The sequence below is a fragment of the Streptomyces sp. NPDC003943 genome, assembly GCF_053605265.1.
Genome location: NZ_JBSGIW010000010.1, coordinates 1 through 57,347, shown reverse-complemented (window position 1 = coordinate 57,347; position 57,347 = coordinate 1). Strand labels below are relative to the sequence as shown.

53 protein-coding genes and 1 tRNA gene (1 of these 54 running past the window's edge) are annotated in these 57,347 nt (G+C 70.0%); 32 read left to right on the top strand and 22 right to left on the bottom strand.

The genetic code is table 11. The annotated features are described in order from the left end of the window. Both ACWEV0_RS06640 and ACWEV0_RS06635 read right to left on the bottom strand, forming a co-directional pair. Positions 1-9, bottom strand: the beginning of a protein-coding gene (locus tag ACWEV0_RS06640; RefSeq protein ID WP_453147064.1) for a DUF5326 family protein. 210 nt of this gene lie to the left of the window's left edge; only the first 9 of its 219 coding nucleotides appear in the window; it begins with the start codon at positions 7-9; the stop codon falls past the left edge of the window. A gap of 221 nt (positions 10-230) precedes the next feature. Then, the gene (locus ACWEV0_RS06635) at positions 231-548 is read right to left on the bottom strand and encodes a cupin domain-containing protein (protein ID WP_453147062.1); all 318 of its coding nucleotides are present in this window, start codon (positions 546-548) and stop codon (positions 231-233) included. A gap of 57 nt (positions 549-605) precedes the next feature. Between ACWEV0_RS06635 and ACWEV0_RS06630 the strand changes: the two genes are divergently transcribed. The 5 genes from ACWEV0_RS06630 to ACWEV0_RS06610 all read left to right on the top strand — a co-directional run bounded on the left by ACWEV0_RS06630 (position 606) and on the right by ACWEV0_RS06610 (position 4,305). Then, positions 606-983, top strand: a complete 378-nt coding sequence (locus ACWEV0_RS06630; protein ID WP_453147060.1) for a phage holin family protein — start codon at positions 606-608, stop codon at positions 981-983. A 7-nt stretch (positions 984-990) separates the two neighbouring features. Then, complete coding sequence (locus ACWEV0_RS06625; RefSeq protein ID WP_453147059.1) at positions 991-1,488, top strand: low molecular weight protein-tyrosine-phosphatase; 498 nt, start codon at positions 991-993, stop codon at positions 1,486-1,488. Further along, on the top strand, positions 1,485-2,645 hold the full coding sequence (locus tag ACWEV0_RS06620; protein ID WP_453147057.1) for a cystathionine gamma-lyase: 1,161 nt from the start codon (positions 1,485-1,487) through the stop codon (positions 2,643-2,645). The genes ACWEV0_RS06625 and ACWEV0_RS06620 overlap by 4 nt, the downstream gene beginning before the upstream one ends. Positions 2,646-2,858: 213 nt before the next feature. Beyond that, the gene (locus ACWEV0_RS06615) at positions 2,859-3,755 is read left to right on the top strand and encodes a LysR family transcriptional regulator (protein WP_453147055.1); all 897 of its coding nucleotides are present in this window, start codon (positions 2,859-2,861) and stop codon (positions 3,753-3,755) included. 70 nt (positions 3,756-3,825) lie between these two features. Continuing rightward, positions 3,826-4,305: an NUDIX domain-containing protein gene (locus tag ACWEV0_RS06610; RefSeq protein WP_453147054.1), complete on the top strand. Its 480-nt coding sequence runs from the start codon at positions 3,826-3,828 to the stop codon at positions 4,303-4,305. 28 nt (positions 4,306-4,333) lie between these two features. Here the strand turns inward: ACWEV0_RS06610 and ACWEV0_RS06605 are convergent, their stop codons facing one another. Both ACWEV0_RS06605 and ACWEV0_RS06600 read right to left on the bottom strand, forming a co-directional pair. Then, positions 4,334-5,797, bottom strand: coding sequence for a globin domain-containing protein (locus ACWEV0_RS06605; RefSeq protein ID WP_453147052.1), 1,464 nt, complete (start codon positions 5,795-5,797; stop codon positions 4,334-4,336). After that, positions 5,742-6,404 (bottom strand): HAD family hydrolase, encoded by a 663-nt coding sequence (locus ACWEV0_RS06600; protein ID WP_453147050.1) that lies wholly within the window; start codon positions 6,402-6,404, stop codon positions 5,742-5,744. The genes ACWEV0_RS06605 and ACWEV0_RS06600 overlap by 56 nt, the downstream gene beginning before the upstream one ends. 165 nt (positions 6,405-6,569) lie before the next feature. On the opposite strand from ACWEV0_RS06600, the gene ACWEV0_RS06595 reads away from it, so the two are divergent. The 3 genes from ACWEV0_RS06595 (at position 6,570) to ACWEV0_RS06585 (ending at position 8,475) form a co-directional block, all read left to right on the top strand. Further along, positions 6,570-7,445 (top strand): GNAT family N-acetyltransferase, encoded by an 876-nt coding sequence (locus ACWEV0_RS06595; protein ID WP_453147048.1) that lies wholly within the window; start codon positions 6,570-6,572, stop codon positions 7,443-7,445. Positions 7,446-7,567: 122 nt separating this feature from the next. Then, positions 7,568-8,026 carry a MarR family winged helix-turn-helix transcriptional regulator gene (locus ACWEV0_RS06590; protein ID WP_453147046.1) on the top strand — a complete coding sequence of 153 codons (459 nt, stop codon included), beginning with the start codon at positions 7,568-7,570 and terminating at the stop codon, positions 8,024-8,026. After that, the gene (locus ACWEV0_RS06585) at positions 8,023-8,475 is read left to right on the top strand and encodes an N-acetyltransferase family protein (RefSeq protein WP_453147044.1); all 453 of its coding nucleotides are present in this window, start codon (positions 8,023-8,025) and stop codon (positions 8,473-8,475) included. The genes ACWEV0_RS06590 and ACWEV0_RS06585 overlap by 4 nt, the downstream gene beginning before the upstream one ends. Positions 8,476-8,545: 70 nt before the next feature. Here the strand turns inward: ACWEV0_RS06585 and ACWEV0_RS06580 are convergent, their stop codons facing one another. Next, positions 8,546-9,928 carry a serine hydrolase domain-containing protein gene (locus ACWEV0_RS06580; protein ID WP_453147042.1) on the bottom strand — a complete coding sequence of 461 codons (1,383 nt, stop codon included), beginning with the start codon at positions 9,926-9,928 and terminating at the stop codon, positions 8,546-8,548. 35 nt (positions 9,929-9,963) lie between these two features. Then, complete coding sequence (gene dnaB, locus ACWEV0_RS06575; protein ID WP_403794402.1) at positions 9,964-11,451, bottom strand: replicative DNA helicase; 1,488 nt, start codon at positions 11,449-11,451, stop codon at positions 9,964-9,966. A gap of 375 nt (positions 11,452-11,826) precedes the next feature. Between dnaB and ACWEV0_RS06570 the strand changes: the two genes are divergently transcribed. After that, on the top strand, positions 11,827-13,164 hold the full coding sequence (locus ACWEV0_RS06570; RefSeq protein ID WP_453147040.1) for an MATE family efflux transporter: 1,338 nt from the start codon (positions 11,827-11,829) through the stop codon (positions 13,162-13,164). Positions 13,165-13,266: 102 nt separating this feature from the next. On the opposite strand, the gene rplI is transcribed toward ACWEV0_RS06570, so the two are convergent. The 4 genes from rplI to rpsF all read right to left on the bottom strand — a co-directional run bounded on the left by rplI (position 13,267) and on the right by rpsF (position 14,966). Continuing rightward, a complete protein-coding gene (gene rplI, locus ACWEV0_RS06565; protein ID WP_403794397.1) occupies positions 13,267-13,713 on the bottom strand; it encodes a 50S ribosomal protein L9 in 447 nt (148 codons plus the stop codon). Positions 13,714-13,731: 18 nt separating this feature from the next. After that, on the bottom strand, positions 13,732-13,968 hold the full coding sequence (gene rpsR, locus ACWEV0_RS06560) for a 30S ribosomal protein S18 (protein WP_128983236.1): 237 nt from the start codon (positions 13,966-13,968) through the stop codon (positions 13,732-13,734). A gap of 59 nt (positions 13,969-14,027) precedes the next feature. Beyond that, entirely contained in the window at positions 14,028-14,603 is a 576-nt protein-coding gene (locus tag ACWEV0_RS06555) for a single-stranded DNA-binding protein (protein ID WP_386866829.1), read from the bottom strand. 72 nt (positions 14,604-14,675) lie between these two features. Then, the gene (rpsF, locus tag ACWEV0_RS06550) at positions 14,676-14,966 is read right to left on the bottom strand and encodes a 30S ribosomal protein S6 (RefSeq protein ID WP_004950685.1); all 291 of its coding nucleotides are present in this window, start codon (positions 14,964-14,966) and stop codon (positions 14,676-14,678) included. 249 nt (positions 14,967-15,215) lie between these two features. Between rpsF and ACWEV0_RS06545 the strand changes: the two genes are divergently transcribed. The 3 genes from ACWEV0_RS06545 to ACWEV0_RS06535 all read left to right on the top strand — a co-directional run bounded on the left by ACWEV0_RS06545 (position 15,216) and on the right by ACWEV0_RS06535 (position 17,887). Continuing rightward, a complete protein-coding gene (locus tag ACWEV0_RS06545; RefSeq protein WP_453147037.1) occupies positions 15,216-15,530 on the top strand; it encodes a hypothetical protein in 315 nt (104 codons plus the stop codon). Between the two features lie 98 nt (positions 15,531-15,628). After that, positions 15,629-16,747 (top strand): lipid II:glycine glycyltransferase FemX, encoded by a 1,119-nt coding sequence (locus ACWEV0_RS06540; RefSeq protein WP_453147035.1) that lies wholly within the window; start codon positions 15,629-15,631, stop codon positions 16,745-16,747. A 108-nt stretch (positions 16,748-16,855) separates the two neighbouring features. Further along, positions 16,856-17,887, top strand: coding sequence for an alanine racemase (locus ACWEV0_RS06535; RefSeq protein WP_453147033.1), 1,032 nt, complete (start codon positions 16,856-16,858; stop codon positions 17,885-17,887). An 81-nt stretch (positions 17,888-17,968) separates the two neighbouring features. Here the strand turns inward: ACWEV0_RS06535 and ACWEV0_RS06530 are convergent, their stop codons facing one another. Both ACWEV0_RS06530 and ACWEV0_RS06525 read right to left on the bottom strand, forming a co-directional pair. Then, positions 17,969-19,447, bottom strand: coding sequence for a glycosyltransferase family 87 protein (locus ACWEV0_RS06530; RefSeq protein ID WP_453147031.1), 1,479 nt, complete (start codon positions 19,445-19,447; stop codon positions 17,969-17,971). A 135-nt stretch (positions 19,448-19,582) separates the two neighbouring features. Then, positions 19,583-22,291 carry a transglycosylase domain-containing protein gene (locus ACWEV0_RS06525; protein WP_453147029.1) on the bottom strand — a complete coding sequence of 903 codons (2,709 nt, stop codon included), beginning with the start codon at positions 22,289-22,291 and terminating at the stop codon, positions 19,583-19,585. A 404-nt stretch (positions 22,292-22,695) separates the two neighbouring features. On the opposite strand from ACWEV0_RS06525, the gene ACWEV0_RS06520 reads away from it, so the two are divergent. The 3 genes from ACWEV0_RS06520 to ACWEV0_RS06510 all read left to right on the top strand — a co-directional run bounded on the left by ACWEV0_RS06520 (position 22,696) and on the right by ACWEV0_RS06510 (position 25,861). Further along, positions 22,696-23,376: a helix-turn-helix transcriptional regulator gene (locus ACWEV0_RS06520; RefSeq protein WP_453147027.1), complete on the top strand. Its 681-nt coding sequence runs from the start codon at positions 22,696-22,698 to the stop codon at positions 23,374-23,376. Positions 23,377-23,424: 48 nt separating this feature from the next. Further along, positions 23,425-24,507, top strand: coding sequence for an inositol-3-phosphate synthase (locus ACWEV0_RS06515; protein WP_453147025.1), 1,083 nt, complete (start codon positions 23,425-23,427; stop codon positions 24,505-24,507). A 91-nt stretch (positions 24,508-24,598) separates the two neighbouring features. Further along, positions 24,599-25,861 (top strand): MFS transporter, encoded by a 1,263-nt coding sequence (locus ACWEV0_RS06510; RefSeq protein ID WP_453147023.1) that lies wholly within the window; start codon positions 24,599-24,601, stop codon positions 25,859-25,861. A 96-nt stretch (positions 25,862-25,957) separates the two neighbouring features. Here ACWEV0_RS06510 and ACWEV0_RS06505 read toward each other — a convergent pair whose 3' ends face one another. Beyond that, positions 25,958-27,427, bottom strand: coding sequence for a CCA tRNA nucleotidyltransferase (locus ACWEV0_RS06505; protein ID WP_453147022.1), 1,470 nt, complete (start codon positions 27,425-27,427; stop codon positions 25,958-25,960). A 223-nt stretch (positions 27,428-27,650) separates the two neighbouring features. Between ACWEV0_RS06505 and ACWEV0_RS06500 the strand changes: the two genes are divergently transcribed. The 7 genes from ACWEV0_RS06500 (at position 27,651) to trxA (ending at position 37,270) form a co-directional block, all read left to right on the top strand. Continuing rightward, positions 27,651-30,038 carry a DUF6049 family protein gene (locus tag ACWEV0_RS06500; RefSeq protein ID WP_453147020.1) on the top strand — a complete coding sequence of 796 codons (2,388 nt, stop codon included), beginning with the start codon at positions 27,651-27,653 and terminating at the stop codon, positions 30,036-30,038. Between the two features lie 45 nt (positions 30,039-30,083). After that, a complete protein-coding gene (murJ, locus tag ACWEV0_RS06495) occupies positions 30,084-32,309 on the top strand; it encodes a murein biosynthesis integral membrane protein MurJ (RefSeq protein ID WP_453147019.1) in 2,226 nt (741 codons plus the stop codon). A gap of 129 nt (positions 32,310-32,438) precedes the next feature. Then, a complete protein-coding gene (locus ACWEV0_RS06490) occupies positions 32,439-34,151 on the top strand; it encodes a serine/threonine protein kinase (protein ID WP_453147017.1) in 1,713 nt (570 codons plus the stop codon). 26 nt (positions 34,152-34,177) lie between these two features. Beyond that, positions 34,178-34,882, top strand: coding sequence for an RNA polymerase sigma factor SigM (gene sigM / locus ACWEV0_RS06485; protein WP_453147016.1), 705 nt, complete (start codon positions 34,178-34,180; stop codon positions 34,880-34,882). Further along, positions 34,879-35,781: a hypothetical protein gene (locus tag ACWEV0_RS06480; RefSeq protein ID WP_453147014.1), complete on the top strand. Its 903-nt coding sequence runs from the start codon at positions 34,879-34,881 to the stop codon at positions 35,779-35,781. The genes sigM and ACWEV0_RS06480 overlap by 4 nt, the downstream gene beginning before the upstream one ends. A 142-nt stretch (positions 35,782-35,923) precedes the next feature. Further along, positions 35,924-36,889, top strand: a complete 966-nt coding sequence (trxB, locus tag ACWEV0_RS06475; protein ID WP_403794356.1) for a thioredoxin-disulfide reductase — start codon at positions 35,924-35,926, stop codon at positions 36,887-36,889. Between the two features lie 48 nt (positions 36,890-36,937). Continuing rightward, complete coding sequence (trxA, locus tag ACWEV0_RS06470; RefSeq protein ID WP_403794353.1) at positions 36,938-37,270, top strand: thioredoxin; 333 nt, start codon at positions 36,938-36,940, stop codon at positions 37,268-37,270. Between the two features lie 84 nt (positions 37,271-37,354). Here trxA and ACWEV0_RS06465 read toward each other — a convergent pair whose 3' ends face one another. The 9 genes from ACWEV0_RS06465 to rpmH all read right to left on the bottom strand — a co-directional run bounded on the left by ACWEV0_RS06465 (position 37,355) and on the right by rpmH (position 44,064). Further along, entirely contained in the window at positions 37,355-37,972 is a 618-nt protein-coding gene (locus tag ACWEV0_RS06465; RefSeq protein ID WP_453147013.1) for a GNAT family N-acetyltransferase, read from the bottom strand. Between the two features lie 84 nt (positions 37,973-38,056). Continuing rightward, the gene (locus ACWEV0_RS06460; RefSeq protein ID WP_453147011.1) at positions 38,057-39,142 is read right to left on the bottom strand and encodes a ParB/RepB/Spo0J family partition protein; all 1,086 of its coding nucleotides are present in this window, start codon (positions 39,140-39,142) and stop codon (positions 38,057-38,059) included. After that, positions 39,139-40,227 carry a ParA family protein gene (locus tag ACWEV0_RS06455; RefSeq protein WP_453147009.1) on the bottom strand — a complete coding sequence of 363 codons (1,089 nt, stop codon included), beginning with the start codon at positions 40,225-40,227 and terminating at the stop codon, positions 39,139-39,141. Before ACWEV0_RS06455 ends, ACWEV0_RS06460 begins: the two co-directional genes overlap by 4 nt. A 291-nt stretch (positions 40,228-40,518) precedes the next feature. Continuing rightward, the gene (gene rsmG, locus ACWEV0_RS06450) at positions 40,519-41,238 is read right to left on the bottom strand and encodes a 16S rRNA (guanine(527)-N(7))-methyltransferase RsmG (RefSeq protein ID WP_453147007.1); all 720 of its coding nucleotides are present in this window, start codon (positions 41,236-41,238) and stop codon (positions 40,519-40,521) included. Positions 41,239-41,354: 116 nt separating this feature from the next. Then, positions 41,355-41,864, bottom strand: coding sequence for a Jag family protein (locus ACWEV0_RS06445; RefSeq protein ID WP_451609375.1), 510 nt, complete (start codon positions 41,862-41,864; stop codon positions 41,355-41,357). A gap of 29 nt (positions 41,865-41,893) precedes the next feature. Continuing rightward, positions 41,894-43,204: a membrane protein insertase YidC gene (yidC, locus tag ACWEV0_RS06440; protein ID WP_453147005.1), complete on the bottom strand. Its 1,311-nt coding sequence runs from the start codon at positions 43,202-43,204 to the stop codon at positions 41,894-41,896. Positions 43,205-43,207: 3 nt separating this feature from the next. Beyond that, the gene (yidD, locus tag ACWEV0_RS06435) at positions 43,208-43,534 is read right to left on the bottom strand and encodes a membrane protein insertion efficiency factor YidD (protein ID WP_453147004.1); all 327 of its coding nucleotides are present in this window, start codon (positions 43,532-43,534) and stop codon (positions 43,208-43,210) included. Then, positions 43,531-43,905: a ribonuclease P protein component gene (gene rnpA / locus ACWEV0_RS06430; RefSeq protein ID WP_453147002.1), complete on the bottom strand. Its 375-nt coding sequence runs from the start codon at positions 43,903-43,905 to the stop codon at positions 43,531-43,533. Before rnpA ends, yidD begins: the two co-directional genes overlap by 4 nt. 21 nt (positions 43,906-43,926) lie before the next feature. Continuing rightward, positions 43,927-44,064 (bottom strand): 50S ribosomal protein L34, encoded by a 138-nt coding sequence (rpmH, locus tag ACWEV0_RS06425; RefSeq protein ID WP_015659252.1) that lies wholly within the window; start codon positions 44,062-44,064, stop codon positions 43,927-43,929. 382 nt (positions 44,065-44,446) lie between these two features. Here rpmH and dnaA point away from each other — a divergent pair, with 382 nt between their 5' ends. From dnaA to ACWEV0_RS06375, 10 genes are all read left to right on the top strand, one after another. Next, positions 44,447-46,237 carry a chromosomal replication initiator protein DnaA gene (gene dnaA, locus ACWEV0_RS06420; protein WP_453147000.1) on the top strand — a complete coding sequence of 597 codons (1,791 nt, stop codon included), beginning with the start codon at positions 44,447-44,449 and terminating at the stop codon, positions 46,235-46,237. Positions 46,238-47,210: 973 nt separating this feature from the next. After that, positions 47,211-48,341 (top strand): DNA polymerase III subunit beta, encoded by a 1,131-nt coding sequence (dnaN, locus tag ACWEV0_RS06415; protein WP_318208253.1) that lies wholly within the window; start codon positions 47,211-47,213, stop codon positions 48,339-48,341. Positions 48,342-48,451: 110 nt separating this feature from the next. Beyond that, positions 48,452-49,330 (top strand): phosphogluconate dehydrogenase (NAD(+)-dependent, decarboxylating), encoded by an 879-nt coding sequence (gene gnd, locus ACWEV0_RS06410; protein ID WP_403794327.1) that lies wholly within the window; start codon positions 48,452-48,454, stop codon positions 49,328-49,330. Positions 49,331-49,389: 59 nt separating this feature from the next. After that, positions 49,390-50,520, top strand: coding sequence for a DNA replication/repair protein RecF (recF, locus tag ACWEV0_RS06405; protein WP_453146997.1), 1,131 nt, complete (start codon positions 49,390-49,392; stop codon positions 50,518-50,520). Continuing rightward, a complete protein-coding gene (locus ACWEV0_RS06400) occupies positions 50,517-51,080 on the top strand; it encodes a DUF721 domain-containing protein (protein ID WP_453146995.1) in 564 nt (187 codons plus the stop codon). The genes recF and ACWEV0_RS06400 overlap by 4 nt, the downstream gene beginning before the upstream one ends. 346 nt (positions 51,081-51,426) lie before the next feature. After that, entirely contained in the window at positions 51,427-53,457 is a 2,031-nt protein-coding gene (gene gyrB / locus ACWEV0_RS06395; protein ID WP_453146993.1) for a DNA topoisomerase (ATP-hydrolyzing) subunit B, read from the top strand. A gap of 41 nt (positions 53,458-53,498) precedes the next feature. Next, positions 53,499-56,105, top strand: a complete 2,607-nt coding sequence (gene gyrA / locus ACWEV0_RS06390; protein WP_453146991.1) for a DNA gyrase subunit A — start codon at positions 53,499-53,501, stop codon at positions 56,103-56,105. A gap of 106 nt (positions 56,106-56,211) precedes the next feature. Then, the gene (locus ACWEV0_RS06385; RefSeq protein ID WP_453146989.1) at positions 56,212-56,808 is read left to right on the top strand and encodes a DUF3566 domain-containing protein; all 597 of its coding nucleotides are present in this window, start codon (positions 56,212-56,214) and stop codon (positions 56,806-56,808) included. 121 nt (positions 56,809-56,929) lie between these two features. After that, a tRNA-Ile gene (locus ACWEV0_RS06380) sits at positions 56,930-57,003 on the top strand. Between the two features lie 116 nt (positions 57,004-57,119). After that, entirely contained in the window at positions 57,120-57,254 is a 135-nt protein-coding gene (locus ACWEV0_RS06375; protein ID WP_003958712.1) for a DLW-39 family protein, read from the top strand. Positions 57,255-57,347 lie beyond the last annotated feature (93 nt).

Below are 57,347 nucleotides of genomic sequence, written 5' to 3'. Positions count from 1 at the left end.
CACCGCCATTGCGCTTACCTCATCTCCGAAGAGTCCGGGCCCGTCGGGCCGGTCGGCGCGCTCTGCGCCGGACACACTTCGATGCTAGGGGCGCACCCCGGGCGAGCGGGGGCCTCACGGCCCCCGGTCTTCCCTGATCCGACCCCTAGGGGTCCGGCACTCCGGGCAGTACAGCGCTCCCGGCAGTCCGAGCACTCCGGGCAGCCGATCGGGGCGGGCGGCGGGATGTGTCATGCCTCCGGTGGCGAGAACACCACCAGGACCCGCAGGTCCTCGCTGATGTGGTGGAACCTGTGCGTCACCCCCGCCGGCACGTAGACCACGCTGCCCCGTGCCACCGAGGTCGTCTCGTCCCCGACCGTGATCGAGGCCCGGCCGCTCACCACGAAGTACACCTCGTCCTGCCCGTGCGGCCCCTGCGGATCGGTCTGGCCCGCGTCGAGCGCGTACAGACCGACCGACATGTTCCGCTCACGCAGGAACTGCAGATAGGCGCCCTGGTTGGCCGCCCGCTCGGCGTCCAGCTCGTCCAGCCGGAATGCCTTCATCTTTCGCCCGTCCTTACTCCTTGGCTGTGGCCGGATGGTGCTGCCACGATCTGACACATGAAGAATTTCGTCCTCAAGACCCTCGCGAACGCGGGTGCCCTCGGGGTTGCCGTATGGCTGCTCCAGGACATCACACTGACGGGTGAGAGCACCGCGAAGAAGGCATGGACGCTGATCCTGGTCGCCCTGGTTTTCGGCCTGGTGAACTTCCTGGTGAAGCCGGTCGTGAAGCTGCTGACATTCCCGCTCTTCGTCCTGACGCTCGGTCTGATCACCCTGGTCGTCAACGCCCTGATGCTGCTCCTGACGTCCTGGCTGGCCGACCAGCTCGACCTCAGCTTCCACGTCGAGGGCTTCTGGACCGCCGTACTGGGCGGCCTGATCATCTCGGTCGTCTCGTGGGCGCTGAACGTCGTCCTCCCCGACTCCGACTGAGGCTGCCGTGACGTACCGCGTCTGTTTCGTCTGCACGGGCAACATCTGCCGCTCGCCGATGGCCGAGCACGTTTTCCGGGCCCGGGTGGCCGAGGCCGGTCTGGCCGGCCTGGTGGAGGTGGACAGCGCGGGCACCGGAGGCTGGCACGAGGGCGACGGCGCCGACCCGCGCACCGTCGCCGTCCTGGACGGGAACGGCTACGGCTCCGCGCACACCGCCCGGCAGTTCCGGGCCTCCTGGTTCCCCGCGCTCGACCTGGTGATCGCCCTCGACGAGGGCCACGCGCGCGAGCTGCGGCGGCTCGCGCCGACCCGCGAGGACGCCGCGAAGATACGGCTGCTGCGCTCCTACGACCCAGCGGCCGGAGCGGAGGCCGGTCTCGACGTGCCCGACCCTTACTACGGCGGCCTGGACGGCTTCGAGGAATGCCTTGAGATGGTGGAGGCGGCGAGCGAGGGTCTCCTCGCCGCCGTGTGCGAGCAAGTGAAGGAGCGCACGGCATGAGCAGTGCGGACGGCATGACCGACGGCGGCATCGGCGACGGCACCCGGGCGGTACGGGCCGGCCTGCCCGAGCCCGTGAAGTACGAGCCCACCCTGCCGGGCCCGGTCTTCGCGGCCCACTTCCACCTCCCCGGCGAGCCCACCGGCCCGTACACCTACGGCCGCGACGAGAACCCCACCTGGACCCGTCTGGAGCGCGCCATCGGCGAGCTGGAGGCGCCGGGCGAGAGCGGCGTCGAGACGCTGGTCTTCGCGTCCGGCATGGCCGCCGTCTCCGCCGTGCTGTTCTCGCAGCTCAAGGCCGGCGACGCCGTCGTCTTCCCGTCCGACGGCTACCAGGCCCTGCCGCTGGTGCACGAGCAGCTGCGCGCGTACGGCGTCGAGGTGCGCTCCGCGCCGACCGGCGGCGACGCCCAGCTGTCCGTCCTGGCCGGGGCGAAGCTGCTGTGGATCGAGACCCCGTCCAACCCGGGGCTCGACGTGTGCGACCTGCGCCGGATGGTGGCCGCCGCCCACGAGGCCGGCGCGCTCGTCGCCGTCGACAACACCCTGGCCACCCCGCTCGGCCAGCGCCCGCTCCGGCTCGGCGCCGACTTCTCGGTGGCCAGCGACACCAAGGGCATGACCGGGCACGGCGACGTCCTGCTCGGCCACGTCAGCTGCCGCGATCCGCGGCGGGCCGCCGAGGTCCGGCGCTGGCGCAAGATCGTCGGTGCCATCCCGGGCCCGATGGAGGCCTGGCTCGCGCACCGCTCGCTGGCCACGCTCCAACTGCGCGTCGACCGGCAGTGCGCCACCGCACTCGCCCTCGCCGAGGCGCTCGCCGCGCACCCGGACGTCACCGGGCTGCGCTACCCCGGCCTGCCCGGGGACCCCTCGCACGAGGTGGCCGCCCGTCAGATGCGGCGCTTCGGATCCGTCGTCTCCTTCGAGCTGCCCGACCGGGAACGGGCCGAACGCTTCCTGGGCGCGCTGCGCCTGGTGGAGGAGGCGACCAGCTTCGGCGGGGTGCGGTCCACGGCCGAGCGGCGCGGCCGCTGGGGCGGGGACGCGGTGCCGGAGGGCTTCGTCCGCTTCTCGGTGGGCGCGGAGGACCCCGAGGACCTCATCGGGGACGTCCTGCGCGCCCTCGACGAGACGGCCAAGGACGCCGGATAGCGGATCCCGACAGCGCGGCAGGGGCGCTCCGAACCTCCCCCCTCGTGGCTCGGAGCGCCCCTGGTCCCCTTGCGGGTCCCGCTACGGACAACCGCGCGAACAAGGCTAGTTGACTCTGCGTCAGTGTCCAATCACGGTAGCGACAGCGACCTATCGACTTATTTATAGTTGGACGGTTCAGTCGAACGGACGCAGGGCCGGGAGGGTGCGGACATGGATCTGACCCTGCTGCGCACCTTCGTCACCGTGCACCGGGCCGGCTCCTTCACCCGCGCCGCCGCGCTCCTCGGCCTCTCCCAGCCGGCCGTCACCAGCCAGATCCGCACCCTGGAACGGCAGCTCGGGCGCCCGCTCTTCCTCCGCCGGGCCCGTGGGGTCACGCCCACCACCATCGGCGACGAGCTCGCGCACCGCGCCGCCCCTCACCTGGACGCGCTGGTCGAGATCGCCGAGACCGGCCTGGACGAGCAGAACGGGGTGCGCACCCTGCATGTCGCCGGGCCGCCGGAGTTCACCTCGGCGCGGGTGCTGCCCGCGCTCACCCCGCTGGTCGCCCAGGGCCTCGCCGTCCGGGTCTCGATGATCGGCAACGCGCAGGAGACCCTGGACGGGCTCGCCGCCGGCCACCACGACCTGGCCGTCGCCACCGCCCGGCCCCGCGGCGGTCTCCTCTCGGCCACCCCGCTCTGCGACGAGGAGCACGTCCTGGTCGCCGCCCCGCGCTGGGCCGCCCGGCTCTCCCCCGACGTGCTGCTCGGCGAGGGCGCGCTCGTCCTGGAGCAGCTGCCGGTGGTCGAGGTGCACGAGTCGCTGCCCTTCGTCTCCCGTTACTGGACGGCCGTCTTCGAGACCAAGCCGGCCGCGACCGCGACCGTGATCGTCCCGGACCTGCGGGCCGTCCTGGAGTCCGCCGCCTCCGGTGCCGGTCTCGCCGTGCTGCCGCGCTATCTGTGCGAGCCGGAGCTGGCCCGGGGCCGTCTGGTGGCGCTGCTCGATCCGCCCGTGCCGCCGCTGCGCACGTACTTCCTCGTCGTCCGCACCGGCACCCTCGCCCTGCCGCACCTCGCGCGGGCCCATGAGCGGCTGCTGCGGGCCGCGGGGGAGTGGTGAGCGACGGGAGCGCCGCGTGTTTCGGGACAGCATGCGTTTCAGGACAGCGAGGACGGGCCATTTTCCTTCCATGACCGAACGACCAGTGGTCAAGCGCACCGCACGCGCCATCCTGCTCGACGGGAACGACCTGATCCTCATCAAGCGCACCAAGCCGGGAGTGGATCCCTACTGGGTGACGCCCGGCGGCGGGGTCGAGCCCTCCGACTCGACGGTCGTCGAGGCCCTGCACCGCGAGGTCCACGAGGAACTCGGCGCCAAGATCACCGATGTGGTCCCCTGCTTCGTCGACACCGTCGAGCACATCGTCGACGGCGGCGTCTCCGGGGTGAAGGTGCAGCATTTCTTCGTCTGCCGCCTCGAGTCCATGGACACCGCGCAACGGCACGGCCCCGAGGTCGACGAGCCGACGGGCGAGTACGAGATCGTCCGGGTGCCGTTCACCCGGGTCGGGATCGCCGCCGTCCACCTCGTCCCGCTCTCGCTGCGCCACTACCTGGACGGCAACATCGAGGGCGTCCGCGCGATGCACGCGCCCGACCTGGGCTGACGGCACGTTTCTTCAGACTGTCTCCGGTTCAGGCCGAGGTGACCAGCTCCGCCAGGTAGTCGTGGCGGATCCGGTCGGTGGGGATGCCGGCGCCCTTCAGGGCGTCGACCCCGCTGCGGATCATGCCGAGCGGCCCCGACAGATAGGCGTCGTACTCGGCCCAGGGCCCGTACCGGCACACGGCGTCCGGCAGTCGTCCCTGGTCCTCGGTGACCGGGCGGACGGAGAGCCAGGGGAAGGTCTGCTGGAGCCGCAGCATCGTGTCGATGTCGTAGAGGTCGTGGCCGTTGCGGGCGCCGTAGAACACCTCGACGGGACGCCGGTCGCCGTGCTCGGCGACGTCCTCGACCAGCGCCTTGATCGGCGCGATACCGGTCCCGCCGCCCAGACACAGCAGCCCGTTGTCGGTCGAGTGGTCGACCGTCATCGAACCGGCGGGCGGGCCGAGTCGCAGCACGTCCCCGGGCCGGGCGCGATGGACGAGGGCGTTGGACACCCAGCCCGCCGGCACGGCCTTCACATGGAGCGAGAGCAGCCCGTCCGGCCGGGGCGCAGAGGCGAAGGAGTAGTGGCGCCATATCCGCGGCCACCACGGTGTCTCCAGGGTCGTGTACTGCCCGGCGAGGAACGGGTACGGCTGGTCGGGCCGGAGCGTGACCACGGCGATGTCCGGGGTGCGCAGATCGTGGCTGACCACCTCTGCCTGCCACCAGGCCGGTGCCTCCGTCTCGTTCTCGGCGGCGGCGTCGATCATGATCTGCGAGATGGTCGTGTACGTACGGACCCAGGCCGCCTCGGTCTCGGCGTCCCAGACGCTGTCGGCGTACCGGGCGAGGGCGCCGATCAGCGCCTCGCCGACGGCCGGGTAGTGCTCCGGCCGAGTGCCGTACTTGCGGTGTCCGCGGCCCAGGTTCTGCAGGTACTCGGTCAGGACCCGGGTGTTGTCGAGGTGCTCGGCCGCCGTCAGCAGCGCCTTGAGCAGCCGGTCGCGCTGGGTGTCCATGGCCGCCGGGAACATCTCGCGCAGTCCGGGGCTGCCGATGAACAGCAGGGCGTAGAAGTACGAGGTCACCCGGTCGGCCATTGGGGCGATCTCGCTCAGGGTGCGCCGGACCAGGACCGCGTCGGGCGAGGGACCCGCCGCCGGAGCGGCGGCCGGCGGTCCCGACGACCGGTCGGGAGCGGGTGGCCCGTCGGATTCCGGTGGCCGCCCGTCGAGTGCCAGTGGTCCGGCGAGTGCCGGTGGTCCGTCCGGTGCCGCCTCCGCCCCGGCCGGTGGCGCCGTTATCGGGGGCAGCGGCGCGTTCGTGGCCGCGGCCGGAGCTTCCTTCATGTCCTTGCCTCCCCGCAATCGGCCTCCGTGCTCGCAGGATGGCAGTCCTGAGGTCGCTCCGGACAGAAAGTGGGAATTCCGGTCAATCGGCGCCCGCGGAGGGCTAGGCTGCGCTGTTTCGGACCAGTGCGTAGGCCTCGCGCAGATCGGCTCCGCCATAGCGGTGCGTCGCCAGGCCGACCAGATGGTGGTCCGCGTTTACGGCCACGCTCTCCGGGACGATCGCGAAGAGGTCGGCGTCCGACATCGAGTCGCCGTACGCCACGCAGTCGACCAGATCGAGCTCGAAGCGCTCGCAGAGTTCCCGGGCGATCCGCACCTTCGCCGAGGCGTTGAGGATGCCGGGACGGTGGATCGGCTCGGTGAAGGGGACGGAGGGCCAGCGGGAGCCGTGGGCCGCGTCCAGGCCCCAGTCCAGGAGCCGTTCGACGAAGAAGTCGGGCGAGAGGGAGATGACCGCGCAGTGGCCGCCGCCGGCCCGGATCTCAGCCCACACCTCCCGGATGCCGGTCAGCCAGGGCGCTCCCTCGAAAGCCGCCGTCACCTGCTCCGGGGTGAGCTCGGCCCACAGCGCATGGGCCTGCACGGCGAATTCGTCGGGCGTCATCCCGCGCAGCAGGAAGTCCTGCTCCAGCTGCTCGATCTCCTCGCTCAGCCCGAGCTGCCGGGAGATCTCCACCGCGGCCGCCGAGCCGCGGATCAGCGTGCCGTCGAGATCGAAGAGATGCAGTCTGCGCCCGTCGCGGGCATCGGTCAGGTCAGCCACGTGTGCCGAGGCTAGTACGAGCCGCGCGACGGCGTGGCGGCTCTGCCACGGGCGGGCGGTGTTTCACGTGAAACAACCCGAGGTCAGCCCCGCTCCGGCACGGCCCCGGTCGCTTCCCGTAAAACCGGTGGACGTCTCGTCAAGACGTCGGACAGCCTGGCCGTCATGCCGATCTCGCAGACCTCGCTCGACCAGCTCCCCATCCGGCGCCTCACCTCGGACGATCTCCTCGCCTGTGCCGATCTCTCCGAGGACCGGGGATGGGACCGGGAGGAGTACAAGTGGGGCCTGCTACTCGCCGCGGGCACCGGCTACGGCATCGACGACCCCGACGGCAAGGGGCTGGTGACGGCCTGCGTCGTCACCTCGTACGGGCCTGAGCTGGCCGCGATCGGCATGGTCTTGGTCGCCGAACGGTACGCCCGCCGGGGCGTGGGGCGCCGGCTGATGCAGCACGTGCTCGCCGAGTACGACGGCACCCCGCTCACGTTGTACGCCACGCCCAACGGGCAGCCGCTCTACGAGCAGCTGGGCTTCGCCGAGATCGGCAAGTCGGAGCTGCTCAAGGGCCGCTTCAGCTTCGCCGAGCCGGCTTCCGAGGCCCCGGCCGGCACCACGGTCCGGCCCGCGACCGCGGAGGACCTCCAGGCGATCCTGCGCCTCGACCGCGAGATCTTCGGCGCCGACCGCACCCACCTCATCACCCGGCTGCCGGCCTTCGCCGACCAACTGCGGGTGGCGGAGCGGGACGGCGAGCTCACCGGCTTCGCCGCCATCTGGCCCAACATGGACACCCATGTCGTCGGCCCGCTGATCGCGCGCGATCCGGCGACCGCCCAGCACCTGGTGACCTCCCTGGCCGACGCCACCGACCGCCCGCTGCGCACGGACGTCGACTCGGGGCACACCACCCTGCTGACCTGGCTCCAGGCGAACGGCGTGGGCCGGACCTTCACCACGGCCCTCATGGTCCGATCGGCCCCCGGCCTGCCCGGCGACGGAAGCCGCCGCTTCGCCCCGCTGACCGTCGCGGCGGGGTGACCGTGACGCCTGGGCCGGACCGCCGGGGCAATTAATTGCACACGCGGACTTTTGCGCCTCTTCGACTACGCTGGTAGGCACCGCTCCGCACCGAGGAGAACCGAGGAAGCGAGGAGAGACCCATGACCGCGACGGACCCCGCCCTGACGGCCCTCGCCCAGGGCTGGTGCGCCCTCTCCCTGCTGCACGGCAGGATCGAGTCGCACGTCGAGCGCGCCCTGGAGTCCCAGCACGGTCTGAGTGTCCGCGAATACTCGCTGCTCGACGTGCTCAGCCGCCAGCACGACGGCCCCGGCGGCCACCTCCAGATGAAGCAGGTCGCCGACGCGGTGGTGCTCAGCCAGAGCGCGACCACGCGGCTCGTCACCCGCCTGGAGGACCGCGGTCTGCTCACCCGGTATCTCTGCGCCACCGACCGGCGCGGCATCTACACCGACGTCACGGAGGCCGGTCTGCAGCTGCTCGCCGAGGCCCGCCCCACCAACGACAAGGCGCTGCGCGAGGCCCTCGACGAGGCCGCCAGGAACCCCGAGCTGGCGCCGTTGGTCCGCGTCGTCGAGGACCTGGGCGTCCCCGCATGAGTGATCTGACGATCCGGCCCGCGGAGCGCGGCGACCTCCCCGCCGTCGTGGCGATGCTCGCCGACGACCCGCTGGGCGCCCTGCGCGAGTCGCCCGACGACCTCACCCCGTACACCGCCGCGTTCGACCGGCTCGACGGGGATCCCCATCAGCATGTCGTCGTGGCGGTGCGTGCGGGAAGGGTCGTCGGCACGCTCCAGCTCACGATCATCCCCGGGCTCTCCCGCCGGGGCATGACCCGCTCGATCATCGAGGGTGTCCGCATCCACGCGGAGGAGCGCGGCAGCGGCCTCGGCACCCAGCTCATCGAGTGGGCCGTCGAGGAGTCCCGGACGCAGGGCTGCGGCCTTGTCCAGCTGACCTCGGACGTCACCCGCACCGACGCCCACCGCTTCTACGAGCGGCTCGGCTTCGAGCCCTCTCATCTCGGCTTCAAGCTGAGCCTCTGACCAGGACTCCACGGGCGCGCTGTTTCACGTGAAACAGCGCGCTTCGCCGTCCTGCCGGCCCGTGGGGCCGTCAGAGACCGCGCCAGCCGGCCTCGTCCACACCGCCCGGCACGGCGTCCCCCTGCTCGTACGGCTCCCGGGTGAAGACGAAGGAGCCGAGGTCGAGATGGCTCACCGAGCCGTCCGGGCGCCGCACCACGCGCAGCGTCTCGCCCTGGTAGTAGCCGTCGAGACCGATCCAGCCGCCCTCGGGCAGCGGCCGGAAGCTCGCCCGACGCCCGACGCCCCTCAGCGGCTCCAGGGTCACTCCACGCCCGGCGCCGACCCGCAGCCCGTACGCGTATGTCCCCCAGTACCAGGGCCCGGTGAGCGCGAGCAGCTCCGTGTCGACCTCGGCCTCGGGAAGGGGCCGCCAGGGCTCCGGAAGGCGCGGCTCGGCCTCCGCCACGATCCGTACGAGATCGGCGGCCACGACGGACGGCAGGGGGCCGGAGGTGGCGTTGGCGAGGCACACCGCGGCCAGGCCGTCCTCGACGCTCACCCACAGCGTGGCGACGAAGCCCGGGAGCGAGCCCGTGTGGCCGACGAGCGTGCGGCCGTCCCTGCGCAGCAGCTGGAGCCCGAGGCCGTAGCCCCCGTCCGGGTCTCCGGCCGCCGGCGGCACCGACGGCACCCGCATCTCCTCGACGGACGCCCGGGAGAGCACCCGGTCGTCGCCCTCGGCCAGGAACGCGGCGAACCGGCACAGGTCGCCCACGGTCGACCACAGCTGCCCGGCGGGAGCCATGATCCCCAGGTCCTCGGCCGGCTCCGGCATCATCACATCGGCCCACGGGTGCACCGCCCAGCCGCCGGCGGCCGGGGCGACCGCCTGGACCGTCGTCCGGCCGAGGCCCAGCGGCTCCAGGATCTCGGTGCGCAGCGCCTCCTCCCAGGGCACCCCGCGGACGGCCTCGACGAGCGAACCGAGCAGCGTGTAGCCGGGGTTGGAGTAGTGGAAGAGCCGCCCGGCCGGATGAACCGACGGCCGCTCCCCCAGCACGTCGGCCAGCTCCGGCCTGGTCGTCCCCGGCGTCCGCTCCCACCACGGCGCGGGCGTCTCGGCGGCGAGACCCGAGCTGTGGCCGAGGAGCTGAGCGATCGTCACCTCGCCCACGCCAGTGCCGGGCAGATGCTTCTCCAGCGGGTCGTCCAGGCCGATCAGCCCTTCGTCCCGCAGCCGCATCACCAGGACCGCGGTGAACACCTTGGTGATCGAGCCGATCCGGAACTGCGTCCGGTCGTCGGGCGCGTGCCCGTCGACACAGGTACGCGACCCGAACCAGACCGTCTTCCCGTCCCGCACCACGCCACCGGCGAACGAGGGCGAGCGGCCCTCGGTCTGGGCGACGGCGATGCGGTGCAGCAGGGCGCGTTCGGTGCTGGGCAGCAGGGCTTCGAAGGATGAGGTCATGCGACGATCATGCCGCGCGGCCCCTCCGAACTCGATCAGGTTTGTGCCATGTCCACGAAGCGCGAGTAGTGGCCCTGGAAGGCCACGGTGATCGTCGCCGTCGGACCGTTACGGTGCTTGCCGACGATGATGTCGGCCTCGCCCGCGCGCGGGGACTCCTTCTCGTAGGCGTCCTCGCGGTGCAGCAGGATGACCATGTCGGCGTCCTGCTCGATCGAGCCGGACTCACGGAGGTCGGAGACCATCGGCTTCTTGTCCGTGCGCTGCTCGGGACCTCGGTTCAGCTGGGAGAGCGCGATCACCGGGAGCTCCAGCTCCTTGGCGAGGAGCTTGAGGTTTCGCGACATCTCCGAGACCTCCTGCTGGCGGCTCTCGGCGCGCTTGGAGCCGCCGGCCTGCATCAGCTGCAGGTAGTCGATGATGACGAGCTTGATGCCGCTGCGCTGCTTGAGACGGCGGCACTTGGCGCGGATCTCCATCATCGACAGGTTCGGCGAGTCGTCGATGTAGAGCGGGGCCTGCGAGACGTCCGGCATCCGGCGGGCGAGCCGGGTCCAGTCCTCGTCGGTCATGGTGCCGGAGCGCATGTGGTGCAGCGCCACCCTGGCCTCGGCCGAGAGCAGACGCATCGCGATCTCGTTGCGGCCCATTTCGAGGGAGAAGATGACGCTGGGCAGGTTGTGCTTGATGGAGGCGGCCCGGGCGAAGTCCAGCGCGAGCGTGGACTTACCCATGGCGGGACGGGCCGCGATGATGATCATCTGGCCCGGGTGCAGGCCGTTGGTGAGCGCGTCCAGGTCGGTGAAGCCGGTGGGCACACCGGTCATCTCGCCGCTGCGGGAGCCGATCGCCTCGATCTCGTCGAGCGCGCCCTCCATGATGTCGCCGAGCGGCAGGTAGTCCTCGGTGGTGCGCTGCTCGGTGACCTGGTAGATCTCCGCCTGTGCCCGGTTGACGATGTCGTCGACGTCGCCGTCGGCCGCGTATCCCATCTGCGTGATCTTCGTGCCGGCCTCCACGAGACGGCGCAGCACGGCCCGCTCGTGGACGATCTCCGCGTAGTACGAGGCGTTGGCGGCGGTCGGCACCGACTGGACGAGCGTGTGCAGATAGGAGGCGCCGCCGACCCGGGTGATCTCGCCGCGCTTGGTGAGCTCGGCGCCGACCGTGATGGGGTCGGCGGGCTCGCCCTTCGCGTAGAGGTCGAGGATCGCCGCGTAGACGGTCTCGTGGGCCGGCTTGTAGAAGTCGTGGCCCTTGATGATCTCGACGACGTCGGCGATGGCGTCCTTGGAGAGCAGCATGCCGCCGAGGACGGACTGCTCGGCGTCCAGGTCCTGCGGGGGAACACGCTCGAACGCGGACACGCCGCTGTCCCAGCCGCCCTCGCTGCCGCGCTCGTGCTGGTCCTCGCGGCCGCGGCCACGACCACGGCCCTCGCCACCACCTCGGGTGCGTACGGGCAGCCGGTCGCTCGGTCCGCTCTCGGCCCAGGGATCGTCCATGGGCTCGGGCATGCTCACCAAGCCACCTCCTCCCGTCCGCTCCGCGGACAACGGTGCCACTCTCGCGCGTCTGGCGCCGGACCACGGTAGGCCCGCGGGCACCGTCAGCCAATCTGGTTATCCACAGGGCCTGTGGGTGAAGGCCCAGATGCTGTGGAGAACTCCCCGGAACCTGTGCACGGATCGGGGGACAGCCATGTGGACAAACTCATAACCCAGCTCGCCTAACGCCGCTGACCTGGCCTTTTTCCATCCACGGGCTGTGGGGGAGAAAAACTTCCACACCCGGCCCAAGATCAGAACAAACGGCGCACACGCGAAGGCGCTGTCGCACAGAATGTAAGGACCCTAGAGGCATTGCATCTCTTACCTGTGGATGGTTGGATTAAGCGCATGCATCAGGCTCCCGCGACCCTCAAGACCGCCCGGCGGCGACACGACCGCGAGATCCTCTCACTCGCCGTCCCGGCCTTCGGCGCACTCGTCGCCGAGCCCCTCTTCCTCATGGCCGACAGCGCCATCGTCGGCCACCTCGGCACCCCCCAGCTCGCCGGACTCGCCATCGCCTCGGCCCTGCTCTCCACCGCGGTGAGCGTGTTCATCTTCCTCGCCTACGCCACGACCGCGGCCGTCGCCCGCCGCGTCGGCGCGGGCGACCTCCAGGCCGCCATCCGCCAGGGCATCGACGGCATCTGGCTCGCCCTGATCCTCGGTGCCGCCGTGGTCGCCCTCACCCTGCCCACCGCGCCCTTGCTCGTCGACCTCTTCGGCGCCTCCGACACCGCCGCCCCCTACGCCGTCACCTATCTGCGGATCTCCATCCTCGGCATCCCCGCCATGCTCGTCGTGCTCGCAGCCACCGGCGTACTGCGCGGCCTCCAGGACACCCGCACCCCGCTCTACGTCGCCATCGCCGGCTTCGCCGCCAACGCCGCCCTCAACCTCGGCCTCGTCTACGGCGCCGGACTCGGCATCGCCGGATCCGCCTGGGGCACCGTCATCGCCCAGCTCGCCATGGCAGTCGCCTATCTGTACGTGGTCGTCCGCGGCGCACGGAAGCACGGCGCCTCCCTGCGCCCCGACGCCGCCGGCATCCGGGCCTGCGCCCAGGCCGGCGCCCCGCTCCTGGTCCGTACGCTCTCGCTGCGGGCCATCCTGATGATCGCCACCGCCGTCGCCGCCCGGCTCGGGGACGCCGACGTCGCCGCGCACCAGATCATCCTGTCGCTCTGGAGCCTGATGGCCTTCGCCCTCGACGCGATCGCCATCGCCGGACAGGCCATCATCGGACGCTATCTCGGCGCCGAGGACGCGGACGGCGCCCGCCAGGTCTGCCGTCGCATGGTCCAGTGGGGCGTGGTCTGCGGTATCGGCCTCGGCGCGCTGCTGATCCTCACCCGCCCGCTCTTCGTGCCGCTCTTCACCGACGACTCGGCGGTGCGTGACGTCCTGCTCCCGGCCCTTCTGGTCGTCGCGCTCTCCCAGCCGATCTCCGGCGTGGTCTTCGTGCTCGACGGCGTCCTCATGGGCGCGGGCGACGGCCCCTACCTCGCCTGGGCCATGCTGCTCACCCTGGCCGTCTTCGCTCCGATCGCCCTGCTCGTCCCCAGCCTCGGCGGCGGGCTGACCGCGCTGTGGGGAGCGATGGCCGTGATGATGATCGTCCGGATGGCGACGCTGTGGTGGCGCACCCGCTCGGGCCGCTGGCTGGTCACCGGTGCCACCCGCTGACCGTTCTGCACCGTTTCACGTGAAACGACGGAGATGTTTCACGTGAAACAGCGGAAGGGCCGCACCCGAGGGGTGCGGCCCTTCTTGCTGCTGAGATCAGCGTTACGCGGCGACGACCTCGACGCCGAGCTTCGCGACAACCTCGGCGTGCAGACGCACGGACACCTGGTGCGAGCCCAGGGTCTTGATCGGCGAGCCGAGCTCGACGCGACGCTTGTCGACGTCCGGGCCACCCGCGGTCTTGATCGCGGCGGCGACGTCGGCCTGGGTCACGGAACCGAAGAGACGGCCGGCCTCGCCGGAGCGAACGGCCAGACGGACCTTCGTGCCCTCGAGCTTGGCCTTGACCTCGTTGGCCTGCTCGATGGTCGCGATCTCGTGGATCTTGCGGGCGCGGCGGATCTGCGCCACGTCCTTCTCGCCACCCTTGGTCCAGCGGATCGCGAAACCGCGCGGGACCAGGTAGTTGCGAGCGTAGCCGTCCTTGACGTCAACGACGTCGCCGGCAGTGCCGAGGCCGGAGACCTCGTGGGTGAGGATGATCTTCATTTTTCGGTCACCCTTCCCTTAGCGCGCGGTGGACGTGTAGGGCAGCAGCGCCATCTCACGGCTGTTCTTGACGGCCGTGGCGACGTCACGCTGGTGCTGCGTGCAGTTGCCGGTCACGCGACGGGCACGGATCTTGCCGCGGTCGGAGATGAACTTCCGCAGCATGTTCGTGTCCTTGTAGTCGACGTACGCGACCTTGTCCTTGCAGAACGCGCAGACCTTCTTCTTAGGCTTGCGCACAGGCGGCTTCGCCATGGTGTTTCTCCTGTGTGATCAAGAAGTTTTGGGTACGAGCTGCTTCCGGGGCGCAGGCCCTAGAAGGGAGGCTCGTCCGAGTAGCCGCCGCCGGAGTTGCCACCCCAGCCACCGCCGCCGCCCTGCTGGCCGCCGGACGGAGCGCTGGAGGCCCAGGGGTCGTCGGAGGGAGCTCCGCCACCCTGCTGGCCGCCGCCGGAGTTGCCACCCCAGCCACCGCCGCCGCCACCCTGCTGACCGCCGCCGCCGTAGCCGCCCTGACCACCGCGACCGGTGGTACGGGTGACCTTGGCCGTGGCGTTGCGCAGGCTGGGACCGACTTCCTCGACGTCCAGCTCGTAGACCGTGCGCTTGACGCCCTCGCGGTCCTCGTAGGACCGCTGCTTCAGACGGCCCTGCACGACGACGCGCATGCCCTTCTGAAGGGACTCAGCGACGTTCTCCGCCGCCTGACGCCAGACCGAGCAGGTCAGGAACAGGCTCTCGCCGTCCTTCCACTCGTTGGTCTGACGGTCGAAGGTGCGGGGAGTGGACGCGATGCGGAACTTCGCGACCGCCGCACCGGACGGGGTGAAGCGCAGCTCGGGGTCTTCGACAAGGTTGCCGACGACCGTGATGACGGTCTCGCCTGCCATGGGTGAACCTCTCGGCGGGATTGCTTACGGCTGCTTACTGCTACTCGGACCCGAGAACCTTTGAGCAGAAGCTCAGTGGGTCTCGGGGCGGAGGACCTTGGTCCGGAGGACCGACTCGTTCAGGTTCATCTGGCGGTCGAGCTCCTTGACGACCGCAGGCTCGGCCTGCAGGTCGATGACCGAGTAGATGCCCTCGGGCTTCTTCTTGATCTCGTAGGCGAGACGACGACGGCCCCAGGTGTCGACCTTCTCGACCTTTCCGTTGCCCTCACGGACGACGGAGAGGAAGTTCTCGATCAGCGGGGAGACAGCGCGCTCCTCGAGATCGGGGTCGAGGATGACCATCACCTCGTAGTGACGCATGTGGAACCCACCTCCTTTGGACTCAGCGGCCACGGTCGTTCCGTGGCAGGAGGGTCGTGATGCGTAAGCAACGGTGTCGACGACCGCGGGTCCTGGACGGACCTGGGCAGACACCGGTGCAGACCGTACAGAGTACCTGCACATCGCCCTGCGGTTGAAATCCGGTGGTGAGGGGACGCAATCTGTACACAACGGATGTCGGCGGCGTCACTGACGCCGCCGTCCGGCAGCCACGCCAGGAGGTGCCACATGGCACAGGCAATGCGACCCGATCCCGGACACTCCCTCTTCGCCACCGACGGAAAGCCCCATCCGCTCCAGGACACCCTGATGGCCGTGACCCTGGCGCTGGGCGTCCTCGCCTTCGTCACGGGCTTCTTCGACAACCTGCACCTGCTGGCCTCCTGGACCGGGCTGATCGGCATCCTCACCGGCGCCTACGGCCAGTTCATCTCCGTCACGACCCGCGAGCGCTTCCTCCTGGTCATCGGACTGGGCGCCTCCGCGGTGGGCTTCTACCTCGGGATGGCCCACGGCGGCCTCTTCGGCGGAGTGATCAGCTAGACGTGGCCATTCGGGGCGCTCCAAGGTCGCAGTAGGCTTCGGCGCGAGAGCCGGAGCCCCTGACCGATGGGGACACACCTGCCGAGGAGCGCCCCGACATGAGCCTGACCCTGAGGACCATCAGCCGCGAGCAGCATCTGGCGTTCATCCAGAGCCAGCCCTCGGCGAGCCACTGCCAGGTCCCGGCGTGGGCTGACGTGAAGACCGAGTGGCGCTCGGAGAACCTCGGCTGGTTCGACAAGTCCGGCGAACTCGTCGGCGCCGGCCTGGTGCTCTACCGCCAGCTGCCGAAGATCAAGCGCTACCTCGCCTATCTGCCCGAGGGCCCGGTCATCAACTGGTACGCGCCGAACCTGGACGACTGGCTGCAGCCGATGCTCGCGCACCTCAAGAACCAGGGCGCGTTCTCCGTGAAGATGGGCCCGCCGGTCGTCATCCGCCGCTGGGACGCGGCCGCGATCAAGTCCGGCATCCAGGACCCGGACGTCAAGCGCCTGCGCGACGTCGAGGCCACCCACATCGAACCGCGCGCCTTCGAGGTGGCCGACCGGCTGCGCAAGATGGGCTGGCAGCAGGGCGAGGACGGCGGCGCCGGCTTCGGTGACGTCCAGCCCCGCTACGTCTTCCAGGTGCCGCTCGCGGGCCGCTCGCTGGACGAGGTCCTCAAGGGCTTCAACCAGCTGTGGCGCCGCAACATCAAGAAGGCCGAGAAGGCCGGCGTCGAGGTCGTGCAGGGCGGCTACGAGGACCTCGCCGAGTGGCAGCGGCTGTACGAGATCACGGCCGTCCGCGACAAGTTCCGGCCGCGCCCGCTGTCGTACTTCCAGCGCATGTGGACCGTCCTCAACAACGAGGACCCCAACCGCATGCGGCTCTACTTCGCCCGTCACAACGGCGTGAACCTCTCCGCGGCCACCATGCTCGTCGTCGGCGGCCACGTCTGGTACTCGTACGGCGCCTCCGACAACATCGGCCGCGAGGTCCGCCCGTCGAACGCCATGCAGTGGCGGATGCTGCGCGACGCCTACGCGATGGGCGCCACCGTCTACGACCTGCGGGGCATCTCTGACTCGCTGGACGAGACCGACCACCTCTTCGGCCTGATCCAGTTCAAGGTCGGCACCGGTGGCGAGGCCGTGGAGTACGTGGGCGAGTGGGACTTCCCGCTCAACAAGCTCCTGCACAAGGCCCTGGACATCTACATGTCGCGCCGCTGACGCACCCGTCGCCTGGCTGACGACGCGACGAGGCTTGCGTAGTCTCGTTACCCAGCCTCGTACACACTTTTGACCCACCGCAGCCACCAGAAAGGTCCCGGGCCGGCCATGGCGCTCTCCCTCTACGTCGACACCGCTCGCTGGCGGGCGCACCAGAAGACCGTCATCGACCAGTTCCCGGGGCTCATCCCGGTCTGCAAGGGCAACGGCTACGGCTTCGGTCACGAGCGGCTCTCGGACGAGGCCGGCCGCTTCGGCGCCGACATGCTCGCGGTGGGCACCACGTACGAGGCCGCCAAGATCAAGGACTGGTTCAGCGGCGACCTGCTCGTCCTCACCCCGTTCCGGCGGGGCGAGGAACCGGTGCCGCTGCCGGACCGGGTGATCCGCTCCGTGTCGTCCGTGGACGGCGTGCGGGCCCTGGTGGGCGCCCGGGTCGTCATCGAGTGCATGAGCTCGATGAAGCGGCACGGCGTCCACGAGGAGGAGCTGCCCCAGCTGCACGCGGCCATCGAGGACGTGCGCCTGGAGGGCTTCGCCCTGCACCTGCCGCTCGACCGCCCGGACGGCACGGACGCCGTCGAGGAGGTCATCGCCTGGATGGACCGGCTGCGGGCCGCCCGGCTGCCGCTGCACACCATGTTCGTCAGCCATCTGCGCGCCGAGGAGCAGGCCCGGCTGCAGCAGCAGTTCCCGCAGACCCGGTTCCGCGCCCGCATCGGCACCCGGCTGTGGCTGGGCGACCACGAGGCGACCGAGTACCGCGGCGCGGTCCTCGACGTCACCCGCGTCGCCAAGGGCGACCGCTTCGGCTACCGCCAGCAGAAGGCCGCCTCCGACGGCTGGCTCGTGGTGGTCGCCGGCGGCACCTCGCACGGCGTCGGCCTGGAGGCCCCCAAGGCGATGCACGGCGTGATGCCGCGCGCCAAGGGCGTGGCCCGCGCGGGTCTCGCCACCGTCAACCGCAACCTGTCGCCGTTCGTCTGGGCGGGCAAGCAGCGCTGGTTCGCCGAGCCGCCGCACATGCAGGTGTCCATCCTGTTCGTGCCGGCCGACGCCCAGGAGCCCCGCGTGGGCGACGAGCTGGTGGCCCATCTGCGGCACACCACCACCCAGTACGACCGGCTCGTCGAGCGCTGAGCCGGCCGGCGTCCGACACGGGCACCTGAACGCGCGAGCGGCCCCCGGGGACATCCCGGGGGCCGCCGCTCGTTCCTGAGGTCACTCGCGGGGCAAACCCCACTCCACGCGCGGCCCCTCCGCCAGCGGCGCCGCGTGCCGCGCCGGGTGCGCCGCCCTGCCGAGCACGAAGACGTCCTCGGCGCCGTCCAGGACGCCGCCCGAGGGGTCGTCCGAGCCGTCCCGACGCACCCCGTCCCGGTCGGGCACCAGGATGTCGCGGACGACCAGCGCGCACAGGTAGAGCGTGCCGAGCACGTGCAGGACGATCGCGAACTGATAGCCGTCGGTCGGCAGACCCTGCTTGTTGCCGCTGCTGGTGTACGCCAGGTAGAACCAGATGGCGAGGAAGTACATGACCTCGCACCCCTGCCACACCAGGAAGTCCCGCCAGCGCGGCCTGGCCAGCACCGCCAGCGGGATGAGCCACAGCACGTACTGCGGCGAGTAGACCTTGTTGGTGAGGACGAACGCGGCCACGATCAGGAAGGCCAGCTGGGCGAGCCGGGGCCGGCGGGGCGCGGTGAAGGCAAGATAGGCCAGCCCCAGGGCCGCGAGCATCATCAGGAACAGCGCCCAGTAGTTGGCCGTCTCGGGGCGGATCACCGCCCCCGTCGTCTGGCTGATGAGCAGCCACACGGAGCCGAAGTCGACGTTCCGCTCGGTGCTGAAGACGTAGAACTGCTTCCAGCCCGCCGGAGCGAGCAGCATCACCGGCAGGTTCACCACCAGCCACGCCCCCGCCGCGCCGAGCACCGCCGCGCCGAAGGCCCGCCACTTCCCGGCCCGCCAGCACAGCAGGAACACGGGCACGAGCAGCAGTACCGGGTAGAACTTGGCGGCCGTCGCGAGGCCGAGGAGGACGCCGAAGCCGAGCGGGCGGCTCCGCGACCACAGCAGCAACGCGGCCGCCGTGAGGGCGACGGCCAGCAGATCCCAGTTGATCGTGGCGGTGAGCGCCAGGGCGGGCGCGAGCGCCACGAGAAGGCCGTCCCAGGGGCGCCGGCGGTGCGTCCGGGCCACACAGACGGCGAGGACGGCCGTGCAGACCATCAGCAGGCCGGCGTTGACCAGCCAGTACGCCTGCTGCCGCTCGGTCAGGTCGGCGCCGCCGGGCGTCAGCCAGGCGGCGACCTGCATGAACAGGCCGGTCAGTACCGGGTACTCCAGAAACGGTATGTCGCCGCCGATCCGGTCGAAGTACGGGACCAGCCCGTCCGCGAAGCCGCGCCCGGTGAACAGGTGCGGGATGTCGGAGTAGCAGGCGTGGGTGTACTGGGAGGTGGAGCCCCGGAACCAGGCCCAGTTGTAGCAGGGCAGCTTCTGCACCATGCCGAGCGCGAACATCCCGAGTGCCACCAGGGCGACGACCCGGACCGGGGTGAGCTGCCCGGCGCCGAGCAGCGCCCGGCGTCCCATCGGCCCGCCGATCAGCTCGCTGCCCTTGGCCGCCACGTCGTCCGTGCGGGTGGGGCGGACCACCGGGTCCTGCGGAGGGCTCGTCTTCTGGAGGCTCGGCATGGGGGACATCCTGCCGTACGAGCACCGGAAAACGCCGAGGGCCGCCGCGCCCGGTTCCGTACACGGGGTACGGACCGGGTGCGGCGGCCCTCGAAGGCGCCGGTGCGGCGGGATGCCGTCAGGCGGTGGGCGGGCTCAGCCGATGCCGCCCCAGGTGCCGCCGTTCGGTTTCCCGGTGCCGCTGGTGGGATCGATGGTGGCGGTGCCGGTTCCCGACGGGGTCGGGCTGGTGGACCCGCCGGTGGTGCCGCCGTTGGCACCGCCGCCGTTGCTGGTTCCGCCGTTCGTGTCGCACGGCCAGTCCCAGACGCTACAGGTCTTGCCGGGCTTCGCCGTCTTGGTCGGGTCCGCCGTCGGCGACTCGGTCGACGGGGTGGCGGACGGCGTCTGGGACGGGGTGTCGGTCGGCGTCGGGGTCGGGCTGACCACGCCACGCCAGACGCCCTCGGCGTTGTCCAGGCTCTCCGGCGGCGGGAAGCTCTCCGGGTCGGTGTTCTTGAGAGCCTCGGTCATGTAGTCGTGCCAGATCTGCGACGGGAACGACGCACCGTGGATCTTCGTGAGACCGCCGGTGCCCTTCATGGACTCGAACTTGCGGACCTTGAGGTTCTCGTCGTCGGGGAAGCGGTACATGTCGATCGCGGTGGACAGCTGCGGGGTGTAGCCCACGAACCAGGCCGAGTTGTTGTCGTCGGTGGTACCGGTCTTGCCGGCCGCCTCGCGGTCGTCAAGCTTCGCGTTGGTTCCGGTACCGGCCCTGACGACGTCCTTCAGCACGTCGGTCACGTTGCTGGCGATGGCCGAGCTGAACGCCCGCTTGGGCGCGGCCTTGTGCTCGTAGACGACCTCACCGCGCTGGAGGACCTTGGTGACGGAGTAGACGTCGTTCCGCTCGCCGTTGTTGGCGAAGGTGGAGTAGGCGCCGGCCATGCGGATCGCGCTCGGTGAGGAGATACCGAGCGAGAACGACGGCACGTCCGCCTTCACGAGGGAGGACTCGAGCAGCCCCGCGTCGATGGCCGACTGGCGCACCTTGTCGATGCCGATGTCCATGCCGAGCTGCACGTACGGCGAGTTCAGCGACTTCATCATGGCCTTGCGCAGGTCGACCTTCGGGACGCTCTCGTCGTCGTCGTTGGTCTGACGCCACTCGTTGCCCTTGTCGTCGTACCAGGTCGTGCCGTTGTAGTTCTTGATCGTCAGCTTGTTCGTGCCGTTGTAGTAGGTCTTGTCCGGGTCGATGATCGTGCGGGTCTCAGGACCCTGCACCTTGGGCCCCTTGGGGTCCCGGACGCCGTCGCGCATCGCGGCGGCCAGCACGAAGGGCTTGAAGGTCGAGCCGACCTGGGCACCGGTCTGGTCCGCGTTGTTGGTGAAGTGCTTGGTGGCGTCCGTGCCGCCGTAGATCGCCACGATCGCGCCGGTCTTCACGTCCACCGAGGCACCGCCGAACTGGACGTGGGTGTCCTTGTCCGGTCGCTTCTTCGGGTCGATGTGCTCCTTGTAGACGCCCTTGACCGCGGTCTCGAGGGCCTTGACCTTCTTCTTGTCGAAGGTGGTGTGGATCTCGAAGCCACCCTTGGCGAGCGTCTGCGTCGTGATGCCCCGGTCGTTGTTGTTGAGGAAGTTCGCCTCGGCCGTGCGCACCAGGTAGCCGATCTGACCGCCCAGCTGCGCGCCCTGGGTCCGGCCCTTCGTCTTGGGCATTTCGGTGTACTTGGCCCGGTCGGCGGCGCTGAGCTTCCCGTCCTTGACCATCTCGTCGAGGATCCACGACCAGCGCTTCGTGGCGCGCTCGGTGTTCGCCGCCGCCGTGGCCGCCGGGTCGATCTCGGGGTAGCCGGCCGGGTCGTAGTACGTGGCGCCCTTGAGCACGGAGGCGAGCAGGGCGCACTGGCTGGGGTCGAGCTTGCTGGCGTCCTTGCCGAAGTACGCGCGGGCCGCAGCCTGGAGGCCGTAGGCGCCACGCCCGTAGTACGAGGTGTTGAGGTACCCCGCCATGATCTCGGTCTTGTCCTTCTCGTTGCCGACGCGCATCGAGATGAAGAGTTCCTTGACCTTGCGGGTCACCGTCTGCGACTGGTCGTCGAGGCGGTTGTTCTTCACGTACTGCTGGGTGATGGTCGAGCCGCCCTGGGTCTGGCCGCCCTTGGCCATGTTCCACACGGCGCGGGCGATACCCATGGGATCGACACCGGAGTCGGTCCAGAAGGTCTTGTTCTCGGCCGAGACCACCGCGTCCTGCATGGCCTTCGGGATCTGGGCGTAGTCGATGATCTGGCGGTTGACCTCGCCACCGCTCGCGGCCATCACCGTGCCGTCGGACCAGTAGTAGACGTTGTTCTGCTGCTTGGCGCTGATGGCCTCGTCGGGGATGCCCACCATGGCGTACGCGATCGTCGCCGCGCCCATCAGGCCGCCGAAGAACGTGAGGAACAGGCCCGTCACGAGCTTCCACGAGGGCATCCAGCGGCGCCAGCCGTACTTGCCGTACCGCGGATAGTCGATGAACCGCTTCTTGCCGGGTCCGCGGCCACCGCCGCCGCCACGACCGGGACCGCTGCCACGGCCGCCCCCGCCACGCCGTCCGCCGCCGGCACCGCCCTCGGGCGCGCGCCTGCGCCCGCCGCGCTGCGCCGCGCGCCGGGCTTCGGCACGTCCTCCGTAAGGACGCTGCTCCTCTCCATAGGAAGAGGGCGCCCCGTACGAGGCCGATGGTGACCCCATGTCGGCGTCATGGCCGGGAGCCGGCCTGCGGCCCATTGGCTGCTGGGCGGCGCGCCGGGCCGCAGCGCGGCCGCCACTCGGCGGCTGCTGCGGCATTTTGCGACGGTGCTCGCTCATCGAACGACTACTCCTCGGGCAGGCGCGTACGCCTGGAAGCGGCAGTTGAGTTCCGGTCCCCCCGAAATGCACACGGCGTGAGCTCGGACCAAAGTCGCGCCGTGCCGCAGCCTGTCACCGGGTTGACTGACGCCCTGCGGCATCGCTCGGTTCCCGGTGGTCTGCATGCCGCACAGACTACGCACGGCCAAAACCTGCCTTGGTGCCGACTTCATCACAAATCCGGCAAGTCGATTACTGAGAATTGACGATGTGACGCCGGTCACCCGAGCCCCACTTGTCGCGGCAGTGAGGCCGTTCTATCGTCGGGATGTATCGAGTCGATACATCAGTGCGGCACATCGACTCGGCATAGGAGTTTTCCCAGAGGTACGAGAAGAATCCCGAGAGCGGAGGTGGCGGCGATGAGCAGGCGCTCAGGAATCCTCGAGTTCGCCGTCCTCGGCCTGCTCCGCGAGGCCCCGATGCACGGGTACGAGCTGCGCAAGCGGCTCAACACCTCGCTGGGGATCTTCCGGGCGTTCAGCTACGGGACCCTCTACCCCTGCCTCAAGACGCTGGTCGCCAACGGCTGGTTGATCGAGGAGCCGGGCAGCGCCCCCGAGGAGGCCGTGGCGGCTTCACTCGCGGGGCGCCGCGCCAAGATCGTCTACCGGTTGACGGCCGCCGGTAAGGAGCACTTCGAGGAGCTCCTCTCCCACACCGGCCCGGACGCCTGGGAGGACGAGCACTTCGCCGCCCGCTTCGCCTTCTTCGGCCAGACGGAGCGCGAGGTGCGGGTGCGGGTGCTGGAGGGCCGCCGCAGCCGGCTGGAGGAGCGTCTGGAGAAGATGCGCGCCTCCCTGAACCGGACGCGCGAGCGCCTCGACGACTACACGCTTGAGCTGCAGCGCCACGGAATGGAGTCCGTGGAGCGCGAAGTGCGCTGGCTGAACGAGCTCATCGAGAGCGAGCGGGCGGGCCGGGATCAGCGATCCCGTTCCGACGCCCCCGCTCAGCAGCACGGAAATTCTGGAGAAACGGGCGGCCTGCCCCGGCACGGGGGCAGTACCCGGCCGGATCCGTCCGACGACACCGACAAGTGAAACCCTGCTCACCGCAGGGCTTCCACGACACACAGGGAGCAACCGGAAATGGGTTCGGTTCGCGTAGCCATCGTCGGCGTGGGCAACTGCGCCGCCTCGCTGGTGCAGGGCGTCGAGTACTACAAGGACGCCGACCCGGCGACCAAGGTGCCCGGCCTGATGCACGTCCAGTTCGGCGACTACCACGTGGGTGACGTCGAGTTCGTGGCCGCGTTCGACGTGGACGCGAAGAAGGTCGGCCTCGACCTGTCGGACGCCATCGGCGCCAGCGAGAACAACACCATCAAGATCTGCGACGTCCCCAACAAGGGCGTCACGGTCCAGCGCGGTCACACCCTCGACGGTCTCGGCAAGTACTACCGCCAGACCATCGAGGAGTCCGCCGAGGTCCCGGTCGACGTCGTCCAGGTCCTCAAGGACAAGCAGGTCGACGTTCTCGTCTGCTACCTGCCCGTGGGCTCCGAGGACGCCGCGAAGTTCTACGCGCAGTGCGCCATCGACGCCAAGGTCGCCTTCGTCAACGCCCTCCCGGTCTTCATCGCCGGCACCAAGGAGTGGGCGGACAAGTTCACCGAGGCCGGTGTCCCGATCGTCGGTGACGACATCAAGTCCCAGGTGGGCGCCACCATCACGCACCGCGTGATGGCGAAGCTCTTCGAGGACCGCGGTGTCCGTCTCGAGCGCACCATGCAGCTGAACGTCGGCGGCAACATGGACTTCAAGAACATGCTCGAGCGCGAGCGCCTGGAGTCCAAGAAGATCTCCAAGACGCAGGCCGTCACCTCCCAGATCCCTGACCGGGACCTCGGCGAGAAGAACGTCCACATCGGCCCCTCGGACTACGTGGCCTGGCTGGACGACCGCAAGTGGGCGTACGTCCGCCTCGAGGGCCGCGCCTTCGGTGACGTCCCGCTGAACCTGGAGTACAAGCTCGAGGTGTGGGACTCCCCGAACTCCGCGGGTGTCATCATCGACGCCCTGCGCGCCGCGAAGATCGCCAAGGACCGCGGCATCGGCGGCCCGATCCTCTCCGCGTCGAGCTACTTCATGAAGTCCCCGCCGGTCCAGTACTTCGACGACGAGGCCCTGGCCAACGTCGAGAAGTTCATCAAGGGCGAGGTCGAGCGCTGACCTGACGGTCCCGCAGACCGTTCGACGGCTCGATGACGAGGGTCCCCGTGGCACTGCCCGGGGGCCCTCGTCGTATGTGAGTCTTGCTGCCATGTCCGTCGTGCGTGATCTGCGCGTCCTGCTGCGCCTGCACAACTTCCGCCGCCTGCTCGCGGTGCGGCTGCTCTCCCAGTGCGCCGACGGCGTCTACCAGGTCGCCCTGGCCACCTATGTCGTCTTCTCCCCCGAGAAGGAGACGAGCCCCGCCGCCATCGCCTCCGCCATGGCCGTCCTGCTGCTCCCCTACTCCTTCGTCGGCCCCTTCGCCGGAGTCCTGCTCGACCGCTGGCAGCGGCGTCAGGTCTTCCTCTACGGCAATCTGCTGCGCACCGTCCTGGCCGCCGGGACCGCGCTGCTCATGCTGGCCTCGGCGCCCGACTGGCTCTTCTACGCCTCCGCCCTCTCCGTCACGGCCGTCAACCGCTTCGTCCTGGCCGGACTCTCCGCCGCGCTTCCGCGCGTGGTGGACGACGAGCGGCTGGTCGTCGCCAACTCGCTCTCCCCGACCGCCGGCACCCTGGCCGCGACGCTCGGCGGCGGACTGGCCTTCGCGATGCGGCTGGTCGCCGACAACTCCGACGCCGCCGTCGTCCTCCTGGGCGCCTTCCTCTACCTCTGCTCCGCCCTCACCTCACTGCGGATGTCCCGCGAGCTCCTCGGGCCGGACCCGGAGCTGGTCCAGCCCCGGCTCGTCAGCGCGCTGTCCTCCACCGCGCGCGGACTGGTGCACGGGTTGCGCCACCTCGCCGAGCGCCGCCCGGCCGCCCATGCGCTCGCCGCGGTCACCCTCATGCGCTTCTGTTACGGCGCGCTGTTCGTCACCGTGCTCATGCTCAGCCGGTACGCCTGGAGCACCACGCAGGCGCAGGGCCTGGCCGTGCTCGGCCTGGCCGTCGCCGCCTCCGGCGCCGGCTTCTTCGCCGCTGCGGTGCTCTCGCCCGCGGCGGTCGGGAAGCTCGGCCCGTTCGGCTGGATCACGCTCTGCGCGGCCGCGGCCGCCGTGCTGACCCCCGCCCTGGGACTGACCTTCGCCCGGACGCCGTTCCTCGTGGCGGCCTTCTCCCTCGGACTGATCACCCAGGGAGCGAAGATCGCGACGGACACGGTCGTGCAGATCTCCGTGGACGACGCCTATCGCGGCCGGGTCTTCTCCCTCTACGACGTGCTCTTCAACGTCGCCTTCGTCGGCGCGGCCGGGGTAGCGGCCCTCATGCTCCCGCCGGACGGGCGATCCCCCGCCATCGTCCTGCTGGTGTCCGCCCTCTACGCGGCCATCGCGCTGGCCCTATGGCGAGCGGGGCGACGTTTCACGTGAAACATCGCCCCGCTGGTGTCGCATGCCGGTGCCGGTCCGCCGATGTTTCACGTGAAACACCCGCCGTGAAACACCGGCCGTGCTCCGGCGTCCGCGTCAGGCGTCCTGGGTCGCCCACCACTCCTTGAGCGCGGCGACGGCGTCGTCGTACTCCATCGGCCCGTTCTCCAGGCGCAGCTCAAGCAGGAACTTGTAGGCGCGGCCGACGACCGGCCCGGGACGGACGCCCAGGATCTCCTGAATCTGGTTGCCGTCGAGGTCGGGACGGATCGAGTCCAGCTCCTCCTGCTCCTGGAGCCGGGCGATGCGCTCCTCCAGGCCGTCGTAGGCGCGGGAGAGCGCGGCTGCCTTGCGCTTGTTGCGGGTGGTGCAGTCGGAGCGGGTCAGCTTGTGGAGGCGGGAGAGCAGCGGCCCCGCGTCGCGGACGTAGCGGCGGACGGCGGAGTCGGTCCACTCGCCCGTGCCATAGCCGTGGAAGCGCAGGTGCAGCTCCACCAGCCGCGAGACGTCCTTGATCATCTCGTTGGAGTACTTCAGCGCGGTCATGCGCTTCTTGGTCATCTTCGCGCCGACCACCTCGTGGTGGTGGAACGAGACCCGGCCGTCCTTCTCGAAGCGGCGGGTGCGCGGCTTGCCGATGTCGTGGAGCAGCGCGGCGAGCCGGAGCACCAGGTCCGGGCCGTTCTCCTCCAAGGCGATCGCCTGGTCGAGGACGGTGAGCGAGTGCTCGTAGACGTCCTTGTGCCGGTGGTGCTCGTCGCTCTCCAGGCGCAGGGCCGGAAGCTCGGGAACGACGTACGCGGCCAGCCCGGTGTCGACGAGGAGACCGAGACCCTTGCGCGGGTGCGCAGACAGCAGGAGCTTGTTGAACTCCTCACGGATGCGCTCGGCGGAGACGATCTCCAGCCGGCCGGCCATCTCCGTCATGGCGGTGACGACCTCGGGGGCCACCTCGAAGTCCAGCTGCGCGGCAAAGCGCGCGGCCCGCATCATGCGCAGCGGGTCGTCGGAGAAGGACTCCTCCGGCGTGCCGGGGGTGCGCAGCACCCGCTCGGACAGGTCCTCCAGACCGCCGTGCGGGTCGATGAACTCCTTCTCGGGGAGTGCCACGGCCATGGCGTTGACGGTGAAGTCTCGCCGGACCAGGTCCTCCTCGATGGAGTCGCCGTAGGACACCTCGGGCTTGCGCGAGGTGCGGTCGTACGCCTCCGAGCGGTACGTGGTGATCTCCACCTGGAAGTTCTGGTCAGCGTCTCCGACGCGGGCGTGCTTCTGGCAGCCCACGGTGCCGAACGCGATCCCGACCTCCCAGACGGCGTCGGCCCAGGGACGGACGATCTTCAGCACGTCCTCGGGGCGGGCGTCGGTCGTGAAGTCCAGGTCGTTGCCGAGACGGCCGAGGAGGGCGTCCCGTACCGAGCCGCCGACCAGCGCGAGGCTGAACCCGGCCTCCTTGAAGCGGATGGCGAGGTCGTCGGCGACGGGGGACACGCGCAGCAGCTCGCTGACGGCGCGGCGCTGCACCTGGCTCAGCGCGGTGGGGGTCTCTTCATTGGCGTTCGGCACAACAGAAAAGGGTACGTGCCCCGGCTCACCGCCATGCCCTCGTTTTCCGGCGGGCACGCCGGGCCCCGGCCCCGGCCGTGCTCCCGTGCGCGCCTTCGCCTGGAGCAGTCCCCGGCACTTGGCCCCCGCGTGCCTCGTTACCATGCCTGGACACAGCAACCGGAGACCCCCAACAAACTCCTTCACCACTGGCACCACTGACAACGACGAGGACGGGCGACGCGTGGCCGAGGCGGCAGCTATCCAGGGGACCACTCCCTCACCTGCCCGCCGCTGGCTGCGGCGCACGGCCTCCCTCGCCGTGGCGGCCCCGCTCCTCGCCGGGCTCCTCCAGGGCCTGCCCGCGCCCGCCGCCCAGGCGGCCGAGAGCGCGAGCGGAAACAACGGCGTGGACGTGTCGGTCGACACACTGACGCCGAACGCGCCTGTGGAAGGCGACACACTCACCATCACGGGCACGGTCACCAACGAGACCAGGCAGTCCGTGACGAATGCCACGGTCGACCTCCGGGTCGGCCCGCGGATGACCAGCCGGAGCGAGATCGACGATGTCGCCGACCGGGACGGTGTCCGCTACGGCAGCGACCCCGCTCCCCTCGGCGGTGCCTACACGGTCAAGATCCCCAAGCTGGGCGCCGGGCTCAGCCGTGACTTCACGCTGTCGGTGCCGGTGTCGAAGCTGGGTCTCGACGACGCGGGCGTCTATCAGCTCGGCGTCTCGCTGTCGGGCCACACCGTCGGCCAGCCCTACGAGCGGCTGCTCGGCATCGAGCGGACCTTCCTGCCGTACCAGCCGGACGAGGCCGAGAAGAAGACCAAGCTCACCTATCTCTGGCCGCTCATCTCCACGTCGCACGTCTCCGCCGAGACCGGCGCGAACCTCCAGCAGACGCCGGTCTTCGAGAACGACGACCTGGCCGCCGATCTCGCCCCGGGCGGCCGGCTCAACGAGATGGTCTCGCTCGGCAAGGACCTCCCGGTCACCTGGGTGATCGACCCGGACCTGCTCGCCAGCGTCACCGCGATGACCGAGCCGTACATGGTCAAGAGCGGCGCGACCGAGGTGCCGGGCCGGAACCAGGACGTCGCCGAGCGCTGGCTGGACGCCCTGGAGAAGGCCGTGCAGGGCCACAAGGTCGTCGCTCTGCCGTTCGCCGACCCCGACCTGGCCTCCCTCGCCCACCACGGCAAGGAGGTCCCGGGCTCGCTCAGCCACCTCCAGCAGGCGTCCGCGCTGGCCTCGACCACGGTCGAGACGATCCTCCACGTGAAGCCGTCCACCGACTTCGCCTGGCCCGTCGACGGGGCCGTCGACGCCTCGATCATGGCCGTCGCCACCTCGGCGGGCGCGCACAACGTGATCGCCCGCAGCGACAGCTTCCGCGACGACCTCTCGTACACGCCGACCGCGGCCCGCCCGGTCGGCGGCGGCACCACCGCCGTGGTCAGCGACGCCGGTCTGTCGAAGGCGTTCCAGGGCGACCTCATCAGGGCGGACAACTCCACCCTGGCCGTCCAGTCCTTCCTCGCCCAGTCGCTGGCCACGACCCTGGAGCTGCCCGAGAAGCAGCGCAGCGTCGTGGTCGCCCCGCAGCGCATGCCCACCATCGCGCAGGCACAGAGCATGGCGACGGCGCTGCAGGCGCTCGGCGCCAAGCGCTGGACGGAGCCGGAGGACCTGCCGGCCGCCGCCGCGGAGACGCCCGACCCGGACGCCTCGACGCGGATCCCGAGCAGCCGCTCGTACCCGAAGAAGCTGCGCGCCCAGGAGCTCGACACCAAGGCCTTCCTCAAGATGAAGGACACCCGGGACGAGCTGGACGACTTCCGGGTCATCCTGACCGCCCCGGACCGCGTGGTGCCGCCGTTCACCAACGCGATCAGCCGTGAGATGTCGACGTCCTGGCGCGGTGAGGCCCCCTCGGCCGCCCTCTACCGCGAGGAGGTCCTGCGCTATCTGCAGAGCCTCACCGAAGAGGTGCAGCTGATCAAGAAGTCCGACCTCACGCTGTCCGGGCGGAGCGCCACCATTCCGGTGACCGTGCAGAACCGCCTGCTGCAGGGCGTCGACCATCTGGTGCTGCGGCTGCAGTCCGGCAACAAGAACCGAGTGAAGCTGGACGGCGAGGGCACCGCCGAGGAGCCTGTGAAGATCAACGGCGGGCACAGCCAGTCGGTGAAGTTCAACGCCTCGGCCAACGCCAACGGCCCGGTGACGATGACGGCCCAGCTCTACACCGAGGACGGCACGCCCTACGGTGCTCCGATGACCTTCACCGTGAAGGTCTCCGAGATCACTCCGACGGTGATGCTCGTGATCGCCGGCGGTGTACTGCTGCTCGTCCTCGCCGGCATCCGGATGTACTCCCAGCGCAAGCGGGCAGCCGCCCGGAACGCCGAGGCCGAGGCCGCCGCCGAGGCCGCTGACGGCACCGAAGCGGAGGCGGATGCCTCTCCCGCTGCCGCCGACAGCACTGGCGAGACCCGCGCGGGCGGCGCCGAAACGGAACCGGACGCGGGCCCGGAGACGGCGCAGCCGAGTGACCCCACGCCGGACACCGGGCCCGAAAGCGGCGACCCGTCCGGCACGGGTGAGAAAGTGGACCGTTGAGCGATGTCGTGGCCGGTCGGCCGGGGACGATGAGGTGGGGTAACCATGAACGCGCCGTACGACGGTGACCGCGGCCAGGGCGCGGGCAACGCGCCGTCCGGTGGGACGCCCGCGACCCCGGCACCCGGCCCAGGGCCGGTCCCGCCGCCGCAGCAGCCCGCCCCGGACCCCCGCGCGCCGCAGCAGCAGAACCCGTACGCCCCGGACGCCTACGGCCAGGACCCGTACGTCCAGGACGCCTTCGCCCACGACCCGTACCAGGCGCGGGACCTCTCCGCCCAGGACCCGGTGGGCGAGGCGCTCTACGACCGGGCCGCGCACCCGCCGCCCCCGCCGGGCACCTACGCCGAGCCGCAGCCGCTCTACCAGCAGCCGGCCGCGCCCGCGCACGCCCCGGACCCGCGCGTCTGGGCCCAGACCCCGGCGCCCGAGCCCGACGGCCCCTCGCGCCACCTGCCGTACGGCGACGACGCCCGCACGGTCCAGTTCACCGGCGTCGACGACCTGGTGACCTCGGCGGGGGAGGAGGAGCCGGAACCCGACGCCTTCGCCCACCTCTACCGGGACCAGCAGGCGCCCGGCCAGGTGCCGCCGCCCGCTCCGGAGCCGAACCCCATGCCCGCGCCCGCCCCGAAGAAGGCCGGCCGCGCCTCCGGGCTGCTCAAGTCGAGCGCCGTGATGGCCGCCGGCACCCTCGTCTCCCGTCTCACCGGCTTCGTCCGCAGCCTGGTGATCACCGGCGCCCTCGGCGCCGCGCTGCTCGGTGACACGTACACCGTCGCCTACACGCTGCCGACGATGATCTACATCCTCACCATCGGCGGCGGCCTCAACTCGGTCTTCGTGCCGCAGCTGGTCCGCTCGATGAAGAACGACGAGGACGGCGGCGAGGCGTACGCCAACCGCCTGCTGACCCTCGTCATGGTGGCGCTCGGCGTGATCGTCACCATCGCCGTGTTCGCGGCACCGGTGCTGATCCGGCTGATGTCGAGCACCATCGCCGACGACGCGGCCGCGAACAGCGTCGCCGTCACCTTCGCCCGCTACTGCCTGCCCACCATCTTCTTCATGGGCGTGCACGTGGTGATGGGTCAGATCCTCAACGCCCGCGGCAAGTTCGGCGCGATGATGTGGACCCCGGTCCTCAACAACATCGTCATGATCACCACGTTCGGCCTGTTCATCTGGGTCTACGGCACCTCCGCCGAGTCCCACATGGGCGTCCAGACGATCCCCGACGACGGCGTCCGGCTGCTCGGCATCGGCACCCTGCTCGGCCTCGTCGTGCAGGCCCTGGCGATGATCCCGTACCTGCGCGAGACCGGCTTCCGCTTCCGCCCCCGCTTCGACTGGAAGGGCCACGGCCTCGGCAAGACCGTCAAGCTGGCCAAGTGGACCGTACTGTTCGTGCTCGCCAACCAGGCCGGTGTCCTGGTCGTCACCCAGCTCGCCACCGCGGCCGGTGAGGCGTCCGGCAAGAACGGCGCCGGCTTCCTCGCCTACTCCAACGCCCAGCTGATCTGGGGCATGCCGCAGGCCATCATCACCGTCTCCGTCATGGCCGCCCTGCTGCCCCGCATCTCCCGCGCCGCCTCCGACGACGACCCGGGCGCCGTCCGCGACGACATCTCCCAGGGCCTGCGCAACTCGGCCGTGGCCATCGTCCCGATCGCCTTCGCCTTCCTGGCCCTCGGCGTCCCGATGTGCACCCTGCTCTACGCCTCCAGCGGCGTCGAGGCAGCCCAGGGCATGGGCTTCATCCTGATGGCCTTCGGCCTCGGCCTGATCCCCTTCTCCGTGCAGTACGTGGTGCTCCGCGGCTTCTACGCCTACGAGGACACCCGGACGCCCTTCTACAACACCGTCATCGTCGCCGCCGTCAACGCGGCCGCCTCGGCCGTCTGTTACGTGGTGCTGCCCGCCCGGTGGGCCGTCGTCGGCATGGCCGCCTCCTACGGCCTTGCCTACATGGTCGGTGTCGGCGTCGCCTGGCGCCGGCTGAGCAAGCGCCTCGGCGGCGACCTGGACGGCGCCCACGTCATCCGCACCTACGCCCGGCTGTGCCTGGCCTCCCTGCCGGCCGCCGTCGCCGCAGGAGCCGTCGGCTTCGCCCTCCTGAAGGTGCTCGGCGAAGGGGCCCTGGGCTCGCTCGCCGCCCTCGTCGTCGGCAGCGTGGTCCTGCTCGGGGTCTTCTTCGTGGCGGCCAAGCGCATGCGGATCGCGGAGCTCAACTCGATGGTCGGCATGGTCCGCGGCCGTCTGGGACGCTGATCGAACGACAGGTGCGCGGGGTTCGCACAACCATCGTCTGCCGACGCGTGTCGTGCATAGCGCCGGACTGTGGGCACAATTGGCATGGCTGTTGGATGTGGCGCAACGGATGGGGAGGCAGGAACGACGGTGGCGGAACGTAGCACGGCTGCCGTCGACGTGGCCGACAACAGCGGTGACGACCCGCTGACCGCCAAGGCGGACACGGCCGCGACCGACGGGGTGGCGGAAGCGCAGAAGAAGGCGGACACGTCCGCCGAGGCCACGAAGAGCAAGGCGGTCGAACGACAGAACGGCGAACAGTCCTCCATCACCGCACCCGAACTGCACAGCGGCCACAAGCTGGCGAGACGGTACCGGCTGGAGGAGTGCGTCACCCGACTGGACGGATTCAGCAGCTGGCGTGCCGTCGACGAGAAGCTGCGGCGCGCCGTCGGCGTGCACATCCTGCCCGCCGACCACTCCCGCGCCCGCTCCGTCCTCGCCGCCGCCCGCTCCGCCGCGCTGCTCGGCGACCCGCGGTTCGTGCAGGTCCTCGACGCGGTCGAGGAGAACGACCTCGTCTACGTCGTGCACGAGTGGCTGCCCGACTCCACCGAGCTGACCGCGCTGCTCGCGGCCGGCCCCATGGAGCCGCACGACGCCTACCAGCTCGTCAGCCAGGTCTCCCAGGCCATGGCCGCGGCGCACCGCGAGGGCCTGTCGCACCTCCGGCTCACGCCGAGCGCCGTGCTGCGCAGCTCCACCGGCCAGTACCGGATCCGCGGACTCGCCGTGAACGCCGCCCTGCGCGGCATCAGCGCCGAGCGCCCGCAGCGCACGGACACCGAGGCGATCGGGGCCCTCCTCTACGCGGCGCTCACCCAGCGCTGGCCGTACGAGAACGACGCCTACGGCCTCTCCGGCCTCCCCAAGGGCGTCGGGCTGCTCGCCCCCGACCAGGTTCGTGCGGGCGTCCACCGTGGCCTCTCGGAGATCGCCATGCGCGCCCTGGCGAACGACGGGGCCACGGCCTCGCGCCAGGAGCCGCCCTGCACCACGCCGGACGAGCTGGCGAAGGCCGTCGCGGCGATGCCGCGCATCCGGCCGCCGGAGCCGGAGTTCCCGCTCCCGGCGCCGCCCGAGTACCAGCGCACCACCTACCAGCAGGGCACCTACGGGCGTCCTCAGCCGCGTCCCGTGGTCACCCAGCCGGTCATGGTCCCGCCGCCCCCGCTGCAGAGCCGTACCGGCAAGGCGCTCAAGTGGGCCGTCTCGGCCCTGCTGATCGCCGCCCTTGGACTGGGCAGCTGGCAGATCGCGGACCGGCTCCTGGACAAGGACAGGACGGCCGAGACCCCGCCGACCCAGCCGCAGACGCCCAACGAGGACAACAAGGAGCCGGCGGCGAACGGCAAGCCGGTCTCGATCGTCGACGCCCGGGACTTCGACCCGCAGGGCAGCGACGGCGCCGAGAACCCCCGGGACATAAAGAACGCCTACGACGGTGACCCGAACACCTCGTGGACGACCAGCAGTTACAAGGGGTACTCGAAGCTCGGCAACCTGAAGGACGGGGTCGGCATCATCCTCGACCTCGGCAAGGTCCAGCAGGTCGCCAAGGTCGAGGTCGCCTTCCACGGCGTCACGACGGTAGAACTGCGCACGACTCCCGAGAGCTTCTCCTCGCAGCCCAGCCAGCTGGGCGACTTCCGCAGGCAGATCGCGGGCACGGGGACCGATGTGTCCCTCACCCCCGGCAAACCGCTGAAGACGCGATACGTTCTCGTCTGGCTGACCGATCTGCCGGCCGGCGGAGACGGCTACCGGGGCGAGATCTCGGAGATCAGGATCACCAGCTGACGTCACCCCGGGGGAGGGGCTCACCGTTGGACGACGTCCCGCGCGACGAGCGGAGCGACCAGGATCTGCTGGCCGACCATGTGGCCGGCGATCCTGACGCCTTCGGTGAGCTCGTACGGCGCCACCGCGACCGGCTGTGGGCGGTGGCCCTGCGGACGCTGGGGGACCGCGAGGAGGCCGCTGACGCCGTCCAGGACGCCCTCGTGTCGGCCTTCCGGGCCGCCCATACCTTCCGGGGCCAGTCGGCCGTCACGACCTGGCTGCACCGCATCACGGTGAACGCCTGTCTGGACCGGGCCCGGAAGACGGCCTCACGCCGGACCTCACCCGTGGACGACACCGCACGGTTCGAGCAGCTCCTCGAACCGCACGAGTCGGCCGAGGCACCCGCCGAGCGGCAGGATCTGCACCGCCAGCTCCTGGCCGCGCTCGCCACGCTGCCGGCGGAACAACGGGCGGTGCTCGTCCTGGTCGACATGCAGGGATACCCGGTGGCCGAGGCCGCTCGTATCCTCGATGTCCCCACCGGGACCGTGAAGAGCCGCTGTGCTCGCGGGCGGGCGAGGCTGCTGCCGATGCTCACTCATCTGCGCGGGGACACGGTGGGTAACGAAGGCCCCGACGGGGGAAGGAACCGGACGCCGGGGGCATCCGTCCCACCGGTGCCGGGACCGACGGATACCGGACCGAGCAATGCAGCTGCTGTGAAGGGCGGAGGTGGGCGCGCGTGACTTCCACGGCCGACACGACTCAGCACCCGGACGTCGCGGAGATCTCCGATCTCACCGAGGGCCTGCTCTCCCCCGCCCGCAGCGCGGCCGTACGGCAGCATCTCGACGCCTGTTCCCTCTGTGCGGACGTACGGACCTCCCTGGAGGAGATCCGCGGGCTCCTGGGCACCCTGCCCGGGCCGCCCCGGATGCCCGCCGAGATCGCCGGGCGGATCGATGCCGCCCTCGCTGCGGAAGCCCTGCTGAACGCGACCGCGCCGGACTCCGAGGCGTCTGTTTCACGTGAAACATCGCACCCCCGCCCCGCGCGATCCGTCCCGGCCGACCGTCCCGCGGACCGGCCCGCCGGGCGTCCCTCCGCCTCCACCGGCCCCGGCCGGCCGCGCCGCTCCCGCCGCCGGATCGCCGCCCTCGGCGCGGTCTTCGGCGCCGCAGCCCTGGGCCTGGGTCTGTTCTTCACCCAGTCGGGCGCACTCGGCGGCGCCACCTCGGCCGGCGACAAGAAGGCCGATGCCGTCGTCGCAGCGAGCGCCGCCCAGTTCGACGGCCGGCCCGTCGAGTCCACCGTGCAGGACCTGCTGCACCGGAACAGCAGCTTCAAGGCACCCCAGGACCGCAGCGCCTCCCCTGAGTCGCTCTCGGCCGAGACCGGCGGCGACGGACAGACGCGCAAGGCCGGCGCCACCCTGCCCGACTGCGTCAGGGCCGCCACCGGCCGCACCGACCCGGTCCTCGGCTTCCAGCAGGGCGACTACCAGGGGACACCCGCCTATCTCGTCGTCCTTGCCGACACGACGGACAGCGGCCGGGTGCAGGCGTTCGTGGTCGACGGCTCCTGCACGTCCGGCGGGAACGGCAAGGCTGGGGTGCTGCTGAACGAGTCCGTCCCACGCTCCTGACCTCGGGCTCCGTCTCTGCGCCGTGCCGCGTGGCCGACTCGGGAATGCTCGCCCCGTAGGATCCGTTGGGTGGGGTGAGAGTCACCCATCCGAGGCCGCCCCCGTAGGCAGTAGGCAGTCTGCAGAGACGAGGAAGAAACCCGTGAGCGACGTCCGTAATGTGATCATCATCGGCTCCGGTCCCGCGGGTTACACCGCCGCGCTGTACACCGCACGCGCGTCGCTGAAGCCGCTCGTCTTCGAGGGTGCGGTCACCGCCGGTGGCGCCCTGATGAACACGACCGAGGTGGAGAACTTCCCGGGCTTCCGTGACGGCATCATGGGCCCTGACCTCATGGACAACATGCGCGCCCAGGCCGAGCGTTTCGGCGCCGAGCTCGTTCCGGACGACGTCGTCGCCGTGGACCTCACCGGTGACATCAAGACCGTCACGGACACGGCCGGCACCGTGCACCGCGCCAAGGCCGTCATCGTCACGACCGGCTCCCAGCACCGCAAGCTCGGCCTGCCGAACGAGGACGCCCTCTCCGGTCGCGGTGTCTCCTGGTGCGCCACCTGCGACGGCTTCTTCTTCAAGGACCAGGACATCGCCGTGGTCGGCGGCGGCGACACCGCGATGGAGGAGGCCACCTTCCTCTCGCGCTTCGCCAAGTCCGTGACGATCGTCCACCGCCGTGACACGCTGCGCGCCTCCAAGGCGATGCAGGAGCGTGCCTTCGCCGACCCGAAGATCAAGTTCGCCTGGGACAGCGAGGTCGCCGAGATCCACGGCGACCCGAAGCTCTCCGGTCTGACCCTGCGCAACACCAAGACGGGCGAGACGAGCGAGCTGCCGGTGACCGGTCTCTTCATCGCCGTCGGCCACGACCCGCGCACGGAGCTCTTCAAGGGCCAGCTGGAGCTGGACGAGGAGGGCTACCTGAAGGTCGACGCCCCGTCCACCCGCACCAACCTCACGGGTGTCTTCGGCGCCGGCGACGTCGTCGACCACACCTACCGCCAGGCGATCACCGCCGCCGGCACCGGCTGCTCCGCCGCCCTCGACGCGGAGCGCTTCCTGGCCGCCCTCTCCGACAGCGAGAAGCTGGCCGAGACCCCCGCGGTCTGACCCCTACGCCTTCCTCACCCCACACCCCGCCAACCAAAGGAGGTCGCCGTGGCCGGCGCCACCGTTATCGTCACCGACGCTGATTTCGACGAGAAGGTCCTCAAGAGCTCGAAGCCCGTTCTCGTGGACTTCTGGGCCGAGTGGTGCGGCCCGTGCCGCCAGATCGCCCCGTCGCTGGAGGCCATCGCCTCCGAGCACGACGAGATCACCATCGTGAAGCTCAACATCGACGAGAACCCGGAGACGGCTGCCAAGTACGGCATCATGTCCATCCCGACGATGAACGTCTACCAGGGCGGCGAGGTCGTGAAGACCATCGTCGGTGCCAAGCCGAAGGCCGCGCTGGAGCGCGACCTGGCGGACTTCCTCGAGGCGAAGTAACGCTCTCGCTGTTTCACGTGAAACAGCGGCGGCCCGCCCCCTTCCAAGGGGGCGGGCCGCTGTCGTCTGTTCTGCCCGCTCTCGTCAGAGCGGCCGCAGCGCCGGCTCCTTCTGCACGGCGCCGAGAAGCCGGTCCAGGGCCATCTCGACGTCCTCCTTCCAGGAGAGCGTCGTCCTCAGCTCCAGCCGCAGCCGTGGATACGTCGGGTGCGGACGCACGGTCTTGAAGCCCACGGCCAGCAGATGGTCGGCCGGAAGCACACAGGCCGGCTCCTTCCAGCGGGCGTCCCCGAACGCCTCGATCGCCTTGAAGCCGCGCCGCAGCAGATCCTTCGCCACGGTCTGCACCATCACCCGCCCCAGCCCCTGCCCCTGGTAGCCCGGCATGATCCAGGACGTCATCAGCTGCACGGCGTCCGCGGCGACGGGGCTCGTCGGGAAGGCGGTGGAACGGGGCACATAGGCCGGAGGCGCGTAGAGCACGAAGCCGACGGGCACCTCGTCCACATAGACCACCCGGCCACAGGACCCCCACTCCAGGAGCACGGCGGAGATCCAGGACTCCTTCTCCAGCTCCGGGCGGCCGGCCTTGACGGCGGCCTCCCCGCTTACCGGATCGAGCTCCCAGAACACACAGGAGCGACATCGCTTGGGGAGATCCGGAAGGTTGTCCAGCGTGAGCGGTACGAGTCGACGCCCCACGGCTGCTCCTCGCTTCTCTCGGCCTTCGCTGTACGCATATGCCTCAAAGAATCGTAACGACAACCCGCCGGATGGCCACCCGACTTACTCGCCCTGGTCGGCCCTGCCCTGCTCCATGACGCGCCCCTCGCCCGGGGCCAGCGTGGAGAGGATCCGCTCCAGATCCTCCATCGAGGCGAACTCGACGACGATCTTGCCCTTCTTCTGACCCAGGTCGACCTTCACCCGGGTCTCGAAGCGGTCGGAGAGCCGGCTCGCGAGATCACGCAGCGCCGGGGAGACCCGGGCACCGGCCCGCGGCCCCTTGGGCTTGACCGGCGAGGAGGGCTCCGAGCCCATCAGCGTCACGATCTCCTCCACCGCACGCACCGAGAGTCCCTCGGCGACGATCCGGTAGGCGAGCTTGTCCTGGGCCTCCGGGTCGTCCACGGAGAGCAGGGCACGGGCGTGACCCGCCGAGAGGACGCCGGCGGCGACCCGGCGCTGCACGGGCGGGGAAAGCCTCAGCAGACGCAGCGTGTTGGAGACCTGAGGACGCGAACGCCCGATCCGGTCGGCCAGCTGGTCATGGGTGCAGTTGAAGTCCTTCAGGAGCTGGTCGTAGGCAGCAGCCTCTTCCAGCGGGTTCAGCTGGGCCCGGTGCAGGTTCTCCAGGAGGGCGTCGAGAAGCAGCTTCTCGTCCTCGGTGGCCCGCACGATCGCCGGGATCCGCTCCAGGCCGGCCTCACGGCAGGCTCGCCAGCGGCGCTCACCCATGATGAGCTCATAGCGCTCGGGACCGATCTGGCGGACGACGACGGGCTGCAGCAGACCGACCTCCTTGATGGAGGTGATCAGCTCGGCCAGGGCGTCCTCGTCGAAGACCTCGCGCGGCTGGCGCGGGTTCGGCGTGATGGAGTCCAGCGGCAGCTCGGCGAAGTGCGCCCCGGCGGGGGCCTCCGGCTCGGGCTCGGCCGCCGGCACCACGGAGTCCGGGGACTGCGGGCTCGCGGGGAGGGTCGCCAGCTTGGCGGCGGCCACACCCCGGTCCGAGCCGAGTGCCGGAATGGCGCCGGGGGAGCTCGTGACCGTGGCGGTGCCGGCTCCGGCGGCCGGCACCTGTCGCTCCTGGGGAGCGGCCGGAATCAGCGCACCGAGCCCACGCCCCAATCCCCTACGTCGCTCGCTCACTGGATCCCCTCCGACATTCGCTGGTTGTTCTGGTGGCCCACATGCGGGTGTCCCCCATGGGCCTGACTGGCGTCATAGGCGACATCGACGCCACGCAGCGCGATCTCGCGCGCCGCTTCGAGATATGACAGGGCACCACTGGAGCCCGGGTCGTAGGTGAGCACGGTCTGCCCGTAGCTCGGTGCCTCCGAGATGCGGACGGACCTCGGGATGCTGGTCCGCAGCACCTCGTTGCCGAAGTGCGTGCGCACCTCGTCGGCGACCTGCGAGGCGAGCCTCGTCCGGCCGTCGTACATGGTGAGGAGGATCGTCGACACATGCAGCGCCGGGTTGAGGTGCCCCCGCACCAGATCGACGTTCCGCAGCAGCTGACCGAGGCCCTCCAGCGCGTAGTACTCGCACTGGATGGGGATCAGCACCTCGGCTCCGGCCACCATGGCGTTGACCGTCAGCAGGCCGAGCGAGGGCGGGCAGTCGATGAGGATGTAGTCGAGCGGCTGCTCGTACGCCTGGATCGCCCGCTGCAGCCGGCTCTCACGCGCCACCAGCGACACCAGCTCGATCTCCGCACCGGCGAGGTCGATGGTGGCGGGGGCGCAGAAGAGTCCTTCGACGTCCCGGACGGGCTGCACGACCTCGGCGAGCGGCTTGCTCTCCACGAGGACGTCGTAGATCGAGGGGACCTCGGCGTGGTGGTCGATGCCGAGCGCGGTGGAGGCGTTGCCCTGCGGGTCGAGGTCGATGACCAGGACCCGGGCGCCGTGCAGTGCCAGAGAGGCGGCCAGATTGACGGTCGTGGTGGTCTTGCCCACGCCGCCCTTCTGGTTGGCGACCACGATCACACGGGTCTGGGCAGGCCGGGGAAGTCCTTCTCCGGCACGACCCAGGGCCTCCACGGCCAGTTGGGCCGCACGGCCGATGGGGGTGTCGTCCATCGGAGGCGGTGTTTCACGTGAAACATCCGCCCCTACCGATTCGGTTCGGGGACCGGGGACCGGTTCGGTCATCGGTCCCGCGATGTTGGCGTCGGACCGCAAGGACTCACTCTCCTCGGCTTCAGACTCGCGATGGAGAGAGACTGCCATGCCTTCGGGGTCCGGAACCAGCGAGGCCCGTGGTTCTGTGGATGAATCCACCTCTGTGGACAACCCTGTGACCCTCACGGGGGGTTTCACTGGAGGTTTGCGGTCCCTGGGCGTGGCAGCCGCGCGGCCGCGGCTGATGATCCCCTGCAGCAGTGAGCGACGTTTCACGTGAAACACGATGCACGCGCCGCAGAGCCGGGACCGCCCGACACTCCGAAATCAGCCCATATCGCAGCAGTCGCTCGCACTGATCAGCGGTGCCGGCTCAACGAGCGGATCAGCGGTACAGGATCAGCGGCTGCGGCGACGGGGCCGGCTGGTCCGGGCCGCCTTGGCCCGCTTGGCCGCGAAGCGCACACCGCCGGGGCTCTCGCCGACCTCGACCCGGACCACGGTGGTCAGCGGGTCCACGATCCCCTCGCCCGCGTGCAGCACGGAGGCCTCCACCACACCGAGCTTGGCGAGCGCGGCGCGGGCACCGGCGATCTCCTCCTCGGCGGTGTCGCCCTTGAGGGCCAGCATCTCGCCGTAGGGACGGAGCAGCGGCACGCCCCAGCCGGCCAGCCGGTCGAGCGGTGCGACGGCCCGGGCGGTCACGACGTGGACGGGCCCGAGCTTGCCCAGCATCTCCTCGGCGCGGCCGCGGACCACGGTCACATGGTCGAGGCCCAGCAGCTCGACGGCCTCCTGGAGGAAGGTCGTCCGGCGCAGCAGCGGCTCGAGCAGCGTGATCTTCAGGTCCCGGCGGACCAGGGCCAGCGGGATACCGGGCAGGCCGGCACCGGAGCCGACGTCGCAGACCGTGACCCCCTCGGGCACGACCTCGGAGAGCACGGCGCAGTTCAGCAGGTGGCGCTCCCACAGACGGGGAACCTCACGCGGGCCGATGAGGCCGCGCTTGACCCCGGCGTCCGCCAGGAGCTCGGCGTACCGGACCGCCTCCGGGAAGTACTCGCCGAAGACTGTCCGCGCCTGCTCCGGCGCCTGGGGAAGCTCCGTTGCCTCCGTCACGGGGAACCGTCCTTCCGTACCGCGCGCGTACCGTCCGAGCGCACTGGGTGCTGTCTATCAGGCTGACAAAACGCGGCCCCGTCTGCGAACAGACGGGGCCGACGTCAGTTGGGGGTTCAGGCAGGGAGAACGACGACGAAGCGCTGCGGCTCCTCGCCCTCGGACTCGCTGCGCAGACCGGCGGCGGCGACCGCGTCGTGCACGACCTTGCGCTCGAACGGCGTCATCGGGTCCAGCTTGACCGGCTCGCCGGTGGCCTTGACCTCGTCGGCGGCCTTGGCACCCAGCCGGGCGAGCTCCTCGCGCTTCTTGGCGCGGAAGCCCGCGATGTCCAGCATCAGGCGGCTGCGGTCACCAGTCTCCCGGTGCACGGCGAGCCGGGTCAGCTCCTGAAGAGCCTCCAGCACCTCGCCGTCGCGGCCGACGAGCTTCTGCAGGTCGCGGCTGCCGGAGTCGCTGACGATCGAGACCGAGGCCCGGTCCGCCTCGACGTCCATGTCGATGTCGCCGTCGAGATCGGCGATGTCGAGCAGGCCCTCGAGGTAGTCGGCCGCGATCTCACCCTCCTGCTCCAGGCGGGTCAGGGTGTCGCCACCCTCGGCGGCGGAGGTGGTGCCTTCCGTCACGGATGGACTCCTTCTAGCTTCGTGGAGGCTTACTTCTTGGAGGAGGGGTGCTTGGGCCGCTGCTGGCCCTTGCGCTGACCGGAGTTGGCGCGACTCGGCCGGGCCGGCTTGTCGCTCGCGGCCTGGCTGCCGGCCTTGGCGCCCTTGGCCGACGACTGCGGCTTCTTCTCCAGCGACGGAGCGGCCTGGTCCTCAGTCCTGGCGTCCGCGGCCTGCTCGTCCGAAGCCTGCTCGTCCGAGGACTTCGACTCGTGCTGCTGGCCACCTGCGGCCTGGCGCTGGGCCTTGGTCTGGCGCTTGGGCTGCTGGCGCCGGGTGGCGGCACCGCCCTCCGCCTCGACCGAGACGCTGTCGCTCTTGATCACGGTGCCGTCGGCCTGGGCGGCGAACCCGGCCTTGGCCAGGCCCGCGAAGAAGCGGCGCTCGTTGTCGTTGCGGTCGGCGCCCTTGGCGACGATCGCCTTGACGATGTTCTTCCGGCGGCGGCCGCGGACCTCACCGTGGTGCCCGATGCTCTTGAGCAGGCGCTGCAGGTAGGCGTCCTGGGCCTTGCTGCCCGGCGTCGGGTTCTGGTTGATCACGTACATCTGCTGGCCCATGGTCCACACGTTGGTGGTCAGCCAGTAGACGAGGACACCGACGGGGAAGTTGATGCCCATGCCGGCGAAGATCAGCGGGAAGATGTACATCAGCATCTTCTGCTGCTGCATGTACGGGGTCTTCACCGACAGGTCGACGTTCTTCATCATCAGCTGGCGCTGGGTGAAGAACTGCGAGGCCGACATCATCACGATCATGATCGCGGTGACGACGCGCACATCGGTCAGCGAGGCGCCGAGGGAGGCGACCTTCTCGGCGCTGTCCGTGAACTTCGCGGCGAGCGGGGCACCGAAGATGTGGGCCTTACGGGCGCTGGCCAGCAGGTCCTCGTTGATGACGCCGATCGTCTGACCGTTGGCGATGCTGGAGAGCACGCGGTACAGGGCGAAGAAGAACGGCGACTGCGCCAGGATGGGAAGGCACGAGGAGAGCGGGTTGGTGCCCGTCTCCTTGTACAGCTTCATCATCTCTTCGGACTGACGCTGCTTGTCGCTCTTGTAGCGCTCCTGGATCGCCTTCATCTTCGGCTGGAGCGCCTGCATGTTCCGCGTCGACTTGATCTGCTTCACGAAGAGCGGGATCAGGCAGATACGGATCAGCACCACCAGGGACACGATGGACAGTCCCCAGGCCCAGCCCGTGTCAGGGCCGAAGATCGCCCCGTACATACTGTGGAACTGGACGATCACCCAGGAGACGGGTGTGGTGATGAAGCTGAACAGACTGGCAATCGTGTCCACTAATCAGGCTCCTTGAGCATTGGGCGAGGTCTCTGCGGCAGGGCTCGTCTCGCCGGAGAGCCCGCCCTTTTCGCCACGAAGGGCGGCGCGCAACATCTCGTGCCAGCGCGGCCGCTTGCGCGGGGGAACATGGTCCACGCCGCCGGGCGACCACGGGTTGCACCGCAGGATGCGCCAGGCGGTCAGGGCTGTGCCCTTGATCGCGCCATGCCGGTCGATGGCCGTGAATCCGTAGTGGGAACACGACGGGTAGTACCGGCAGACGGGGCCCAGGAGCGGGCTGATCGTCCACTGGTACAGCTTGATGAGAGCCAGCAGCGGGTACTTCATCGCGTGCCCCCTCCCAGCAACCGCTGGAGAGCGGCATCCAGGTCTCGGGCCAGCTGTGCGTGGTCGGCGTCACCGGCTCCGGGCAACGCCCGTACGACCACCAGGCTACCGGGGGGCAGCTCGGCGATGCGGTCGCGCACAAGGTGGCGAAGACGACGCTTGACCTGGTTGCGGACGACCGCGCCGCCAACGGCCTTGCTCACGACGAAACCCGCACGCGTCGGGGGAGCGCTCTCCCCAGGCGCGTGCGGGTCCGTTGCACCGCTGTTGCGTAGGTGGACGACGAGGAGCGGGCGTCCGGCCCGGCGTCCTCGGCGTACCGCGGTCGCGAAGTCCTCGCGCCGCCTCAGCCGATTCTCGGTAGGCAGCACGTCATGACCTGTTTAGACAGATCAGGCGGACAGGCTCGCGCGACCCTTGGCACGGCGGTTCGCCAGGATGGCGCGGCCGGCACGGGTGCGCATGCGCAGGCGGAAGCCGTGGGTCTTGGCGCGACGACGGTTGTTCGGCTGGAAGGTGCGCTTGCTCACTCGGGGGCTCCAGAAATGAATCGTTGGTGGCGGGACATCGCCTGGCTGTCACCGTGCGCCCACGATTAGCTCGCATACGCTCGAGTGCACCGCTTCGCGATCACATAGGGTGATCTTCGCCCATCGGTAGGCAGGCGGCAGCAGCCATCGACAACTCGACCTGGTTACGGTACGCGCGGCTACGCCATCCGGTCAAACCGGCCCGTCGTCGGGGCCCCCTTGTGCACAGGCTGTGGACAACAACTTGAACCACGTCAGCCGCCGCGACTACCGTGGCTGAACTCCACAATCTTTTCCGATCTGTCCTTACCTGTCCTTACGGACTTCGACCGACCGTCCCCGAGAACCACACCATCGTGGGACCTGCGAGGAAGCGTGCCCCGTGGCTGACGTACCTGCCGATCTTGCCGCAGTGTGGCCGCGTGTACTCGAGCAGCTCCTCGGCGAAGGCCAACAGGGCATCGAGTCCAAGGACAAGCAGTGGATCGAGCGCTGCCAGCCGCTCGCGCTGGTGGCCGACACCGCACTGCTCGCCGTGCCCAACGAGTACGGCAAGCAGGTCCTCGAAGGCCGCCTCGCCCCGCTCATCAGCGACGCGCTCAGCCGCGCCTGCGGCCGGCCGATCCGGATCGCGATCACCGTCGACGACTCCGTCGGCGAGCCGACGCCGCCCGCGCCGCCGGCCCAGCCCATGCGGCCGGCCCCGCAGCCGTACGGCAAGCGCGAGACGTACGACACATACGAGAAGTACGACGACTACGGCCGGCCGATGCCGGAGGACGGGCTGCCGACGGCCCGCCCGGCCTACCCCGAGTACCAGCAGCAGCGCCCGGACCCGGGCGTCTGGCCGCGCGCCCAGGAGGACGTCACCTGGCAGCAGCAGCGGCTCGGCGGCTTCCAGGAGCGCGATCCGTACGCGACGCCCCGCCCGCAGCAGCCCCAGCCGACGCGCTACGACGAGCGCTCCACGTACGAGCGGCCGCAGCGCCCCGAGCGGGCGGAGTTGCCGGACACGGAGGGTCCTGGCCGCGGGCCGCGTCCCGGTCCCAGCGGTCCCGGCGGCCCCGGCGGCGGCGTGTCCGGGCCGTCCGGCTCGGGCTCGTCCGGCCAGGGCGGCGGCCCCGGCGCGCCCGGTGAGCAGCACGCCCGGCTGAACCCCAAGTACCTCTTCGACACCTTCGTCATCGGTTCCTCGAACCGCTTCGCGCACGCGGCCGCGGTCGCTGTCGCGGAGGCGCCGGCGAAGGCGTACAACCCCCTCTTCATCTACGGCGAGTCCGGCCTCGGCAAGACCCATCTGCTGCACGCGATCGGTCACTACGCGCGGAGCCTCTACCCGGGCACCCGGGTGCGGTACGTGAGCTCGGAGGAGTTCACCAACGAGTTCATCAACTCGATCCGTGACGGCAAGGGCGACGCGTTCCGCAAGCGCTACCGGGATGTGGACATCCTGCTGGTCGACGACATCCAGTTCCTCGCGAGCAAGGAGTCGACGCAGGAGGAGTTCTTCCACACCTTCAACACGCTCCACAACGCCAACAAGCAGATCGTGCTGTCCTCGGACCGGCCGCCCAAGCAGCTGGTGACCCTGGAGGACCGGCTCCGCAACCGCTTCGAGTGGGGCCTGACCACGGACGTGCAGCCGCCGGAGCTGGAGACGCGCATCGCGATCCTTCGCAAGAAGGCGGTGCAGGAGCAGCTGAACGCGCCGCCGGAGGTGCTGGAGTTCATCGCGTCCCGGATCTCGCGGAACATCCGTGAGCTGGAGGGCGCGCTGATCCGCGTGACGGCGTTCGCGAGCCTCAACCGGCAGCCGGTGGACCTGGGCCTCACCGAGATCGTCCTCAAGGACCTGATCCCGGGCGGCGAGGACACGGCGCCCGAGATCACCGCCGGCGCGATCATGGCGGCGACGGCCGACTACTTCGGTCTGACGGTGGAGGACCTGTGCGGCTCGTCCCGCAGCCGGGTCCTGGTCACCGCCCGGCAGATCGCCATGTACCTGTGCCGCGAGCTCACGGACCTGTCGCTGCCGAAGATCGGCGCGCAGTTCGGCGGCCGCGACCACACCACGGTGATGCACGCGGACCGCAAGATCCGCGCGCTGATGGCGGAGCGGCGCTCCATCTACAACCAGGTCACCGAGCTGACCAACCGCATCAAGAACGGCTGACGACGGCCCCTCGCAGGGCCCCCAAGGGCGCTCCGGACACCTCCCGGGGCGCCCTTCGGCGTTCCCGGCGGGCGCCCGAGCACCCTCTGGGCGTCACTTCGAAGGCTCCAGGAGGGCCTCCGGGAGGGGCTCCCGACAGCTCCAGGAGGGCTCGGGAGAGCTCCCGAAGGCTGAGCGGAGGCCCCCGATGCCCCTCTGCCGCCCCTCTGTCCGCCCCTCTTCCGCCGCTCCGGCGGCCGTCGGGCGCGAGGCCGCTGTTCGATTACTCCGTTCCGGTGGCGGGTTCTCCACAGATTGGGGGATGATCTCCCGTCCACAGGGTGGGGACTTCCGAGTTATCCGGATTGCATCCACAGGCAGCCCTGGTGACAGGGCATCACCCCAGCTCAGAGCCTTGTGGAATTGTTGGCAATCGATCTCCACAGCCTGTGGATGAAAGATCCGTCCACAGGGGCCGCGCTCGGTTGTCCACCGGCAACCCACAGGACGGCGACGGTTGCCCACAGCTTCTCCACACCGCTGTCCACTGTTCGGCAACGAAACGCCCGGGCTCACTGGGGCGAGTGAAAGCCGTCACACCAAGGGAGACGTTTGGGCTGTGGGGAACCTGGGGAAAGCTGGGGACAGCACTGGGGAGAACTCCCCATGCCCTGTGAATCGGGTGTGCAGAACTTTGCTGTGTCCACAGCGCACCCCGGTTGTCCACCGGTTCCGTGCACAGGCGCAGTGGACAAAAAAGCGGGCCTGACCTGCGCAGACGGCGTTATCCACGGTTTCCACAGGCCCTACTACTACTCCCACTCATAGTTAGCTCGGAATCCGCTTCGAAGTGGGGTGTGTGGACAACTCGAGCCCGGAGCCTCGGCGACCTCTTGTCGCGACTTGACCCCGAGCCGCACCGAGTGTCGGTGGCGTACGTCAGACTGGATCCCGCAGTCGACGAAGAGCCAGCAACAAGCAGGAGGCGGTTCCGGTGAAGATCCGGGTGGAGCGCGATGTACTCGCGGAGGCGGTGGCGTGGGTGGCTCGCAGCCTTCCGGCCCGTCCGCCGGCGCCCGTTCTCGCGGGCCTTCTGCTGAAGGCCGAGGACGGCGCGCTGAGCTTCTCCAGCTTCGACTACGAGGTCTCGGCCCGCGTCTCCGTCGAGGCGGAGGTCGAGGAGGACGGCACCGTCCTGGTCTCCGGCCGCCTGCTCGCCGACATCTGCCGCGCCCTCCCCAACCGCCCGGTGGAGATCTCCACAGACGGTGTACGGGCGACCGTGGTCTGCGGCTCCTCCCGCTTCACCCTCCACACCCTGCCTGTGGAGGAGTACCCGGCGCTGCCCGAGATGCCCACCGCGACCGGCACCGTCCCCGGCGAGGTCTTCGCCTCCGCCGCCGCGCAGGTGGCCATCGCCGCCGGCCGTGACGACACGCTGCCCGTCCTCACCGGTGTGCGCATCGAGATCGAGGGCGACACCGTCACCCTGGCCTCCACCGACCGCTACCGCTTCGCGGTCCGCGAGTTCCTGTGGAAGCCGGAGTCCCCGGACGCCTCCGCCGTCGCCCTGGTGCCCGCGAAGACCCTCCTGGACACCGCCAAGGCGCTGACCAGCGGTGACACGGTGACCCTGGCGCTCTCCGGCTCCGGCAAGGGCGAGGGCCTGATCGGCTTCGAGGGTGCGGGCCGCCGCACCACCACCCGTCTGCTCGAGGGCGACCTGCCGAAGTACCGGACGCTCTTCCCGACCGAGTTCAACTCGGTCGCGGTGATCGAGACCGCCCCCTTCGTCGAGGCCGTCAAGCGCGTCGCCCTGGTGGCCGAGCGCAACACCCCGGTCCGGCTGAGCTTCGAGCAGGGCGTGCTCATCCTGGAGGCCGGTTCCAGCGACGACGCACAGGCTGTGGAGCGTGTCGACGCGCAGCTCGACGGCGACGACATCTCGATCGCCTTCAACCCGACCTTCCTCCTGGACGGCCTGAGCGCGATCGACTCGCCGGTCGCCCAGCTCTCCTTCACGACCTCCACCAAGCCGGCCCTCCTGAGCGGCAAGCCGGCGGTCGACGCCGAGGCGGACGAGGCGTACAAGTACCTGATCATGCCGGTGCGGCTGAGCGGCTGAGGCCCCTCTGCCGGGGGTACGCCTGAGCGGCTGACCCCACAGGTGTGCACGCGGGTCCGGGCGTAGGCTCGGACCCGGGTAAACCGCACACGACGCTTAAGGAATCTCTGATGGAGCTCGGTCTCGTCGGTCTCGGCAAGATGGGCGGCAACATGCGCGAGCGCATTCGCCGCGGCGGCCACACCGTCATCGGATACGACCGCAATCCGGACCTCGCCGATGTCCACAGCCTGGAAGAGCTTGTGGGCAAGCTCAAGGGTCCGCGCGTCGTGTGGGTCATGGTCCCCGCCGGTGCGGCGACCCAGTCGACCATCGACGAGCTGGCCGAGCTGCTCTCCCCCGGCGACATCGTCGTGGACGGCGGCAACTCCCGCTGGACCGACGACGAGAAGCACGCCGAGGAGCTGGCCGCCAAGGGCATCGGGTTCGTCGACTGCGGCGTCTCCGGCGGCGTCTGGGGCCTGGAGAACGGCTACGCGCTGATGTACGGCGGCGACGCCGAGCACGTGGCCCGCGTCCAGCCGATCTTCGACGCGCTCAAGCCCGAGGGCGAGTTCGGCTCGGTCCACGCGGGCAAGGTCGGCGCCGGCCACTTCGCGAAGATGGTCCACAACGGCATCGAGTACGCGATGATGCAGGCCTACGCCGAGGGCTGGGAGCTCCTGGAGAAGGTCGACTCCGTCACCGACGTCCGCGAGGTCTTCCGCTCCTGGCAGGAGGGCACCGTCATCCGCTCGTGGCTGCTCGACCTCGCGGTCAACGCCCTCGACGAGGACGAGCACCTGGACAAGCTGCGCGGCTACGCGGAGGACTCCGGCGAGGGCCGGTGGACCGTCGAGGCCGCCATCGACAACGCCGTCCCGCTGCCGGCGATCACCGCGTCGCTGTTCGCGCGGTTCGCCTCGCGTCAGGACGACTCCCCGCAGATGAAGATGATCGCCGCGCTGCGCAACCAGTTCGGCGGCCACGCGGTCGAGACGAAGAAGTAATCCACAGGCTGTGCACCCCGCGGTGCACAGCCGCCGGGGGAAGAAGGTCGGCGCCCACCATGCACGTCACGCATCTGTCGCTGGCCGACTTCCGCTCGTACGCCCGGGTCGAGGTCCCGCTCGACCCGGGCGTCACCGCTTTCGTGGGCGCGAACGGCCAGGGCAAGACCAATCTCGTCGAGGCCGTCGGCTATCTCGCCACCCTCGGCAGCCATCGCGTCGCCTCCGACGCCCCGCTGGTGCGGATGGGCGCGGAGCGGGCGGTCATCCGGGCCGCCGTCACCCAGGGCGAGCGCTCCCAGCTGGTCGAGCTGGAGCTCAACCCGGGCCGGGCCAACCGCGCCCGCATCAACCGGTCCTCGCAGGTCAGGCCGCGGGACGTACTGGGCATCGTCCGGACCGTGCTGTTCGCGCCGGAGGACCTGGCGCTGATCAAGGGCGACCCCGGTGAGCGCCGGCGCTTCCTCGACGAGCTGATCACGGCGCGCGCGCCGCGCATGGCGGGCGTGCGCTCCGACTACGAGCGGGTGCTCAAGCAGCGCAACACGCTCCTCAAGTCCGCCGCCATGGCCCGGCGGCACGGCGGACGGGGCATGGACCTGTCCACCCTCGACGTCTGGGACCAGCACCTGGCCCGGGCCGGCGCCGAGCTGCTCGCCCAGCGGCTCGACCTCATCGGCATGCTGCGGCCGCTCGCCGACAAGGCGTACGAGCAGCTGGCGCCGGGCGGCGGGCCGGTACACCTGGAGTACAAGCCGTCCGCGCCCGGCGACGGGCACACCCGCGAGGAGCTGTACGGGCAGCTGATCGCGGCGCTCGCCGACGTACGCAAGCAGGAGATCGAGCGCGGCGTCACGCTCGTCGGACCGCACCGCGACGACCTGCTGCTCAAGCTCGGCGACCTGCCGGCCAAGGGGTACGCGAGCCACGGCGAGTCCTGGTCGTACGCGCTGGCGCTGCGGCTCGCCTCCTACGACCTGCTGCGCGCGGAGGGCAACGAGCCGGTGCTCGTGCTCGACGACGTCTTCGCGGAGCTGGACGCGCGGCGCCGGGAACGGCTCGCGGAGCTGGTGGCGCCGGGGGAGCAGGTGCTCGTCACGGCGGCGGTGGACGACGACGTGCCGGGAGTGCTGACCGGGACGCGGTACGCGGTCTCCGGCGGCGAGGTGGAGCGGGTGGTGCAGGGATGAGCGACGAGACTTCCCCACAGCCTGTGGACAAGCCCGCGGCCCCTGCGACTCCCGAGCCCTCCGGCGTCGACCTCGCACGGGTCGCGCTGCGCGCCGCCAAGGAGCAGGCGAAGGCCCGGGGCGCGGCCGCGGCGCAGAAGAAGCAGGCCCGGCGCGGCGGCGGCCTGCGCTCCGGCGCGCGCGCCGACGGGCGCGATCCGATGGCGCTCGGCGCCGCGATCAACCGGCTGATCACCGAGCGCGGCTGGGAGACGCCGGCGGCGGTGGGCGGGGTCATGGGGCGGTGGCCGCAGATCGTGGGCGAGGACCTCGCGAAGCACTGCGTACCGCTGAAGTACGACGAGGACCCGGAGGAGCGGGTGCTCACCGTGCAGTGCGACTCGACGGCGTGGGCGACGCAGCTGCGGCTGCTGGCGCCGAGGCTGGTGGCGCGCCTCAACGAGGACCTGGGGCACGGGACGGTGCGGATGATCAAGGTCCTTGGGCCCGGGGGCCCCCGCCGTGGTTACGGGCCCTTGCGCGCGCCCGGGTCCACGGGGCCCGGGGACACCTACGGGTAAGCAGGCCCTGGGGGTGCGGGTCCAGGCGAAGGGCGCCGTACGCGTGGGCGTTGTGCCCACCTGACGAGGGTGCGCACCGAGCCGGCGGAACGCATGCCCGCAACCGGGAACCGTTCCCGCCCACTCGCCGTCACCGTCCGAAGCGCTAGGTGGCCGTCAGAGGCCCCTGGAGCCCCTCTCCGGATATGGGGAGTCGTCTCGGGCCCGGCTAGGGCGGCACATGAGCATTCAGGGACCGGCAAACCCCCATGAGTGTCAGTGGTACCGGTAGACTGGGAGACAATCCCGCCACACTGCGGAACATGTCGAACGACGCAGCCGCTCCCGTACGTCCGGAGAACGGCCTGTGCTGTGCCAGAAAGGGCGCTTCGTGGCCGATTCCGGCAACCCCAACGAGAACAACCAGTACACCGCCAGCAACATCCAGGTCCTCGAGGGTCTGGATGCGGTGCGCAAGCGCCCCGGCATGTACATCGGCTCGACCGGTGAGCGCGGTCTGCACCACATGGTGCAGGAGGTCGTCGACAACTCCGTCGACGAGGCCCTGGCGGGCCACGCGGACACCATCGACGTGACGATCCTCGCCGACGGCGGCGTGCGCGTCGTCGACAACGGCCGCGGCATCCCGGTCGGCATCGTCGAGTCCGAGGGCAAGCCGGCCCTCGAAGTCGTGCTGACCGTGCTGCACGCCGGCGGCAAGTTCGGCGGCGGCGGCTACGCGGTCTCCGGCGGTCTGCACGGCGTCGGCGTCTCCGTCGTGAACGCCCTGTCCACCAAGGTCTCCGTCGAGGTCAAGACGGACGGCCACCGCTGGACGCAGGACTACAAGATGGGCGCCCCGACCGCGCCCCTCGCGAAGCACGAGGAGACGGACGAGACCGGCACCTCGGTCACCTTCTGGGCCGACCCGGACATCTTCGAGACGACCGAGTACTCCTTCGAGACGCTCTCGCGCCGCTTCCAGGAGATGGCCTTCCTCAACAAGGGCCTGACGATCGCGCTCACCGACGAGCGCGAGTCCGCGAAGGCCACGGTCGGCGCCGACGACCCGGACGCCGAGGCGGCCGCCGAGCCGACCGCGCGCACGGTGAAGTACCACTACGAGGGCGGCATCGTCGACTTCGTGAAGTACCTCAACTCGCGCAAGGGCGAGCTGATCCACCCGACCGTCATCGACGTCGAGGCCGAGGACAAGGAGCGCCTGCTCTCGGTCGAGATCGCGATGCAGTGGAACTCCTCGTACAGCGAGGGCGTGTACTCGTTCGCGAACACGATCCACACCCACGAGGGCGGTACGCACGAGGAGGGCTTCCGTGCCGCGCTGACGACGCTCGTCAACAAGTACGCGCGCGAGAAGAAGCTGCTCCGCGAGAAGGACGACAACCTCACGGGTGACGACATCCGCGAGGGTCTGACCGCGATCATCTCGGTCAAGATCGGCGAGCCGCAGTTCGAGGGCCAGACCAAGACCAAGCTCGGCAACACCGAGGCGAAGACCTTCGTCCAGAAGGTCGTCTTCGAGCACCTCACGGACTGGTTCGACCGCAACCCGAACGAGGCCGCGGACATCATCCGCAAGGGCATCACCGCCGCCACCGCGCGCGTGGCCGCCCGCAAGGCCCGTGACCTGACCCGCCGCAAGGGTCTCCTGGAGTCGGCGTCGCTGCCGGGCAAGCTCTCCGACTGCCAGTCGAACGACCCCACCAAGTGCGAGATCTTCATCGTCGAGGGTGACTCCGCCGGCGGCTCGGCCAAGTCCGGCCGCAACCCGATGTACCAGGCCATCCTGCCGATCCGCGGCAAGATCCTGAACGTCGAGAAGGCCCGCATCGACAAGATCCTGCAGAACACCGAGGTCCAGGCGCTGATCTCCGCCTTCGGCACCGGTGTGCACGAGGACTTCGACATCGAGAAGCTCCGCTATCACAAGATCATCCTGATGGCGGACGCCGACGTCGACGGCCAGCACATCAACACCCTGCTGCTGACCTTCCTCTTCCGCTTCATGCGCCCGCTGGTCGAGGCCGGTCACGTCTACCTGTCCCGCCCGCCGCTCTACAAGATCAAGTGGGGCCGGGACGACTTCGAGTACGCCTACTCGGACCGCGAGCGCGACGCTCTCGTCGAGCTGGGCAAGCAGAACGGCAAGCGGATCCGCGAGGACTCGATCCAGCGCTTCAAGGGTCTCGGCGAGATGAACGCCGAGGAGCTGCGCGTCACCACCATGGACGTCGAACACCGCGTGCTCGGCCAGGTCACCCTGGACGACGCCGCGCAGGCCGACGACCTGTTCTCGGTGCTGATGGGCGAGGACGTCGAGGCGCGGCGCTCGTTCATCCAGCGCAACGCCAAGGACGTTCGCTTCCTCGACATCTGAGTCGGTCTCAGCTGACCGTACGAAAGGACTGACGACCAGCAATGGCCGACGAAAACACTCCCGTGAACACCGAGACCACGGAAGAGGAGGAGCCGCAGTTGCGGATCGAGCCGGTCGGGCTCGAGACCGAGATGCAGCGCTCGTACCTCGACTACGCGATGTCCGTCATCGTGTCCCGTGCGCTGCCCGACGTCCGTGACGGCCTCAAGCCGGTGCACCGCCGTGTCCTGTACGCGATGTACGACGGCGGCTACCGGCCCGAGAAGGGCTTCTACAAGTGCGCCCGCGTCGTCGGCGACGTGATGGGCAACTACCACCCGCACGGCGACTCCTCGATCTACGACGCCCTGGTTCGCCTCGCCCAGCCCTGGTCGATGCGGCTGCCGCTGGTCGACTCCAACGGCAACTTCGGCTCCCCGGGCAACGACCCGGCGGCCGCCATGCGCTACACCGAGTGCAAGCTGGCGCCGCTGTCGATGGAGATGGTCCGCGACATCGACGAGGAGACCGTCGACTTCACGGACAACTACGACGGCCGCTCCCAGGAGCCGACCGTCCTGCCCGCCCGCTTCCCGAACCTGCTGGTCAACGGCTCCGCCGGCATCGCGGTCGGCATGGCGACCAACATCCCGCCGCACAACCTGCGCGAGGTCGCCGCCGGCGCCCAGTGGTACCTGGAGCACCCCGAGGCCAGCCACGAGGAGCTGCTCGACGCGCTCATCGAGCGCATCAAGGGCCCCGACTTCCCCACCGGCGCGCTCGTCGTCGGCCGCAAGGGCATCGAGGAGGCGTACCGCACCGGCCGCGGCTCCATCACCATGCGCGCGGTCGTCGAGGTGGAGGAGATCCAGAACCGCCAGTGCCTGGTGGTCACGGAGCTGCCCTTCCAGGTCAACCCGGACAACCTCGCCCAGAAGATCGCCGACCTGGTGAAGGACGGCAAGATCGGCGGCATCGCCGACGTCCGCGACGAGACCTCCTCGCGCACCGGCCAGCGCCTGGTCATCGTGCTCAAGCGGGACGCGGTCGCCAAGGTCGTCCTCAACAACCTCTACAAGCACACCGACCTGCAGACGAACTTCGGCGCCAACATGCTGGCGCTCGTCGACGGCGTGCCGCGCACCCTCTCGATCGACGCGTTCATCCGCCACTGGGTGACGCACCAGATCGAGGTCATCGTGCGCCGGACGAAGTTCCGGCTGCGCAAGGCCGAGGAGCGCGCCCACATCCTGCGCGGTCTGCTCAAGGCGCTCGACGCGATCGACGAGGTCATCGCGCTCATCCGGCGCAGCGACACGGTCGAGGTGGCCCGCGAGGGCCTGATGGGCCTCCTCCAGATCGACGAGATCCAGGCCAACGCCATCCTCGAGATGCAGCTGCGCCGGCTCGCCGCCCTGGAGCGCCAGAAGATCGTCGCCGAGCACGACGAGCTCCAGGCGAAGATCAACGAGTACAACGCGATCCTCGCCTCGCCCGAGAAGCAGCGGGCGATCGTCAGCCAGGAACTCGCCGCCCTCGTCGACAAGTTCGGCGACGACCGCCGCTCCCAGCTGGTGCCCTTCGACGGTGACATGTCCATCGAGGACCTCATCGCCGAGGAGGACATCGTCGTCACCATCACGCGTGGCGGCTACGTCAAGCGGACGAAGACCGAGGACTACCGCTCGCAGAAGCGCGGCGGCAAGGGCGTGCGCGGCACGAAGCTGAAGCAGGACGACATCGTCGACCACTTCTTCGTCTCCACCACGCACCACTGGCTGCTGTTCTTCACCAACAAGGGCCGGGTCTACCGGGCCAAGGCGTACGAGCTGCCGGACGCCGGCCGGGACGCCCGCGGCCAGCACGTGGCCAACCTGCTCGCCTTCCAGCCGGACGAGCAGATCGCCCAGATCCTCGCGATCCGCGACTACGAGGCCGCGCCCTACCTGGTGCTCGCCACCAAGGCCGGTCTGGTGAAGAAGACCGCCCTGAAGGACTACGACTCCCCGCGCTCCGGCGGCGTCATCGCGATCAACCTGCGCGAGCGGGAGGACGGCAGCGACGACGAGCTGATCGGCGCCGAGCTGGTGTCCGCCGAGGACGACCTGCTGCTCGTCTCCAAGAAGGCGCAGTCGATCCGCTTCACCGCGACGGACGAGGCGCTGCGCCCGATGGGCCGGGCCACGTCCGGCGTCAAGGGGATGAGTTTCCGCGAGGACGACGAGCTTCTCTCGATGAATGTCGTCCGCCCGGGTACCTTCGTCTTCACCGCGACCGACGGTGGCTACGCCAAGCGCACCCCGGTCGACGAGTACCGCGTCCAGGGCCGCGGCGGCCTCGGCATCAAGGCCGCCAAGATCGTGGAGGACCGCGGTTCTCTTGTGGGCGCGCTGGTGGTCGAGGAGACGGACGAGATCCTCGCCATCACCCTGTCCGGCGGTGTGATTCGTACGCGAGTCAACGAAGTCAGGGAGACCGGCCGTGACACGATGGGCGTCCAGCTGATCAACCTGGGCAAGCGCGACGCCGTCGTCGGTATCGCTCGCAACGCCGAGGCCGGCAGCGAGGACGAGGACGACATGGTCGACGCTGCCGACGCTGTGGAAACGGCCGAGACGGCCGTGACGGCTGAGTCGGCCGAGGGCACGGAGCCCGCGGCCGGGGAGTGACGAGGAGCAGAGCGTGAGTGGAGCCACGGGCACCGGTCCGGGCGACGGACGGTCCACAGGATCGAGCGGTGCCCGTGGCTCCGCCACGGACTCCCAGGGGGTTACGGTGACGGACACTCGGGGGCAGCGGCCCCCGTACGACACGTACGACGGGCCGCTGCCCGGCGAGCGCGGTGGGACGCAGCCCCAGGGCCCGTACCACCCGCCGCAGGCGTACGGCACCCCGGCGCAGGGCACGCCCACGGGCGGCCCCGCGGCCGGTCACACGGCGGGCGGGCAGAACGGCGCCGCCGCCACGCGCAAGCCCCGTACCGGGGCGCGCACGACCCCGCGGACGCGCAAGGCGCGGCTGCGGGTGGCCAAGGCCGATCCGTGGTCGGTGATGAAGGTGAGCTTCCTGCTCTCCATCGCGCTCGGCGTCTGCACGGTGGTGGCCGCGGCCGTGCTGTGGATGGTCATGGACGCCATGGGCGTCTTCTCGACCGTCGGCGGCACGATCAGCGAGGCCACCGGCTCCAACGAGTCGAACGGCTTCGACCTGCAGTCCTTCCTGTCGCTGCCGCGCGTCCTGATCTTCACCTCGGTGATCGCGGTGATCGACGTCGTCCTGATGACCGCGCTGGCCACGCTGGGCGCCTTCATCTACAACCTCTCCGCCGGGTTCGTGGGCGGTGTCGAGCTCACGCTCGCCGAGGACGAGTGACCCGCGGGTGACCCGCGAATGACGCCTGAGGGGCCGGTCCAGGGATCGGATTTTGGGACTGGCCCCCACGTGCGCTAATCTTCAGGAGTCAGCGAGCGGGACACACACCGCGAAGCACGGCGGGGCTATAGCTCAGTTGGTTAGAGCGCATCCCTGATAAGGATGAGGCCACAGGTTCAAATCCTGTTAGCCCCACACAGAAGATCGGCCCGGACGGTTCACCCGTCCGGGCCGATTGCTTTGTTGCTGATGACCGATGTGTAGAGTGGGCGTCAGAAGTCTCCTACGTCAATGAAAGACGAGGTCGCGCGGTGAAGAAGCTTCTCCTGGTCGCACTGGCCGCCATCGGCGGGCTCCTCGTGTACCGCCAGATCCAGGCGGATCGCGCCGAGCAGGATCTGTGGACGGAGGCGACCGACTCCGTGCCCGCAGGTTCGGGTGTGTGAGACGAAGACCGTCTGGGCGAGGCCCCGGCCGCGAGAAGCGGCCGGGGCCGCGCCATTTTGGCGATAGCGAACGAATATGGTGGAGAGAGGAAG

Coding starts and splice junctions, on each gene's coding strand:
- ACWEV0_RS06635 (WP_453147062.1), bottom strand. CDS start 548: ATGAAGGCATTCCGGCTGGACGAGCTGGACGCCGAGCGGGCGGCCAAC.
- ACWEV0_RS06630 (WP_453147060.1), top strand. CDS start 606: ATGAAGAATTTCGTCCTCAAGACCCTCGCGAACGCGGGTGCCCTCGGG.
- ACWEV0_RS06620 (WP_453147057.1), top strand. CDS start 1,485: ATGAGCAGTGCGGACGGCATGACCGACGGCGGCATCGGCGACGGCACC.
- ACWEV0_RS06615 (WP_453147055.1), top strand. CDS start 2,859: ATGGATCTGACCCTGCTGCGCACCTTCGTCACCGTGCACCGGGCCGGC.
- ACWEV0_RS06610 (WP_453147054.1), top strand. CDS start 3,826: ATGACCGAACGACCAGTGGTCAAGCGCACCGCACGCGCCATCCTGCTC.
- ACWEV0_RS06605 (WP_453147052.1), bottom strand. CDS start 5,797: ATGGCGGAGCCGATCTGCGCGAGGCCTACGCACTGGTCCGAAACAGCG.
- ACWEV0_RS06595 (WP_453147048.1), top strand. CDS start 6,570: ATGCCGATCTCGCAGACCTCGCTCGACCAGCTCCCCATCCGGCGCCTC.
- ACWEV0_RS06590 (WP_453147046.1), top strand. CDS start 7,568: ATGACCGCGACGGACCCCGCCCTGACGGCCCTCGCCCAGGGCTGGTGC.
- ACWEV0_RS06585 (WP_453147044.1), top strand. CDS start 8,023: ATGAGTGATCTGACGATCCGGCCCGCGGAGCGCGGCGACCTCCCCGCC.
- ACWEV0_RS06580 (WP_453147042.1), bottom strand. CDS start 9,928: ATGACCTCATCCTTCGAAGCCCTGCTGCCCAGCACCGAACGCGCCCTG.
- ACWEV0_RS06570 (WP_453147040.1), top strand. CDS start 11,827: ATGCATCAGGCTCCCGCGACCCTCAAGACCGCCCGGCGGCGACACGAC.
- rplI (WP_403794397.1), bottom strand. CDS start 13,713: ATGAAGATCATCCTCACCCACGAGGTCTCCGGCCTCGGCACTGCCGGC.
- rpsR (WP_128983236.1), bottom strand. CDS start 13,968: ATGGCGAAGCCGCCTGTGCGCAAGCCTAAGAAGAAGGTCTGCGCGTTC.
- ACWEV0_RS06555 (WP_386866829.1), bottom strand. CDS start 14,603: ATGGCAGGCGAGACCGTCATCACGGTCGTCGGCAACCTTGTCGAAGAC.
- rpsF (WP_004950685.1), bottom strand. CDS start 14,966: ATGCGTCACTACGAGGTGATGGTCATCCTCGACCCCGATCTCGAGGAG.
- ACWEV0_RS06545 (WP_453147037.1), top strand. CDS start 15,216: ATGGCACAGGCAATGCGACCCGATCCCGGACACTCCCTCTTCGCCACC.
- ACWEV0_RS06540 (WP_453147035.1), top strand. CDS start 15,629: ATGAGCCTGACCCTGAGGACCATCAGCCGCGAGCAGCATCTGGCGTTC.
- ACWEV0_RS06535 (WP_453147033.1), top strand. CDS start 16,856: ATGGCGCTCTCCCTCTACGTCGACACCGCTCGCTGGCGGGCGCACCAG.
- ACWEV0_RS06530 (WP_453147031.1), bottom strand. CDS start 19,447: ATGCCGAGCCTCCAGAAGACGAGCCCTCCGCAGGACCCGGTGGTCCGC.
- ACWEV0_RS06525 (WP_453147029.1), bottom strand. CDS start 22,291: ATGAGCGAGCACCGTCGCAAAATGCCGCAGCAGCCGCCGAGTGGCGGC.
- ACWEV0_RS06520 (WP_453147027.1), top strand. CDS start 22,696: ATGAGCAGGCGCTCAGGAATCCTCGAGTTCGCCGTCCTCGGCCTGCTC.
- ACWEV0_RS06515 (WP_453147025.1), top strand. CDS start 23,425: ATGGGTTCGGTTCGCGTAGCCATCGTCGGCGTGGGCAACTGCGCCGCC.
- ACWEV0_RS06510 (WP_453147023.1), top strand. CDS start 24,599: ATGTCCGTCGTGCGTGATCTGCGCGTCCTGCTGCGCCTGCACAACTTC.
- murJ (WP_453147019.1), top strand. CDS start 30,084: ATGAACGCGCCGTACGACGGTGACCGCGGCCAGGGCGCGGGCAACGCG.
- ACWEV0_RS06455 (WP_453147009.1), bottom strand. CDS start 40,227: ATGGCAGTCTCTCTCCATCGCGAGTCTGAAGCCGAGGAGAGTGAGTCC.
- yidD (WP_453147004.1), bottom strand. CDS start 43,534: ATGAAGTACCCGCTGCTGGCTCTCATCAAGCTGTACCAGTGGACGATC.
- gnd (WP_403794327.1), top strand. CDS start 48,452: ATGGAGCTCGGTCTCGTCGGTCTCGGCAAGATGGGCGGCAACATGCGC.
- recF (WP_453146997.1), top strand. CDS start 49,390: ATGCACGTCACGCATCTGTCGCTGGCCGACTTCCGCTCGTACGCCCGG.
- ACWEV0_RS06400 (WP_453146995.1), top strand. CDS start 50,517: ATGAGCGACGAGACTTCCCCACAGCCTGTGGACAAGCCCGCGGCCCCT.
- gyrA (WP_453146991.1), top strand. CDS start 53,499: ATGGCCGACGAAAACACTCCCGTGAACACCGAGACCACGGAAGAGGAG.